General features: G+C 59.2%; 59 protein-coding genes and 4 pseudogenes (1 of these 63 running past the window's edge). 35 read left to right on the top strand and 28 right to left on the bottom strand.

Translation table 11 applies throughout. The features are described from left to right. Window positions 1-551 carry the beginning of an ATP-dependent nuclease gene (locus J2W46_RS15355; protein WP_310354808.1) on the bottom strand. It extends 1,291 nt beyond the left edge of the window, so only the first 551 of its 1,842 coding nucleotides appear in the window; it begins with the start codon at window positions 549-551; the stop codon falls past the left edge of the window. 695 nt (window positions 552-1,246) lie between these two features. Continuing rightward, a pseudogene (locus J2W46_RS15350) lies at window positions 1,247-1,645 on the bottom strand (nucleoside triphosphate pyrophosphohydrolase family protein); the annotation flags it as partial. A 58-nt stretch (window positions 1,646-1,703) separates the two neighbouring features. Between J2W46_RS15350 and J2W46_RS15345 the strand changes: the two are divergent. Beyond that, window positions 1,704-2,456: pseudogene (locus J2W46_RS15345) on the top strand (porin); the annotation flags it as partial. A 209-nt stretch (window positions 2,457-2,665) separates the two neighbouring features. After that, on the top strand, window positions 2,666-3,427 hold the full coding sequence (locus J2W46_RS15340) for a bestrophin-like domain (RefSeq protein WP_310354806.1): 762 nt from the start codon (window positions 2,666-2,668) through the stop codon (window positions 3,425-3,427). An 827-nt stretch (window positions 3,428-4,254) separates the two neighbouring features. On the opposite strand, the gene J2W46_RS15335 is transcribed toward J2W46_RS15340, so the two are convergent. From J2W46_RS15335 to J2W46_RS15325, 3 genes are all read right to left on the bottom strand, one after another. Next, window positions 4,255-4,530 carry an LD-carboxypeptidase gene (locus J2W46_RS15335; RefSeq protein ID WP_310354804.1) on the bottom strand — a complete coding sequence of 92 codons (276 nt, stop codon included), beginning with the start codon at window positions 4,528-4,530 and terminating at the stop codon, window positions 4,255-4,257. Between the two features lie 198 nt (window positions 4,531-4,728). Continuing rightward, a complete protein-coding gene (locus J2W46_RS15330; RefSeq protein WP_310354802.1) occupies window positions 4,729-5,175 on the bottom strand; it encodes a tellurite resistance TerB family protein in 447 nt (148 codons plus the stop codon). A 45-nt stretch (window positions 5,176-5,220) separates the two neighbouring features. Beyond that, window positions 5,221-5,421, bottom strand: a complete 201-nt coding sequence (locus tag J2W46_RS15325; RefSeq protein ID WP_310354800.1) for a DUF3563 family protein — start codon at window positions 5,419-5,421, stop codon at window positions 5,221-5,223. A gap of 231 nt (window positions 5,422-5,652) precedes the next feature. Between J2W46_RS15325 and J2W46_RS15320 the strand changes: the two genes are divergently transcribed. From J2W46_RS15320 to J2W46_RS15295, 6 genes are all read left to right on the top strand, one after another. Beyond that, entirely contained in the window at window positions 5,653-5,976 is a 324-nt protein-coding gene (locus J2W46_RS15320; RefSeq protein ID WP_310354798.1) for a hypothetical protein, read from the top strand. Between the two features lie 67 nt (window positions 5,977-6,043). After that, window positions 6,044-6,253: a hypothetical protein gene (locus J2W46_RS15315; protein WP_310354796.1), complete on the top strand. Its 210-nt coding sequence runs from the start codon at window positions 6,044-6,046 to the stop codon at window positions 6,251-6,253. Between the two features lie 207 nt (window positions 6,254-6,460). Next, complete coding sequence (locus tag J2W46_RS15310; RefSeq protein ID WP_310354794.1) at window positions 6,461-7,783, top strand: sensor histidine kinase; 1,323 nt, start codon at window positions 6,461-6,463, stop codon at window positions 7,781-7,783. A 292-nt stretch (window positions 7,784-8,075) separates the two neighbouring features. Beyond that, window positions 8,076-8,750 (top strand): response regulator transcription factor, encoded by a 675-nt coding sequence (locus J2W46_RS15305; RefSeq protein ID WP_310354792.1) that lies wholly within the window; start codon window positions 8,076-8,078, stop codon window positions 8,748-8,750. Between the two features lie 104 nt (window positions 8,751-8,854). Then, window positions 8,855-9,085, top strand: coding sequence for a hypothetical protein (locus J2W46_RS15300; protein ID WP_310354790.1), 231 nt, complete (start codon window positions 8,855-8,857; stop codon window positions 9,083-9,085). 119 nt (window positions 9,086-9,204) lie between these two features. Beyond that, the gene (locus tag J2W46_RS15295; RefSeq protein ID WP_310354788.1) at window positions 9,205-9,879 is read left to right on the top strand and encodes an alpha/beta hydrolase; all 675 of its coding nucleotides are present in this window, start codon (window positions 9,205-9,207) and stop codon (window positions 9,877-9,879) included. Between the two features lie 1,342 nt (window positions 9,880-11,221). Here the strand turns inward: J2W46_RS15295 and J2W46_RS15290 are convergent. The 3 genes from J2W46_RS15290 to J2W46_RS15280 all read right to left on the bottom strand — a co-directional run bounded on the left by J2W46_RS15290 (window position 11,222) and on the right by J2W46_RS15280 (window position 12,793). After that, a complete protein-coding gene (locus J2W46_RS15290; protein WP_310354786.1) occupies window positions 11,222-11,662 on the bottom strand; it encodes a hypothetical protein in 441 nt (146 codons plus the stop codon). Continuing rightward, on the bottom strand, window positions 11,607-12,035 hold the full coding sequence (locus tag J2W46_RS15285) for a hypothetical protein (protein WP_310354784.1): 429 nt from the start codon (window positions 12,033-12,035) through the stop codon (window positions 11,607-11,609). Before J2W46_RS15285 ends, J2W46_RS15290 begins: the two co-directional genes overlap by 56 nt. 74 nt (window positions 12,036-12,109) lie before the next feature. Beyond that, entirely contained in the window at window positions 12,110-12,793 is a 684-nt protein-coding gene (locus J2W46_RS15280) for a response regulator transcription factor (protein ID WP_310355229.1), read from the bottom strand. Between the two features lie 1,348 nt (window positions 12,794-14,141). Here J2W46_RS15280 and J2W46_RS15275 point away from each other — a divergent pair. Further along, window positions 14,142-14,867: a GntR family transcriptional regulator gene (locus J2W46_RS15275; RefSeq protein WP_310354782.1), complete on the top strand. Its 726-nt coding sequence runs from the start codon at window positions 14,142-14,144 to the stop codon at window positions 14,865-14,867. Here J2W46_RS15275 and J2W46_RS15270 read toward each other — a convergent pair. From J2W46_RS15270 to J2W46_RS15240, 7 genes are all read right to left on the bottom strand, one after another. Then, window positions 14,776-15,057, bottom strand: a complete 282-nt coding sequence (locus J2W46_RS15270; RefSeq protein ID WP_310354780.1) for a hypothetical protein — start codon at window positions 15,055-15,057, stop codon at window positions 14,776-14,778. The genes J2W46_RS15275 and J2W46_RS15270 overlap by 92 nt on opposite strands. 814 nt (window positions 15,058-15,871) lie before the next feature. Next, on the bottom strand, window positions 15,872-17,152 hold the full coding sequence (locus J2W46_RS15265; protein ID WP_310354778.1) for an MFS transporter: 1,281 nt from the start codon (window positions 17,150-17,152) through the stop codon (window positions 15,872-15,874). Window positions 17,153-17,232: 80 nt separating this feature from the next. Beyond that, a complete protein-coding gene (locus J2W46_RS15260; protein ID WP_310354776.1) occupies window positions 17,233-18,342 on the bottom strand; it encodes a Rossmann-fold NAD(P)-binding domain-containing protein in 1,110 nt (369 codons plus the stop codon). Window positions 18,343-18,359: 17 nt separating this feature from the next. Continuing rightward, the gene (locus tag J2W46_RS15255; protein WP_310354774.1) at window positions 18,360-19,652 is read right to left on the bottom strand and encodes an ATP-grasp domain-containing protein; all 1,293 of its coding nucleotides are present in this window, start codon (window positions 19,650-19,652) and stop codon (window positions 18,360-18,362) included. Window positions 19,653-19,686: 34 nt separating this feature from the next. Further along, entirely contained in the window at window positions 19,687-20,388 is a 702-nt protein-coding gene (locus tag J2W46_RS15250; RefSeq protein ID WP_310354773.1) for a class I SAM-dependent methyltransferase, read from the bottom strand. Next, the gene (locus tag J2W46_RS15245) at window positions 20,381-21,169 is read right to left on the bottom strand and encodes an aKG-HExxH-type peptide beta-hydroxylase (protein ID WP_310354771.1); all 789 of its coding nucleotides are present in this window, start codon (window positions 21,167-21,169) and stop codon (window positions 20,381-20,383) included. The genes J2W46_RS15250 and J2W46_RS15245 overlap by 8 nt, the downstream gene beginning before the upstream one ends. A gap of 371 nt (window positions 21,170-21,540) precedes the next feature. After that, a complete protein-coding gene (locus J2W46_RS15240) occupies window positions 21,541-21,678 on the bottom strand; it encodes a hypothetical protein (RefSeq protein ID WP_310354768.1) in 138 nt (45 codons plus the stop codon). 914 nt (window positions 21,679-22,592) lie between these two features. Between J2W46_RS15240 and J2W46_RS15235 the strand changes: the two genes are divergently transcribed. Continuing rightward, complete coding sequence (locus J2W46_RS15235) at window positions 22,593-22,796, top strand: hypothetical protein (protein ID WP_310354759.1); 204 nt, start codon at window positions 22,593-22,595, stop codon at window positions 22,794-22,796. 124 nt (window positions 22,797-22,920) lie between these two features. Further along, on the top strand, window positions 22,921-23,250 hold the full coding sequence (locus J2W46_RS15230; protein WP_310354757.1) for an HdeA/HdeB family chaperone: 330 nt from the start codon (window positions 22,921-22,923) through the stop codon (window positions 23,248-23,250). Window positions 23,251-24,230: 980 nt separating this feature from the next. On the opposite strand, the gene J2W46_RS15225 is transcribed toward J2W46_RS15230, so the two are convergent. Next, on the bottom strand, window positions 24,231-24,698 hold the full coding sequence (locus J2W46_RS15225) for a cupin domain-containing protein (protein ID WP_310354767.1): 468 nt from the start codon (window positions 24,696-24,698) through the stop codon (window positions 24,231-24,233). 705 nt (window positions 24,699-25,403) lie between these two features. On the opposite strand from J2W46_RS15225, the gene J2W46_RS15220 reads away from it, so the two are divergent. Beyond that, complete coding sequence (locus J2W46_RS15220) at window positions 25,404-25,607, top strand: hypothetical protein (protein WP_310354765.1); 204 nt, start codon at window positions 25,404-25,406, stop codon at window positions 25,605-25,607. 994 nt (window positions 25,608-26,601) lie between these two features. Here the strand turns inward: J2W46_RS15220 and J2W46_RS15215 are convergent. Then, window positions 26,602-26,805, bottom strand: coding sequence for a hypothetical protein (locus J2W46_RS15215; RefSeq protein ID WP_310354764.1), 204 nt, complete (start codon window positions 26,803-26,805; stop codon window positions 26,602-26,604). 550 nt (window positions 26,806-27,355) lie between these two features. On the opposite strand from J2W46_RS15215, the gene J2W46_RS15210 reads away from it, so the two are divergent. Together J2W46_RS15210 and J2W46_RS15205 are read left to right on the top strand one after the other, a co-directional pair. Then, window positions 27,356-28,132, top strand: coding sequence for a sulfite exporter TauE/SafE family protein (locus tag J2W46_RS15210; protein WP_310354763.1), 777 nt, complete (start codon window positions 27,356-27,358; stop codon window positions 28,130-28,132). A 518-nt stretch (window positions 28,133-28,650) separates the two neighbouring features. After that, window positions 28,651-29,505 (top strand): CPBP family intramembrane glutamic endopeptidase, encoded by an 855-nt coding sequence (locus J2W46_RS15205; protein ID WP_310354761.1) that lies wholly within the window; start codon window positions 28,651-28,653, stop codon window positions 29,503-29,505. Window positions 29,506-29,925: 420 nt separating this feature from the next. Here J2W46_RS15205 and J2W46_RS15200 read toward each other — a convergent pair whose 3' ends face one another. Beyond that, the gene (locus J2W46_RS15200) at window positions 29,926-30,303 is read right to left on the bottom strand and encodes a class I SAM-dependent methyltransferase (RefSeq protein WP_310355228.1); all 378 of its coding nucleotides are present in this window, start codon (window positions 30,301-30,303) and stop codon (window positions 29,926-29,928) included. Here J2W46_RS15200 and J2W46_RS15195 point away from each other — a divergent pair. The 3 genes from J2W46_RS15195 to J2W46_RS15185 all read left to right on the top strand — a co-directional run bounded on the left by J2W46_RS15195 (window position 30,241) and on the right by J2W46_RS15185 (window position 31,469). Next, window positions 30,241-30,585, top strand: a complete 345-nt coding sequence (locus J2W46_RS15195; RefSeq protein ID WP_310355258.1) for a hypothetical protein — start codon at window positions 30,241-30,243, stop codon at window positions 30,583-30,585. The genes J2W46_RS15200 and J2W46_RS15195 overlap by 63 nt on opposite strands. A 226-nt stretch (window positions 30,586-30,811) precedes the next feature. Beyond that, on the top strand, window positions 30,812-31,015 hold the full coding sequence (locus J2W46_RS15190) for a hypothetical protein (RefSeq protein WP_310354759.1): 204 nt from the start codon (window positions 30,812-30,814) through the stop codon (window positions 31,013-31,015). A 124-nt stretch (window positions 31,016-31,139) separates the two neighbouring features. Next, entirely contained in the window at window positions 31,140-31,469 is a 330-nt protein-coding gene (locus J2W46_RS15185; protein WP_310354757.1) for an HdeA/HdeB family chaperone, read from the top strand. 748 nt (window positions 31,470-32,217) lie between these two features. Here J2W46_RS15185 and J2W46_RS15180 read toward each other — a convergent pair. Further along, window positions 32,218-32,358: a helix-turn-helix domain-containing protein gene (locus tag J2W46_RS15180; protein WP_310354755.1), complete on the bottom strand. Its 141-nt coding sequence runs from the start codon at window positions 32,356-32,358 to the stop codon at window positions 32,218-32,220. 276 nt (window positions 32,359-32,634) lie between these two features. Here J2W46_RS15180 and J2W46_RS15175 point away from each other — a divergent pair, with 276 nt between their 5' ends. The 8 genes from J2W46_RS15175 (at window position 32,635) to J2W46_RS15145 (ending at window position 37,418) form a co-directional block, all read left to right on the top strand. Continuing rightward, window positions 32,635-32,832 carry a hypothetical protein gene (locus J2W46_RS15175; protein ID WP_310354754.1) on the top strand — a complete coding sequence of 66 codons (198 nt, stop codon included), beginning with the start codon at window positions 32,635-32,637 and terminating at the stop codon, window positions 32,830-32,832. Between the two features lie 42 nt (window positions 32,833-32,874). Continuing rightward, window positions 32,875-33,891: an alpha/beta fold hydrolase gene (locus J2W46_RS15170; RefSeq protein ID WP_310354752.1), complete on the top strand. Its 1,017-nt coding sequence runs from the start codon at window positions 32,875-32,877 to the stop codon at window positions 33,889-33,891. A 71-nt stretch (window positions 33,892-33,962) separates the two neighbouring features. Beyond that, window positions 33,963-34,103: a hypothetical protein gene (locus J2W46_RS15165; protein ID WP_310354750.1), complete on the top strand. Its 141-nt coding sequence runs from the start codon at window positions 33,963-33,965 to the stop codon at window positions 34,101-34,103. A gap of 404 nt (window positions 34,104-34,507) precedes the next feature. Further along, the gene (locus J2W46_RS15160; RefSeq protein WP_310354749.1) at window positions 34,508-34,774 is read left to right on the top strand and encodes a hypothetical protein; all 267 of its coding nucleotides are present in this window, start codon (window positions 34,508-34,510) and stop codon (window positions 34,772-34,774) included. A 693-nt stretch (window positions 34,775-35,467) separates the two neighbouring features. Beyond that, on the top strand, window positions 35,468-35,887 hold the full coding sequence (locus J2W46_RS34360; protein ID WP_374726838.1) for a class II D-tagatose-bisphosphate aldolase non-catalytic subunit: 420 nt from the start codon (window positions 35,468-35,470) through the stop codon (window positions 35,885-35,887). A 155-nt stretch (window positions 35,888-36,042) separates the two neighbouring features. Beyond that, window positions 36,043-36,495 (top strand): cupin domain-containing protein, encoded by a 453-nt coding sequence (locus J2W46_RS15155; RefSeq protein WP_310354748.1) that lies wholly within the window; start codon window positions 36,043-36,045, stop codon window positions 36,493-36,495. A gap of 482 nt (window positions 36,496-36,977) precedes the next feature. Beyond that, window positions 36,978-37,178 (top strand): hypothetical protein, encoded by a 201-nt coding sequence (locus J2W46_RS15150; RefSeq protein WP_310354747.1) that lies wholly within the window; start codon window positions 36,978-36,980, stop codon window positions 37,176-37,178. Window positions 37,179-37,184: 6 nt separating this feature from the next. Beyond that, window positions 37,185-37,418, top strand: coding sequence for a hypothetical protein (locus J2W46_RS15145; protein ID WP_310354745.1), 234 nt, complete (start codon window positions 37,185-37,187; stop codon window positions 37,416-37,418). A 37-nt stretch (window positions 37,419-37,455) separates the two neighbouring features. Here the strand turns inward: J2W46_RS15145 and J2W46_RS15140 are convergent, their stop codons facing one another. Beyond that, entirely contained in the window at window positions 37,456-37,578 is a 123-nt protein-coding gene (locus J2W46_RS15140; protein WP_310354744.1) for a hypothetical protein, read from the bottom strand. Between the two features lie 288 nt (window positions 37,579-37,866). Between J2W46_RS15140 and J2W46_RS15135 the strand changes: the two genes are divergently transcribed. The 3 genes from J2W46_RS15135 (at window position 37,867) to J2W46_RS15125 (ending at window position 40,387) form a co-directional block, all read left to right on the top strand. Beyond that, the gene (locus tag J2W46_RS15135) at window positions 37,867-38,184 is read left to right on the top strand and encodes an HdeA/HdeB family chaperone (RefSeq protein ID WP_310354741.1); all 318 of its coding nucleotides are present in this window, start codon (window positions 37,867-37,869) and stop codon (window positions 38,182-38,184) included. Between the two features lie 63 nt (window positions 38,185-38,247). Continuing rightward, window positions 38,248-38,943 (top strand): MarC family protein, encoded by a 696-nt coding sequence (locus J2W46_RS15130; RefSeq protein ID WP_310354739.1) that lies wholly within the window; start codon window positions 38,248-38,250, stop codon window positions 38,941-38,943. 1,069 nt (window positions 38,944-40,012) lie between these two features. Further along, window positions 40,013-40,387, top strand: a complete 375-nt coding sequence (locus tag J2W46_RS15125; protein ID WP_310354738.1) for a 2-dehydro-3-deoxygalactonokinase — start codon at window positions 40,013-40,015, stop codon at window positions 40,385-40,387. A 1,744-nt stretch (window positions 40,388-42,131) separates the two neighbouring features. Here the strand turns inward: J2W46_RS15125 and J2W46_RS15120 are convergent. Together J2W46_RS15120 and J2W46_RS15115 are read right to left on the bottom strand one after the other, a co-directional pair. Further along, window positions 42,132-42,386 carry a hypothetical protein gene (locus J2W46_RS15120; RefSeq protein ID WP_310354737.1) on the bottom strand — a complete coding sequence of 85 codons (255 nt, stop codon included), beginning with the start codon at window positions 42,384-42,386 and terminating at the stop codon, window positions 42,132-42,134. A gap of 114 nt (window positions 42,387-42,500) precedes the next feature. Continuing rightward, complete coding sequence (locus J2W46_RS15115) at window positions 42,501-42,710, bottom strand: DUF6900 domain-containing protein (RefSeq protein WP_310354735.1); 210 nt, start codon at window positions 42,708-42,710, stop codon at window positions 42,501-42,503. 2,111 nt (window positions 42,711-44,821) lie between these two features. Between J2W46_RS15115 and J2W46_RS15110 the strand changes: the two genes are divergently transcribed. Both J2W46_RS15110 and J2W46_RS15105 read left to right on the top strand, forming a co-directional pair. Next, window positions 44,822-45,328, top strand: a complete 507-nt coding sequence (locus J2W46_RS15110) for a universal stress protein (protein ID WP_310354734.1) — start codon at window positions 44,822-44,824, stop codon at window positions 45,326-45,328. A gap of 660 nt (window positions 45,329-45,988) precedes the next feature. Next, entirely contained in the window at window positions 45,989-46,174 is a 186-nt protein-coding gene (locus tag J2W46_RS15105) for a DUF3563 family protein (RefSeq protein WP_310354733.1), read from the top strand. Between the two features lie 613 nt (window positions 46,175-46,787). Here the strand turns inward: J2W46_RS15105 and J2W46_RS15100 are convergent. After that, the gene (locus J2W46_RS15100; protein WP_310354731.1) at window positions 46,788-46,934 is read right to left on the bottom strand and encodes a hypothetical protein; all 147 of its coding nucleotides are present in this window, start codon (window positions 46,932-46,934) and stop codon (window positions 46,788-46,790) included. Between the two features lie 273 nt (window positions 46,935-47,207). On the opposite strand from J2W46_RS15100, the gene J2W46_RS15095 reads away from it, so the two are divergent. Continuing rightward, window positions 47,208-48,554: a sensor histidine kinase gene (locus J2W46_RS15095; RefSeq protein WP_310354729.1), complete on the top strand. Its 1,347-nt coding sequence runs from the start codon at window positions 47,208-47,210 to the stop codon at window positions 48,552-48,554. A gap of 22 nt (window positions 48,555-48,576) precedes the next feature. After that, window positions 48,577-49,257, top strand: a complete 681-nt coding sequence (locus J2W46_RS15090; RefSeq protein WP_310354727.1) for a response regulator transcription factor — start codon at window positions 48,577-48,579, stop codon at window positions 49,255-49,257. A 205-nt stretch (window positions 49,258-49,462) separates the two neighbouring features. On the opposite strand, the gene J2W46_RS15085 is transcribed toward J2W46_RS15090, so the two are convergent. Next, window positions 49,463-49,816: a YMGG-like glycine zipper-containing protein gene (locus J2W46_RS15085; RefSeq protein WP_310354726.1), complete on the bottom strand. Its 354-nt coding sequence runs from the start codon at window positions 49,814-49,816 to the stop codon at window positions 49,463-49,465. Between the two features lie 631 nt (window positions 49,817-50,447). Then, entirely contained in the window at window positions 50,448-50,726 is a 279-nt protein-coding gene (locus tag J2W46_RS15080; protein ID WP_310354724.1) for a GCG_CRPN prefix-to-repeats domain-containing protein, read from the bottom strand. A gap of 239 nt (window positions 50,727-50,965) precedes the next feature. Between J2W46_RS15080 and J2W46_RS15075 the strand changes: the two genes are divergently transcribed. Further along, window positions 50,966-51,364: a hypothetical protein gene (locus J2W46_RS15075; RefSeq protein ID WP_310354722.1), complete on the top strand. Its 399-nt coding sequence runs from the start codon at window positions 50,966-50,968 to the stop codon at window positions 51,362-51,364. Between the two features lie 222 nt (window positions 51,365-51,586). Beyond that, the gene (locus tag J2W46_RS15070) at window positions 51,587-52,063 is read left to right on the top strand and encodes a hypothetical protein (protein ID WP_310354720.1); all 477 of its coding nucleotides are present in this window, start codon (window positions 51,587-51,589) and stop codon (window positions 52,061-52,063) included. Window positions 52,064-52,953: 890 nt separating this feature from the next. On the opposite strand, the pseudogene J2W46_RS15065 reads toward J2W46_RS15070, so the two are convergent. Next, window positions 52,954-53,237, bottom strand: a pseudogene (locus J2W46_RS15065) (H-NS histone family protein). Between the two features lie 152 nt (window positions 53,238-53,389). Here J2W46_RS15065 and J2W46_RS15060 point away from each other — a divergent pair. Then, the gene (locus J2W46_RS15060; protein ID WP_310354716.1) at window positions 53,390-53,827 is read left to right on the top strand and encodes an SET domain-containing protein; all 438 of its coding nucleotides are present in this window, start codon (window positions 53,390-53,392) and stop codon (window positions 53,825-53,827) included. A 171-nt stretch (window positions 53,828-53,998) separates the two neighbouring features. Here J2W46_RS15060 and J2W46_RS15055 read toward each other — a convergent pair whose 3' ends face one another. Next, entirely contained in the window at window positions 53,999-54,193 is a 195-nt protein-coding gene (locus J2W46_RS15055) for a YqaE/Pmp3 family membrane protein (protein ID WP_310354714.1), read from the bottom strand. A 445-nt stretch (window positions 54,194-54,638) separates the two neighbouring features. After that, a pseudogene (locus J2W46_RS15050) lies at window positions 54,639-55,417 on the bottom strand (IS3 family transposase); the annotation flags it as partial. Window positions 55,418-55,529: the final 112 nt, after the last annotated feature.

The raw sequence follows: 55,529 nt of genomic DNA, 5'->3' as shown, positions 1-55,529 counted from the left end.
GTCTTTGCTGCACGGTCCAACAGCGGTCGAAGTGGTGATCTCGACCAGCGCGCGAGGTCCGACTCGGCGTCGCGTAAGGCCGGGAACAAATCCATCGGCATCCATCGCCTCAGTTCATAACCGATCGCGTTTTCGATCCGACCTCCACCGAAGAGAATGAACTCATAGTCCGCCTCGCTCCGCGGCGCTCCTTCGAGCCCCTGCACCGGCTGATAGCGATACGTGACGCGCGCCACCATCGGATCTGGCCGCACCAAATGATCCGCCAATACTGCAAGCAGATTCTCGTTGTTTTCGAAGTCCCGAAATTCGACGGACACCTCGATGACGTCCTCCGCCTTCAGCGGGCGCGCCAGTCCATCCCAGAAGTCATCAATACGCAGTCTGCGCGATGAATCGGGAAGTGCGGGATCAAGGATCAGTCGCAGCGCGAACAGGAGATTGGTCTTGCCGACCTTGTTCTCGCCGAGAACAACGGCATGCTCACCCAACCGGACATCGAAGTGCTTGAAGTTTCTGAAGTTCTTGATAACGATCCGACTCAATCGCATGGGCAGCCTGTTTATTCCTTAGATCTTCTTTTCCACATCGGAGATCGGGCGCACGCTGATGAGGCCCTTTGTCTGCGCAGCTTTCATGAAGCTCAGGTTGTCACGAAATCGAAAAGCTCAGTCTGCACTTATCAGCGCTCCGCAGACAACATCAGATGATCAATAAATCCACCTCGGTCTACAGCTGCCGGCAGATGACATTCCTGTCTTACTTCGCTAGACTCTCGCGATGATACAACTGAACGGCACACAAAATGATCCGCGTCACGATTGAACTTCTGCCCGGTGGCGACGTGTCGCGACGTCGCCACCTAGGCACGATCGAAATTGCAAACGACGGAACTGGCGACGAAAAAAAGGGAAACTACTCGATCAGGTTGTCCAAGTTCGGCAACCCGGGGCAAACTTGGATCCACGGGGTCGTGAAGGGCTTCGACCGGATCAGACGGGGCCCTTATGATCTTCTTCTTCAATGCCTCGACGCCACTGTCGGTCGTCGAAGGTAGCGAGAAGCATTCGGTACTACCAAGGCACATTCCAAGTTGAGTTGCTCCGAATGAGCCTTGTGGTTTCCCCAGGTCCAGCGTTCCCACTGACGGTGGGTCTACCACAGGATTCCATAAAGCGAAGATTCGCGGGGCCATCCCCATAATGGCAGCAATCGCTAGACACCGCTTGCGATGCCACCATACCTGTCAGATCAGTTTGATCGTTCCTGCGATGAGGTCGCAACAGATGGTACCGCTCCGTCGATTGCGCAAAGCACGCCAGACCTCGAAACCACTCAGTATTGCGACCTCCCATTGTTTCCCCGAGCACCGGCCAACCTCGAGCCTTGTCGTCAATCCCTTAATCGTGCGCAGCAACTCATAATCCAGCGCCTGAACATTTGCAAAGAAAGAAGTTTTTCTGGCCTCCTCGAACACCAGCGCCGAAATCGCCTCATCAATGACGTGGGCGCGCCCCCCGTCCTCGTTCTCGTCAAGCAACGGATCCGTCTTTCGCTTCTTTCCAAACAGTTTGCGCATGACCGGAGACCACCCCAGGACCGCAACGTACGACAGATGGAAAACGTCATGCAGTCGATATCCGTCATCCTCGTACGTATCACGTCGTTATATATAGGCATACTGAATAACTGGAGACAACAAAATTAAAAGAACCATTCTTACTCTTGCCACACTTAGCGTGTTTTCGATGGCTGCGCAGGCTCAAAGCAGCGTGACACTCTACGGAATTGTCGACGATGGCGTGAATTGGAATTCAAATTCGGGCGGCCATAATCTCTACAACCTATCTAGTGGCGTGATTCAAGGGAGCCGTTGGGGCCTTCGCGGTAGCGAGGATTTGGGCGGTGGCATGAAAGCACTGTTTGTTTTGGAAAACGGTTTTGACGTGAACAGTGGTTCCCTCGCCAACAAGAACCGTGGCAGTACTTTAGGACTTCTGTTCGGGCGGCAGGCATATGTCGGGGTTTCGAGCAAGTACGGCACAGTGACTGCCGGACGCCAGTACGACTCAGTCGTGGACAATCTGGGTCCGTTCGTCGTAGCCGACCAGTGGGGAGGGTATATCGCGGCACATCCCGGAGACCTTGACAATTTCAATAACACACAGCGGGTCAACAACGCTATAAAGTACACGAGCGCCAATCTCGCCGGGTTGCCATTTGGTGGCTTGTATAGCCTTGGCGGAGTCGCGGGAGATGCTACGCGCAATCAAATCTGGTCTGTGGGTGCCAATTTTTCGCATGGGCCGCTAAGCGTTGGCGCAGCTTACCTTAACGTACGCAATCCAAACGTTAGCTTCTACGGTGGTAGTGGTGCTAGTACCTCCCCGACGCCGAGTGCAAACTTTGTATCGTCGCCGGTGTACAGCGGTTATGCATCTGCTCACAGCTATCAATCCAGAATCGTTGATTAGTCACCCGCACTCAATGCGTTGATTCAGTTCAGGCGATGGGTGCGTTTCACACGGGCTCCGCGGGAAGCCGACCCGAAACCGGCGTTTTTTCGGTTATCATGTGTATTGTCGCCACGCGCGTCGCTCTACGTCACGAAGCCAGCACGACGGAGCACATGCGCCCGCCAGGACAACGCCTTGGGAGAAGCGCATTGTCGCATTTGATGGTTGCGTTGCTGGTGTTCCTGCTTGTTTCGCTGAGCGCGCTGTTCGGTCTTTATGTTAGTACACGCTTGCCGGAACATCATCTGAGCGACGACTCAATGAGCGCGATCAAACTCTCGATCGGATTGGTCGCGACCATTGCGGCGCTCGTCCTCGGTCTGCTCATTTCCTCAGCGAAGAATTCCTTCGATGCGGTCAACAACAACCTGATCCAGAACGCGGCGAACATGATTCGCCTCGACAGCGTGCTCGCGCAATACGGGCCTGAGACCGGGCCGTTGCGGCGGACGCTGAAGCGCAACTATGCCGATTGGATCGCGTTGATCGCATCGAACGACGCCACGCGCGATGCGCGGCTCGACAGCCCCGCGATCATCGGGCGCATGGAAGAATTTGGCCGCGGCATCGAGAGTCTCCGCGCGGCCAACGACGCTCAACGCGATCTCAAACTGCGCGCCGGACAAATTGCCGATGACGTATTCACCGCGCGATCCCTCGCGCTGTTGCGACGCGAAGGCACACTGCCGCCCGCGCTGATGTTCGTGCTCGTTTGCTGGCTCGCAGTGATCTTCGGCACCTTCGGCGTGCTGTCGCCGCGCAACGGCACCGTTATCTTCGCATTCCTGATTTGTGCGCTCTGCGCATCCGGCGCGATCTTCTTGATCCTGGAAATGGATACGCCGCTCGATGGCGTCGTGCGCGTGTCGACACGCGCCATGCGCGAAGCCCTCGAACGTCTGGGCGGGTGACGCGCGCCTTCCGTACAGCAAGCCTCTAACGGGCGCAAGGGTTGCTGTCTTCGACGCGGGCCCGCTCTCGAACGCGGGCGGCACGATCCACCGCAACGGGAAGATGGTCCCGAAAGCGGGCAGTCTCGACAACGTACCGCTTGATGCTGACAGCCGAGGCTTACCGTGCGCCGTCGTTGGCAAGGCCAGACGTGTCTCCGTTACGTCCATGCGCCGATTTCAACGCTGGCTGGGTTCGAGCAGGGCCAGACGCTGCGCCGCTGCGGCCGACGACCAGAGTTAAAGGTCAGCATGATCGGCTCACCTTCCAGCACATGCAAATCGGCTCGACCGACGACATCACAGGCAGTGCACCACCACCTGTTCTTCGCTGACAGGTCGTGCAATGACACACATAAAAGTTGATTGCTCCAATCCGCAGTTCAAACTTGATCCGACGCAGAGGCAGCTACCGATGTGGGGTGCGGGCATACAAGGCTCCGAAATACCGCGGATTGAAAAACGGCAAGCTTCGTTAGCCCCGAACGTGCGTGAGCCACGCGAGAACTGTCGATGATTTGCCGACGATTGTCGAACGGCCGTTCCCGGCCGAGCCCCGTCCGCTGTTCCAACGAGCATTGATCGCACGGGGTATGCGAAAGCCAAAGCTATCGCAGCAACACGCCTGCGAGGATCTCGATAGGCCGCCCCACTACACACGACAGATTGCGTTCACCATGTCTCACGGGAGGCTCACGTAGATTGGACGCCGAGCGCGGCTGCCGGCCGTGCTCGCAAGTACTGTGAGGTTGCCGCCGACAAGTGGACCTTTGATCGAATCAGCCGGCTCACGGAGACGTTCGCGTGGCAGCGGCGCTGCGTGCCTCCTGTGAGTGCATCGAGAACACCAGGTCGTCCACTTTCGCCGCCAGGCCGTTCAGCATCGGCCCGTGAATCACGCAGATGCCGGGAACCTGCAGGAATGCGTAAGAGAGAGCCGTCGCATCGGAAAAGCCGATCACGGATTTCTCGCATGGCACTTTAGCGGGCAGCGCTGGCAGCACATGCGCACAGCCATAGCCGGCGCGTGCGATCCAGACGATATCGGTCGCCGGGTCCGACAACGCCGTAGGCAGTCGCCCGTGCGATGCGGATGGAATCCCGCGGAATACCGGAGCCGTGTTCTACGAACTTGCGGAACAAGCATGCAATTTCGGTTAATCCTGACTTTTCCTGATTTTCCTTACCTCCACAGAACCATGGGAAAGGTATGAACAGTTTCCCGCCTGGGCCGATGAAGCGTCGGCGGAAAAAACGAGGCGTCATGCCGTCGACGGCTGCATTACGCGCAATGTAGGCCGCGCGTGGGCAAGACCATGTTCGTGCGGCGAGCGCCAGATGTTCCTCAGCACGCGGATAAACCCCGCTTCCCCTTCGGACAGATGTCCATCGGCACGCGCGCCTTCTTCGCACAGCGCGAGAATCTCGCGACGCAGTCGCCAGTCCCTCACGTCGTGCCCGAGGTGATAGATCACTGCGGGATCAAAGCGACACGCGTCGCCCCAGTTTAGATAAGCCGACGTTGTGAGGTCTTCGCGCATCTGCTGAATGACGGTGAGCAGCTGCCCGCGATTCATCGTCAGACGCTGTTCCATGCCCATGCGGTGAAGCGCTTCGAGTTCGTCGATGCCGACATGACCATCGGACAAGAGACAGGCCGCGACGATGCGCGCGGCGGCTTCGGGGCTGTCGGTTCGATAGTGACGCATAGTGACTCTCCTGTTTCCTTCGATGTGTTTGCCTGCGAGGGCGCTTCAGGACGTCCGGTCGCGCGGCGTGACGCTCGCGTGTACATGGACCCGATACTCGTGGTCGTCGTCGTAACGCTTCATGCGGCGTTCGAGATCGGCGAGGTCGGTCGACGAGGCGAGAAACGCATCGCGGACGTCATCGTGATCGGGATTGTGCAAAGGCGCGAACAACGCGCCAAAACGATGAGCAAATTTGGTGAACATGATGTCCTCCTTAAAGATGTCGGGTCGGGTGATGATGAATGTGCGTTCGATGGATTGAAACAGTAGAGGCGCTGAATTAGCGATAAATTAGTAAGCAGAACGCTACGATATGAACGTGTGTAGCTGATTGGAAATCCCGCTTTCTTTGCTCAGACTCTCTGCCCCGAATGCGAATTAAGCGATTCAGATCACGACAGGGCATCGGATAAAGCATCGGACAACGAGAGCAACATGAAACGGGTTTGCCAAGTTGTAATCGCTGCGCTTCTGGGTTTGGCCATGGTGGGCGTCGCGCAGGCCCATGTGTTCGTCGGCGCGGGTGTCGGCTTGCCCCTCGCGCCCATCACGCCTGTGGTTACTGTTGCGCCTGTGGTTGCTGTTGCGCCCGTGCCCTCCCACGCACCGCCCGTGAATTGCGCACCGCCGCCTGCGCCTGCGGTTGTCAGCGGCTATTGGGGCGGTGGCGCATCGGACGCGCCGCCCGGCCGCATCACCACTACGTGTACGGTTACTGGCATTAGAGCCCGCACTGAACTGGCGCTCATTTATTTCTAATTGTCGATCTATACGATGGTTTCTTCGGCAAACGAGCCCTGATCGATAACATCTGGACGGAAGGATCATGAAATCGCTGATTTCAGCTGTTGCGGTGGCCGCCGCGCTGATCACATTGCATGTCGCATCGTTCGCGGACCGCGCCGCACGGTGCCGTCGATTTAACGGCAACCGGGCAACAACGCATCTACGCAAAGACCATGAGCGGACACGGCGGTGTCGCCACAGCGCGTCCCAAAGCGGTGCCTTCAACAATACGCAATACGACGTGGGTTGAAGCCGATCTACGTTGGTCATTGATGAGGCTCAAGACGCCATCACACGCAAGTTAACGCTGCTGGCGCGCACAGTTTTCTTCGCCCGCATCGTCGTCACAACGAAAACGAGCCAACGACGCGTGCATGCGCTGTGGAACCAGCTCGCATCTGCGGCAAATTAGAGCGCGATTCCATCACCTTCCGGACGGCACGCTTCAATCACCGCCATGCCCAAAATCCGATCGCTGGGAAATCAACTAGTGTTTGCCTTGTGCGTGTTGGCAAGCGTCGTCGGCGTGGTGCAGGGCTTCAGTTCCTACCAGCTGTCGAAAGCGGGCATGAGCGCGCTGCTCGACATGCGTCTCGAACAGGTTGCCACGCGCTTCTATCGCGCCGGACTCGCCGATGCCCTGCCTGCGATTCCCGCGCGAGGCTCGCAGCCCGAGCGCGACATCGTGCTGACGGTGTGGCGAGACGACATCGACTCGCCTTATCGCTCGACGGAACCGGCGCTCGCATTGCCGCGCGATGCCGAACCCGGTTTTCTGACAACGGATGTCGGCGGCGAAAGCTGGCGCATTTTCACGTTGCGCGAGCCCGGCACCGTCATCCAGGTCGCGCAGCGTTCCAGCGTGCGCCAAGAGCTTGCGCAGGAACGCTCGCTCAATACACTTTGGCCCATGATCGTGCTGGTGCCGCTTGTCTGGATTGCCGTCGCGCTGGTCGTGCGCCGTGCACTGCGGCGTCTCACGCGGCTCGGCGCACAGGTGCAAGCCATAGACATAACGCATCTCGACAAGCTCTCTACGTCAGGCGTGGCGACTGAAATACGGCCCTTTATCGTGTCGATCAATACGATGATCGAGCGGGTCGCGCAGTCGATCGAGGGTGAACGCAAGTTCATCTCCGACGCCGCGCACGAACTGCGCACGCCGCTGACGGCACTGCAATTGCAGGCGGATAACCTTCAGCCGCATATCGCGCCCAGCAATCAGGAGCGCTTCAAGGAATTGCAGAGCGGCATTCGTCGCAGCGGACGGTTGATCGCGCAACTGCTACGCCTCGCTCGCGCCGAAGCCGCGATGCGGCCCGACATGCTGGCACGCGTCGACGTGTCGAAAATCGTCGTCGATGCCGTGGCGGAAGTGCTGCCGATGTCGATGCAGCGCGGCATCGACATCGGCGCGGAGGAGATGACGAGCGCCTACGTGCGCGCCAACGACGCCGATATTGGCATCGCGCTGCGCAATCTCGTGAGCAACGCAATCCGCTATTCGCCCGACGGCGGCAAGGTCGACCTCAGCGTGCACACGCGCGACAACATGGTGTGGATCGAAGTCGCCGATACGGGGCCGGGCATCGACGAGGCATTGCTGCGGCGAGTATTCGACCGGTTTTTCAGGCTCAATCTTCAAATTGAAGGCAGCGGGCTCGGGCTTTCGATCGTGCAGGCAATCGTCAATCGCTACAGCGGCACGGTGACGCTGCGAAATCGCAACGACGGACAAACAGGCGTCGTGGCTTCGCTGGGCTTTCCTGCCGCGCCCTGATCGAAGCACTCGTCAATTGCTAATTCCCGCCTAATACTGCGTGCCTAATATGGAACCTGAGGAGCACGACTCGTCTGATTTGGTCCCTCTGGTTCTGGCATGGCGATCGGTGCGTACGCCAGAGTCCTTGGGGCGGCTGCGTCAGGCGGCCGACATTTTTTAATTGCATTGCCGTTTATCGGGCGCCCGTTCGCGAGTCACTCGGCTAACATCCGAATGGGAATAGCCGGTGCATTGCGAACGGACTTCTCACCGCACCCGACGACAACGCTTGGTTGCTGGAAACGACATCATGCGAGTGCTACTGGTTGAAGACGATCTGCAGATCGGTCAAAGTCTGATGCGTGCATTACGGGACGCGGATTACAGCGTCGACTGGGTGCGTGACGGCAATGCGGGCAGCGCCGCCATCGCCGCCGCCGGATACACTGTCGTACTGCTCGATCTCGGCTTGCCCGGCGTGGGCGGCATCGAGTTGCTGAAGATGGCGCGCGGGGCGGGTAACAAAGTGCCTGTGTTGATCCTCACGGCGCGCGACAATCTCGAAGCACGCGTGCAAGGCCTCGACGTCGGCGCCGACGACTACGTGCTCAAACCCTTCGACGTCCCCGAACTGATGGCGCGCATACGCGCCGTGCTGCGCCGCAAAGCGGGCTACGCGTCGTCGCGTCTCGGTGACGACGCGCTCAATCTCGATCTTGACAAACGCACGCTGTGCTGCAACGGCGTGTCGTCGGTGCTGTCGGCGCGCGAATTCGCCCTGATGCTCGCGTTCCTCGAGCGGCCCGGCACGATCCTGTCGCGCAATCAACTCGAAGACAAACTCTACGGCTGGGGCAAGGAAGTCGAGAGTAATGCCGTCGATGTGCTGATCTACTCGGTGCGCAAGAAGTTCGGGCAGGCGGTGATCCGCAACGTGCGCGGGCTCGGCTGGACGGCCATGCTCGGCGAGGCACAAAAAGGGTAACGACGCAGTAACGGAGCGCCGTCGTCCTCATTCTTCGCTCACTGCGTCGCAAATATCTCTCCTTCATAAAGCAATTTCGCTGACGATGTGGCGCGGAAAAAGCGATGAGAGGCATTCCAAAAATCCAGGCAGTCATCGAACCCAACGACGCGGCAAGCTATATCGCATTCTGCCGGCTCGACACGCGCAAGCACGTGCGGATGTCGGTGCATGTCGATTGCTCGATCGCTGCAGATGCGACGGACACGACGAGCGCAAGCCGCGCTGTTTCGCCGAACAATGCCGCTCGCGCTGCATATCACTATGGCGCGGTGCCGGGCCTCTTGCATCAGTAAGGTGCGGCCATGGTGATTCATCCGGCTGCCGACCGACTGGGGACGCGCGACGGCGCAACCTGGCGGGCCCGTCTCATCTTGCGGCTGATGCCGCTGCTGATTGCGCGGCGTTTTTCATCATGCCGTTCCGCCGAGCCCGACGTGGCGTGCGTGCGTGGTCGTCCGCACCGGCTTTTCGTTGCCGGGAGCATGACAAGCCGGGCTGTGCAATCCGCGTTCGCGCCGCGTACCCAATGCCGATCTTCCCGGACTCTGCACGGGTCCGTCTTCGCCGTCCGCTGACGAGCGCGATCGTGTATCTGCACAGCGGCTATCACTTCGGTTCGCCAGCGACGCATCGAGCGGTGACGACGGCGCTCGCGTATCATCGCGGCCCGTCCGCGTTTGCACTCGATTACCGGCTCGCGCGAGAGCGTCCGTTTCCGGCCGCGCTCGAAGATGCGCTGCTCGCGTACCGCACATTGATCGGGCGCGGCATCTCGGCGGACTCAATCGGCGTCGCAGGCGATTCGGCCAGGGCGAACTCGCGCTCGCGATGCAACTGGCGCGGCGCGAAGCCGGTGAAGCGCTGCTGCCGGCGTCGTGCTGTTTTTTCCATGGGCCGACTTGAAGACGACGTGGCTCTCGGGACGCGGCACCGGCCCGACCACGGGTCTCGCGACGCAGCGCGCCGCGCGCACATATCTCGGCGACTCGTCGCCAGCGAATTCCCGCGTCGGGCCAGATACATAGCGCGCCGGCCGACCCGGCATGAACTAATGCGGGATGCAGATCAGGGCGCTTGCCTGACGTGATCCGAGACGGGCGGCTGGCACGTCGCTGATGCACTTATCCCTGCAAATCGGGATGTGCGTCACCGACGCCTGTTGGAACTGAGCGGCGGGCGGCCGTGAGGCCGGCTCTATCAAAGCGGCGATAGTCAGTTTGTTGCCCGCCGGGAAAGCGCCGGCTGCAAATTCTCGCCGCAGTCCCGCGGTCGCAATCGCGGGACTGCGGCGCTGCGCGCGGATATGCCCGCATGTTGGCGGTGACGCGCTGCCCTACCCTACCTTGGGGACGGTGGTCGAACTCAGCCCGATGTCCGCGACCGTTGCAGGGGAGTATCGGCTAATTGTCGACTAAGTGGCGGCCCGTTGCGGCTTCTGGAGCGAAGCAGAGAAACCGCCCAGAACGGCCGGCTGAATACCGTCACGCGCTAACAGTGGCGGACCAGGCGCGACGCAACCACGCGTCTGTCTAGATGACGGCGCTAGCAATCGGACGAAATCCGTCTATCCACGGGCAGCACCGACTGGTAGTGCTAATCAGTTGAAAAGTAGTGACAAGATTAGTCGTGTGAGCGAATACGATCGCCGTCCACAAAGTGTTCAGAAATGAAGGGGGATAGCCACAACATCCGCTCCTTCCTCTTTTGGACACTGAAATTCATTGCCTTGGCGCCCTTCGCCCCCGTCTCGCCGGGTAAGTTACGTTCCTCACAAGAATCAAGGATAGTTGGCTGGTAGAACAAGCGTAAGCGACCGGCAATCCCGTCCCGGCGGGTGGGTCTGGTCGACGACAGCAGTCGGCTGCGAGCGATGTGCCAGTAAAGCCTTGCCGCACCGACTCTTGGTTCCCTGGAACGCACAGGTCACCAATATCTGTCTGCCATCAATCGCTGCGGCTGCGCTCAGCGCGCGCAAAGTGCAAAGAGTCTGCGCGTGGCGCTTTCGCAAATAGCCTGCATCTTAGCAGGATCGACGAAGTCTCCCACGCACATCACCTTCGCAATCAGCGTTCCATCGATGACCGATACGGAAACGTTGGGGAATCGCTTCAGCCATCCAGCAGCGTATTCGAATCCTGTCACCTTAAGTTGGTGGGTTGGCTAAATGGAACTCATCCGTCTGCATGTCGGAGACGCTCATTGCAACGGGCGCCTGCTGCTTGCTGCCGGAAGCCTTCGCATAGTTCTGGTAGTCTTGGAAGATGGGTCCGTTCGCGACGCCCGAGTGAATATCGTCGAAGATGATTTTCGCAATCTCGAAGAGCGGCTGGTCGAGATCGTCGATCGGTGGTGTCCTGTGATCGCCAAAAAGACAAGATCGGCGGAGACGTGCGGTTCGAGTATGCGGCGCATGTCGATGGCCGAGCGCATCAGAATGCGCTTCTCTCGGGTTTCTGCGGTCTCTGCAATTGCCAACGCGAGCGCGGCGGCAACAACGCGTGCATCGACGAGCCATTTGCGTGCGCGGCTAGGCGAATTCGCTGCACGTGCTCCGCCCCGCTCTCCATCCGCGCAAGACGATGCCGCAACGTTCCGCTGTCGCGCGGTGCGACCAGAGCAACCTGCGTGTAGTCGCCTGACCACGTAGCGGGAAGCGCGGGAAGACTTTGCTCGGCGGCGGCATCGACGGATGCATCGACGGGATCGGGAAACGGTTGCGCGTCCAGCGCACCGCCGCGCACGATGCAGTCGCAGATGTGCGCAAGGCACGCATGAAGTTCGATCAGCGACGACGCATCCGTCACCGCGTGGGAGCTAAGGATGAAGACATCGAGCGCACCGTCGCTCGCGAACACATGGACGCTGTACATCCGTTTGCGCGTGTCCAGCTCGGCTGGCGAGCAACATGGCGTACATCGCATCAGCCGTCCATTGATCGGCGGGAAGCCAGCTTTGAAGCCCATTAGCGTGATCGGCGCGCTCGATGAAGTGACCGTCCACGACAACAGAACGCAGAATGCCGTAACGCGCCTCGAGTGTTGCAATGGCGCGCTCAGATTGCGCCTGGCTAACACGCCCCGCGATGCTGCTGCGGCTCACAACCAGCATGCGGGTCGCGACGTACACTATCTCCGTCGGCGAGGCCTTACGAAACGTTCGTCTCGTGACGCCGGTTGAGTCGTTCGGCGACGCTTCACAGATAAGGTCCTGCATGGTCTGCTCCAGAATGATCGGTGCGGGCATGTGTTCGTCGAGCTGGGGATCATTCTGGGGACGCAGATTTAGCAAAAAGTTAGGGCTTTAACCTGTCGCCTAGTTCAGGCGGCCGCCGCTTCCGTTTGCCGCGAGTTCATCACCATCCAGCCCATGCCGCGCACATTGCGAATGAGCGATTGGCCGAAGCGCTTGCGCATCGAATGGATCAGCACATCGACGGCGTTGCTTTCCACTTCGCGTCCCCAGCCGTAGATACGGTCTTCAAGCTGACTGCGTGAGACGATCGCGCCGGGCCGCTCGAGCAAGCTGTGCATCAACGCAAACTCACGCGCCGACAGCGAAGACGCCTTGCCATTGCAATGCAGCGTGCGTTTCTCCAGATCGAGGCCGAGCGATTCGTCGCCGATACGCGACGTCGCGTAGCCTGCCCTGCGCCGCAATACGGCACGCAGACGGGCGCACAGTTCGCGCACGTCGATAGGCTTCAGCACGCAATCGTCGGCGCCCGCGTCGAGGCTGTTGACGCGGGAATCGATATCGTCGCGTGCCGTCAGGCTCATCACTGGCACGCGATTGCCCGACGAACGAAGCGACCTGAGCAGTTCGATTCCGCCGAGGTTCGGCTGTCCGACGTCGAGCAGCACCGCGGCGTAGCTGGTGGATTCGATGGCAACACTTGCCGACTTGCCGTCACGAATCCAGTCGACCGTGTAGTGCGCGTCCTTCAATGCGCGAAACAGGCTTTGACCAATCTGCAAATCATCTTCAACCAGTAGAACTCGCATCATTTCCTCTATACGTAGGCGCAAGCGTCCGCTCGAAACAGGTTCCGAACGCTTGAAGTGACTTCCCCGTTTATTTGGACGACGTAACAGACGATCTATCAGTCCGAGACGCACGATCCGGGCGCCCTTGATTCTTATCTTGATAGTGGGACGCAGATGCGGATCGTGCAGCGTTATCGGGAAGCTACGCTAGGCCTGACAGAGTTCTTTGTAGTTGTGGTACAGCATTACTCCGAAGTGAGTGAATTTTAGAGAGCCCACTTTAGACCACAATAAGGGTTAACCCTAGTCCAGAAAGCGAAATTCACTGATGTAGCGGTCGCTACATTACGGTGGGCCTTGTGGCATCTACATCTAACCAAAATATCCTTATATTTCAGCGCAAAAGCATGTACGTTCGTGAACCTGATGGTGACGTCGTGTTGAAGCTTGGGGCGAATCAATAATCCTGAACCGTGTCGACCAAAAGAAATCCGACAAGGAAAAGAACAAAAACGACATTGGGTGGAAGCGCTTCCTGGTGCATCGTACAGCAGTGCATATAAGTAGCGCGTCACACGTTACCGTCTCTATGCTTGGTTACGTATCGCGCTATTCATCGCCGTTGGGCACCCGGCTACTGCACGTTGTGCCGTTCTCTTTACGGCTCGCCTAACGAGATTCCGGGGACCGTTCATCCGGGCGCTGCGCGCCCAACGCCAGCCAAAGCAGGGCGGCGCCCCGTGCGCAAAGGCCGCTCGGCGCCCGAACAGGTGGCGAGCCTCCTGGGCCTGACGCGCCGGATGGCGGCGAACGGCGCCCCTTCGATGCCGCCGATCTCGCGTGGCAGGAATCTCCTGGGACAAAGCGCCCGACAAAATCGCCGCGCGGTTGAGCGACACCCGTGCACGTGGCGGCGCCGACTCCGTCGCGTTCGCCATTACCACGCCGAGCGGCACGCCGGTGGTGGACAGCTTCGAGTGGCTCGGACGCTTCGCTTTGTGCGCTGCTTCGGCAGCTGGAACCTCGTGTACGCCATCGAGGTTTGTCGCTGGCACGGGGACTACGCGCACGTGCTGATGTTCGAACGCGGCATGGGCGTGCCTGTCTCAATCACGCCGACGCCGTCGTGCTGTGGGCACGCAATCCGGCGCGCACGTGGCTCCCGCGGACGTCGACCGCTCGTCATCGTTAGGGCCCGCGCTGCCGATGTCGACGCTCTCAGATCACACGCCTGTCTTCCCGGCGCACGGAACAAGCATTAAACACAATGAGCGGCATGCGTCCAGCGCCGCGTCACGCACTACTGTAGTTTTTTTTAGTACACTCACCCCACCTCAAACCTTTGAAACGATAGCGAGGCCGTGAGATGGGGTTGCTTCAGGGCGTGGGCGCAGGCAATTTACGCGAACAGGTTGTCGAGAGGGTGCGCGCGGAGATCGTATCGGGGCGCGTTCCGCCTGGCAGCGTGTATTCGGTGCCGGCCCTCGCGACGGACCTCGGCACCTCGACAACGCCCGTGCGCGAAGCACTGCTCGAACTGACGCGCAGCGGCCTGCTCGTCGCGATGCGGAACCGCGGCTTTCGCGTCGAACGCCTGTCGCTCGACGCGCTCGACAACCTCTTCACGATGCGCGAACTGCTGGAACGCTATGCACTCGAAATGCTGGCTCGCCAAGGCCTGAAAGATCGCGAGCCTATGATCGGTCTCGCGGATGAAATCGCGCATGCAGTCGAAGCCGGCGACGTCGCCACCTACATTACGAGCGACCGCTCGTTTCACGAGGCGATGGTGAGCCAAGTCGGCAATCCGTGGCTGACGAAGATGGTCATGCAACTGCGCGACGACATGCGGCTCTACGGAATCCATTCGCCTGAAGGTCTTGAGCGGCAGAAGGAATCCGTGAAAGATCATTATCAGATGGTGTACTTCGCCGAAAACGGCGAAGTCGAGAAAATTGGTGCGCTGATCAGCCGCCACATTCTTTCGTGGAAACCGCTGTTCAAGACGGCACTCGATCGTTTCGAAAGAGTGCCTGATGTGTCACCGCGTGCGACCGCCCTTTCATCAGCAGCGATGCACCTACGCCGATGATGACGCGCACTGCGCCCAGCATCTGTTCGTGTCCGATCGCGTCGCCCCGCATTGCCGCGATCGCCATCGCCAGCACGGGAATGAGGTTGAGGTAGGTGGTGGGCTCGCGAACGCCGGTCTTCTGCGTGGCGCGCGTCGAACACAGATAGCCGATCAGCGTCGATCCCACCTCCAGCGATGCGAGCGCCATGACCAAGCTCGATGGCAGGCCGTGCGGCACGTCAATCGCGAACGTCGCCGAGGATAGACATGAAAATTGAAACGGAAGTCTTGCATGTTTTCCCAGGGCCCGCTACCTCTTCGAAAGTGGACGGGTCGCCGACCATCGTGAACGAAAGGCGACACCATGGTCGCGAAGCCAGGCACGACGGCGGTGGCCACTTCCATAGCGAGCACGCTCGGCTTTCCGTAAAGCGCCTTTAACGCGGCAAAGGCAGTATTGGTCATTGTGGTGCGGCACCAAGCATCGAACCGGTACCCAATATAAGCCCGCGCCGCAACCGGGCCATCACGAAGACGGCGCTGACGCAGTCGCCGAGAATGGCGCCTCGCCCGGCAGCAGAATCATGCTGTTTACCAAGGTTCCACCGCTCACCCCACTTCGAACATCAGAGAAACAGATAGGGCAGTAGCGTTGACGCTGTTCACCCCGGGATCGAGCGGTCAGCGCCCTCCTCCGGTGTAACTTTCCGTATGTATGTGCATCAGATCCGTGTCGAGGTAAGGCTTCGCGTAGGCTCAGGTCCAAGCAGGCTAATAATCAGCGTCTTCGCGGTGCCGGAAAATGAGTATGAAATGGCACCGCGCTCCATTCTTTCCTGTGCGCGCTGACCAGCGAAAGCACCGGATATTCAACGAGTTTTCTTAGTCGGCACGTATGTTCATGTCAATTGCGGTGCAATTAAGATCAACTGGAAAGACAGGTTGCGCAACCGGCTGATTCTCTACTGCAGTCGCCAATCGAAGAACTGGTTCTGCCGGTGCGTGTCTGCGAAGTATCTCGATCAGGTTTCGACATGGGCCGTTTCCGGCATGCGTACAACGACAAGCAGCGAGACGACGGCAGCGGTCATCAACAGATAAGCGGGCGATAGTGGGTTGGCATCGAGGTGCATGAACCACAGCGCCGCCAGCGGTGTCAGCCCGCCCAGCACGCCAAAGCCGACGTTGTACGCGAGCGAAAGCGTTGTACATCGCAAGTCTCGCGGTAGCATCTCGGCCATGTAAGTTGGTGCGACGCCTACGAAGCAGCCGATGAGCGCCGCGAACACGCATTGACCCGCTGCGGCGAATATAGGATTGAGGTGGTGCATTAGCCAGAAAAGCGGCAGCCCGAGCACCAACAGCGCCGTCGCAGCAGCCGACAGAACCGGCCGGCGTCCGACCTTGTCCGAGAGCGCGGCCGCCATCGGGAACGTGCCCATCTGGATCGCCACAGCCAGCGTGTTGATATCGAGCGAGATCGACGCAGGCATATGCGCCGTCTGTCGGAGATAGGTTGTCGAGAACACAAAGCACAAGTAAAAGCCAATCGATCCGACGGCATTCATGCCGATCAGTCGCAGCATCATGCGCCATTGCGTGCTCAGTGATTCACGCCACGGCGAAAATGATTTCTTCGCCGGCGCCGCGTTGTCGGCAATCGTGCGCCGGAGATACAACGCGATCGCGCTGATGCCGAGGCCAATCAGGAAAGGAATGCGCCAACCCCACGCGTGGATCGATTCGCTGCTCAATACGGTCGTGAGCAAAGCACCGACGGCGGAGCCGGCCAATGTTCCGCCCGCCGCGCTCATCATCGCCGCACTGCCAACCAGGCCGCGCCGACGTCCGCCCGCCTGCTCAACGAGAAACGTGACGGATGTGCCCATCTCCCCAGCAACCGCGAGACCCTGCAATAAACGCAGCAAGACGAGAAGCACCGGCGCGAACACGCCGATCTGCGCATAGGTCGGCAGCGCGCCCATCATGAATGTCGGTACGGCCATGCAGACGACGGAAGTCCACAGCGCCGCACGGCGGCCAAACTTGTCGCCGATATGCCCGAATATCAGCGCGCCGAACGGGCGCACGACAAAGCCCACCGCGAATGCAGCGAACGACCCCAACAATGACGTAAAATGGTTTTGCGAAGGAAAGAACAGCGTGCCGATGGTGGCCGCAAAAAAGCCGTACACGGTGAAGTCGTACCACTCCATCGCGTTACCAATGGCACCTGCAATAGCACCCCGGTATAAGCTGCGTTTCGCTTCGGGTCCGATAGTTGCATTCACAAGCTCCGACATACAAGATCTCCGTTTCGTCAGATCCGGTGCGCTCACGCACCGGCGTCGCTATGGGACGAACAGACTATAACGGTCGAGATTTAGTCGAGAGTTATGGCTACCTTTGCGGGGTCCATCTTGATGCTGCCGCAAGCCGCATGAAACGCGGCGACTACGCGTTGGAAAGGGGAAGCGTCGTACACTCCACCCGCGAGCAGGAAAGAGCACAGGTACGGAAAAATCTGTTCACTGAGAATCTCGCTACACTCAACAGGCAACATCGCGGTGATGTTGTCGATCGCCATGATGTCGATACCCGTTTTCGTGCGGCAGACGGGCGCTGCAAAGCTGGTCGGATCCGAATACAGCGGAATCGGATTGCGTGGATGCGTCGCTTCGCAGCTGATATCGCCAATCAACCTGGTTTTCGTCTGCGGACCGATCATCTCTTCGCTGAGGAATAAGGGCGTGTCATGAGCTAGTTTGATGCAGTTGAATATCAGTTCATATTCGTGCAACTTCTCTCGCACTTGCAGGTTCTCGTTCGTGATCTTCGGCGAGCAGACGTACTCAAGCCCGATTGCATCGAGCAGCCGGGTCACGCCGCGACCCGACTTGCCGCGGTGCCCGATCACCAGAATGCGGGGCGGCCTGAAATCCCGTTGAACCAGATGGCGCGCATAGGCGATCAGTTCGCTCACCCCCGCGAATTCCGAAGGTACGCGATAAGGCACGGCTTCGCCCTGCTGCCTCTGCTTCCAGATCGCGATGCATGCCAATGCGGCGGCGATCCCTGCGAAGTAACCTGCGCCACCCGTGACAAGTTGCGCGCCGAAACGGTCCTTGATCTGTTCGAGGTCATAGAGCACTCCGCCGCCCCGTCTGAATCGTTCGAGCAGTGTCGCCGCACCTCGCTGAAGCTCGTATGCATGCGCGAAGTACATGTGTCGATGCCTGAGCGCAAAGGACTCTTCGGGCAGTTCTTTCAGGCCAAGAATCAGCGCGTCACGGTGTGCAAAACGCCAACTGCCATTCGCGACGAGTACGCACCCCTGCTCGTGCCACGCGGAGTCGGGGAAGATCCGCTCCGCCGACGACTCGACAATCACGCGGCAACCGTTCTTCACGAGGATGCCGGCATGTACGGGAATCAACGGCGTCCGGCGCTCATTGGGCCGGGATTCGGCGCGTAGCCAGAGAGTCTGTGCCATGACGAATCTCCTTTTGTTCAAACTGCCGCGTGTTGCCCGGCGAGATCGATACGTCCCGTTGCTTCGGTGAAAAACGATCTCTCGATGTCACGAAACATCGCGTAGTCACGTTCGAGCACCGCCTGGCTGTCCGCTAGCAGCATCGCGTAGCCGGGATGACCGAGTGCGTAGCGTGTCTGCCTGAGCAACCCGCGCGGCGCGATCGCCAGCTTGATGCTCATGAGACTGGGCACAACCAGAAAGCGCTCGAGATCGAGCGAGCCGTTCAATTGCCCGGACACGTCCGACGACATGTAAATGAATCGCGCGAATCGCTGAGGCGCCAGTTCACACAATGCAGCCTTGCGAGAAAACAGATGCGGCGCCACGATGCTGTCCGCGAGCATGGAAATCTGGCTGAAACCGTTGCACTCTTCGACGACCGCGAAGTCGATGCCGCCCGCGAGGCGCGCACCCGTTTCAATCAGGCGCGGTCCGTTGGACGTCAGCATGACTTCCGTATGCGCGGGACCATTGCCGATCTGCAATGCGTCTAGTACATCAAATGCGTAGGCAGTCAGGTCCGCAAATTCCGGCGCGTCGCGGCTCAACAGATCGGAGTACTCATCGACCAGATAAGTTTCTTCGTGATGGTTGACGTCGTGCCAGATATCAGTGACGAAGTGCGCGCCGTCGACGGATACTGTGTTGATGACGTAATGCCTGCCCTCCAGACACTCCTGAATGACATACTCGTCCTTGATCTCGCCGACGACATTGATGCGATTGATGTTGCGCTCGAATACATCGGTGATCTGGGCCTCGTTCTCACAGACGCCGACGCCGTCCGAATAGCCGCCCAAGGACGGCTTCATGACGACACGCCTGAAACCGCAACCGCGATACCATGCCTTCAGCGCATCGAGACTGCGGGAATAGAACTGCGCGGCACATGGCACATCCTTGCGTCGCAAGGCATCGACCATGTGATACTTGTGGCGATGCAGCAGCGAACTGCCTGCGGGGTTGCGCGGCACATCAAAGTGCTGGGCTAGCGCATTGGCAGCGATCACGCCACCGTCGCCTGCCGCGACGATCGCCTTGATGCTGTACTGCTTCAACTCGCGAACCACTGCTGCGATCGCAGCGTCGTCATTTGTGCGCAGCCGATACTCGTGCGTGCACCAGCCAGGGCAGTCTGAATCGGCGCTCGCAGGTTCGCCGCACGCGACATGAATGCACTGATAGCCCCGCCCTTGTAGCGCCGGACCGATGTAGTAGCCTTTGCGATCCGCGCCGACGATCACGATTGCCTGTCTCTGAAGTTTCATCTGCCAAGCTCCATGTCGAAAATACGAACGACAACTACGACTGTGACTTTCTGATAACGACTACGACCTGTCCGGGTCGCGTTGCCGATTCCGTCGGTAGCGTTGCCAACAAATGGTCAAGACGCCAGCGCACGTAATGATGCGAGGGCAGTTTTGAAAGCCACGGCTCGTATGAACCGAGCCATTCGTTCACGTCCCATCTCGCGATGTCGAGTTCGTAATGGATTTCCGCAGACGCCGCCTTGAAGTCGACGAGTTCCAGGATTTCACCGGACGACAAACCCGTGCGATGAAAATAGCCGAAGCTCTGAATCATCGCATTGGACCATTCGCACAGCAGATACGTCGTGCGCTGCGACGCGATGGCCTGATCCCACCACGGCTCGCAGACCACGATTCCATGCCGCGCAACTCGCGCCGCTTCCCCGACGGCATGCTTTGGATTGGGAATGTGATGCAGCGAATTCGCCATCAGCACCCAGTCGAACGAAGCATCGTCAAATGGAAGATGACGCATATCACACACTCGAGCATCGACACCGGCGTTTTTCAACTGCAAAACCGAAGGTTCGTGTGTATCGACGCCTGTCGCATTCACGCGATGGTTGTGCGCGAGTGTCAGAAGTTTGCGGCCATCGCCGCAGCCCATTTCGAGCAGTGTCGATGGAAATGGCTTTAGTTGCAGCAGGCGCTCGACCAGACGCTGCTGGAGCGCGCCAAGAGCAGACTCACACATGACAGACCGTCTCCTTCATCGCATCGAAAAAGTGCTGCCCGTGCGCAGTGAAATTTGCCGATGACCGCAGCACGGCATCGCCTTCCATGAACTTGCCGAAATACACGCCCTCTCTGAGCGCAAACGACAAAGGCAGCTCGGACAGACTCATACGGCCGATCTGATCCGCTGTCAGACCGAGCGAACTCGCATCGTGCGTTGCGCGGATACATTGCGGCGCATTCGCGTATGCATGCAAAAGCCGGAAGAACACGAAGTGCGCATGTAACACGCCTTTAACGGGCCTTAACGTCAAACGGGCCGGCGATGGCGTGAGCGTAGCGCCATTGGTGACGAGCGGATCAAACGTCATTAGCAGATTCAGCCAGGTATGCGCAGCTTCGTGAATCACGCGATCAAAATAGAAAAATCGCTCGCTCGATTCGGTTACATTCAGCGGCGGACGAACCACCACCATGCCGAAGGCAGAGAGACTCGACGCCGCTTCTGCCGAGAACGTTTGCGGCATCAACTGAAGAACGGAAACGATACTGGCAAGTTCGTCTGCGAGATTCGGATTGCCTGTCGCGATCAGCGCGTTCAGTTCTGCAAGCTGACGGCGGGCGGATACTGCCAACGACGGATCGATTCCGTCTCCTGCGCCGCCATCTTCTACGTTCGTAACGAATTCCAGGAACGATGCCTTGGACCGCGAGGCCGCGCGCTGCGCACGCATAAACGAGCGGGCGACGCCATCGACTTTGTCGCGGATTTCAAAGATATCGCAATAGGGTGCACGCATTTGGTTACGCAATGCGTGGCAACATTCGGCGACCGCACGTGCATCAGAACGTGCCATCCCCTGAAGCAGACCAAAGTATGCGAAATAGAGATTCGGCGAATATCGACGCGATACATCGAGTTCATCAATTTCAACACACAGATCATCGAGATCGCTTTCTGGTATCGCACGGCCGATCTCCCGAAGTAGCTTGTGCAAGGAGTCACGAACTCTCACCTGCAAGCCGGTTCTTAGCGATTCGCCGCGTCCGGCTACGGGAAGAACGAGTTCCCGCCATCCAGAGGGCTCGTATAGCAGTTCAGAAGTGAATTTCATGGCGGCAAGTGGTGCGGGGAAACGCAGAGATCATGTTTCCCCGCACTCCCATCACATCACATCAGATACTGCACGGTCGGAATGAGATCGGCGCCGTCGGCGACGATGCCCTCGGGCAACGTAAATTCCTTCTGCTGCGGTGCGATGAGATCGTTGATGGTGTGCTCGGAAGCCAGCTTGGTAGTGGTGCTCATGCGTATTCTCCAAAGTAAGGAACGGTGGATCGGCTTGATCTTCCGATTGAAAATCAGCCTCCGTTACTCAAGATACGCAGCGTGTGTTAGCGCAGAATTAGGTTGCTCAATCCGCCTGATCGCCCCGACAACGTACGCATAACTGGCGAGGGACCTACTCGTCGATTGATCCGGCCGACAACCTTTAGTTCGGCCATGTCAAATATTGGCAGAACGATTATTACGTCGACTACAACGCCGCAAGCAACGGTCGAGCGCAAGTCGTTGCAAACTGCACACCTCTATCCTCAAAGCTGAACCAAAAACTCCAAAACGGTCCACGCAATTGCAGTACGGCCCGCAACCAAGCCAGCTGGCCGCGCCAGATCCCGAACGCAGGCAATTACGACGTGTAGCGCTACAACATCGTGGTACCAACAGCGATTCCAGTATGGCGCTCGATGTCGCGGGACAGGCCACCGTGGTCAATGGCACCATTGGCACAGGTGGATCGGTCAAGCTGACTGCCGCGCCGATCGCCGTACCCGTGAGCGAACCGACGGCCGTGACAATGACCTCGTGCAGAGGTAGTTGCGCTCGCGCCGAGAACGTCAAATTAGTACAGGCTAACGAACGCACCATACGAGGCTGGAGGAACAGCCTCCAGAGGGAGGATTTTCCGGCCTGTCGAACGTCATAACCACGCGTAGCTAACATCACCGGCATCAACGAACATCTGAAGTGAGTTCCGTTTCAGGAGGACGACGAACTCGCGGAAGCTGGCACCGACTATCAGTGAACGGGAGGATAAAAGCTGCTATGAATTTTTTGATAACCGTGAGGCTGACGAAGGGTCGTCGGTGAGGTGGGGATAGATCATTTTTTGCTAAGTCTAGCGGCCTATCCTACGCATAAAGCAACGTACAGGAGGAAACATGAGTGCTCTCGCCGACGGGCGGCTTTATACACTGAGCGAGATTGCCGCTGACTGCTTCAATGTCGATTTTCCCAAGGCCGATGCGCCAGAACACTGCGTTTTGGTCAGGCCGGCCGACATCGTACGCGCACTCGAAAGCGCGTACGACATGGGCCTGATCGCCGGCTATCAATTGACACGTTCGAGAACGCTTCGTTCCTGACGTAATTTCCAACTCACTGTGCGTCCTTACGATGCACACATCATTGCAGGGCCTACCGTAATGATGCTCACGACTCTGCCACCTGCAACGTAGGGAGAGTTATAACACTATCTTGGAGAAGTTCATGAAACGCATCGCAGTTGCCGCCGCCGTTCTGGCCGGTCTTTGTCTGTCCCCGTTTGCGCTCGCACAGGCTGACAAACCCATCAAGCCCGCAACGATGAGCTGCGGCGATTTCCTCGCTGTCGAAGATACGTACAAGCCTGCGCTCGTCTACTGGGTGTCGGGTGCCGACAAGCTCGGCGTGCAGGAAACGGTGACGACGGTCGTCGATACGGCAACGCCTGTGGCAGCCATCGTCGGCGAATGCGAGCGCACGCCAAAAGCGTCGTTCGCGAGCAAGGTGCGCGACCTGTACAAGGCTGGCCGTATCGCGCTCTTTAGCCATACCTGATCGCTTCGCTGCCGCGCTAACTGCCGCGACAATCCTCCGAAAGCTTGCTGATCCGCTCCTAGTCTTCCGTCGATGGCGCGTCGCATGAAGCATCCTTGCTCCGCGCGAAAATGCTCCGGCAACGTGCTACCATCGGCGGACGCGAGCGTCATCGACTTTGGACTGGGTTGCGCTTGCAGCGACGAGGACACGCCGGCTAAAACCAACGCGACGATGAAGTTCCGTCGGCGGCAATTCATTCGTTCTCCTTACTGACTGCGGCGGTGGTTCATGCCAGACCCGGCGCGACTTGCGTGGCGTTCTACCCTACCGCGTTGTAGACGTCGTAGCGCACGATGCCCGCGTGCCCGCTGAGCGCCACGTCCGCAAGGGCGAAGTTCTATGACAGAGGCAGCACCGATGGCACAGCTTCAAGATAATCTACGGATAATCTACCCACTGTTTCAAATGATGGCCTGAAGAAACCAGCAACACTTGCCCTCGTCCATTCGCCTCAAGGGTGCGCTGGTGAACTGAGCGTTCTGTCATGCGTTGATGTCGTCGGACGAAAACAGAATACCGGCGCGTTCCACGCCGAGCGTATCGTCATACACCGCTGCTTCCGTCCTGCCGTTGCTGCGCCCGTCTCCGGCGGAGACGACGAGCTTGCAAGTGACACCAGCGCCATGGCATGCGTTAAAAGGTACGGCTGCCTCGACGATGCGCCCATATGAGCCCTCGCGGCTTGACGCGCTCCGCATCTCTCATGCTTTCACTGTGGACGCCCAGCAGAACGATGGCGTTGCGCACCCTCCATTCGATCGGTTGATTCTCGATATAAGAGCACTGCAAGTGCCCCAGCATCTTACGCCGATGAAAACAACGATCACCGCGCCAAGCAGCGTGCATCCTGTGCGATGCGTTTTGAGCACCATGCATGGAGCGGCGACGATGGACGTCATATCGCTATCCGATATGCTTCGTTTGACGAGGTATTTGCTTCACGCAAGCGGCGCTGACGGGGCGAACTCGACATCCCATCGTTCACCGAAGTCCCTGAGCGCGTCTGGATGTGGCCGCCCGTCAGCCACCAGACCTCTCAATTCACCGAAGAACGCTTCTGCATCGAGCCCTGGCGTGACGAGAATCAACATGCGGGAAGTCTCATTGCCGATGTTGACGAAACGGTGCGTGCATCCGGCTTTCGCTACGACCGTTTGGCCCGGATGTGCAAGGATGCGCACGCCGTCCACCTCGAAGAGATACCGGCCGGTCATGACGTGATAAATCTCGGTCTGGCTGAGGTGCCGATGCAGCGGTGCGCCGCAACCCGGCCTGTCCGTCGTTTCGATCAGCGTCGCGCGGCCGTCCGTTGCCGTACGATCGATGCATACGCGGGCCGTGAAACCGATCGACGGCATGGTGATCGTGTCATCGGCGAAGTCTGCTTTGATAAGGTCCTGTTTCATGACGCTTCTCTCGTTGGTTTGTCGTAACGCACGTAAGGGTGCGGACGCCGGACGGCTCCTCATGAGCGCACCATGCAGCCAAGACCCATCCTAGAGGTGCAGAATTAGCGCAGAATGACCGCGCAAAGCCTGCCCCACTTTTTCGATTCCTGCCTCGCGCCTGACCTGCACCAACGTCGATTCGCACCGCCTTCTGGACGCCCTGCCGCTTCCCACGGGTGATACGCCCGCACGCGCAACGCTTACTCCTCGCCCATGTGCCTCTGCTGCATTGGTTCGCCGAACTGGTCCGGACGTGTGCTCCCGAGAGCACCCGATTCGACCTCGGTTGGCCGCGGAGTGCCGCACGGGGTACTCAGCTTGATCGCGCCGTGCACAGGTGAGCATTGGCACGCACGGGCGGCGGCATCGCAGAAAGGAGCCCCACGCAACAAGCTGTCCGCCAGGCGTGACCAAAAACCCGACAATATGATCAACCGCCGTACTGAACGTAGAGAGTCCGTCGCCTTTCGCGACCCGTTGGCCGGAAGGCGCCTCGATCATGTCCAAGGATACTTCTTCCATGTCCACGAACATGGATGCGACTTTGCCGACGGCCGGATCGTCGCATTGAGTCACGGTGACCGCACGAGCGGCTACCGCGGTGATTTGGCCTTGTGAGTCATTGAGGCTGCTTGGGTCTTCGCCCTCCGCTTCGGCATCCGAATGACATCTGCCGTTGACCAGATTGGCCTTGGCGATCGCGCCCCTCACGGGCGCGGCGCACTGATGACCAAAAAAGCGCGCTTGATACACCGTACTGCTGCCGAAGCGTTGCGCCGGTTCGGCCTCCTCCTCAGGAAACATTTCCAGCAACAATATGGCGGCTGCTTGATTCAAATCCAGTCCCGCAGCTTCACGTCTTCGTGACTACCGTAGGACGATGCCTCGCAGCGGAGACGATGACCTTACTGTCATGCGGTTGCGCCACTGGCGCGCACCGTGCCTGACCTCGCGCGTCAAGAAACGATTCCACGACGCCTAGGCCCGATGCGGTTTGGCAGAATTGCAAAGAAACTGCGGCAGGCCGATCTTCTCGTCCGCTTCGGGACTGAACCAGCCCGCGGGCGAGGATGTGTTGAATGCGTACGCGAGTGTGGCCCGCTCAAAAAGGAACGGACGCAATGCGCGGGGCCGCAGGCGCGCCTGATGAGTGCATGGAGACCTGCTAATCATTTGACGGAACAGTATGACGCAGTGTGCACGTCGAAGGACCACTGCGCGGCTCAACGAAGCCGTGCGCCAGACGTTTCAAAATGGCGAGCCGCGGCAGTTCATGGGCGTGCGGTTTGGGCAAAAGTGCGCAAAGTCCGAAACCTACAAAGTCGTCACGCGATACGAGCGTTTGCCACGTGCACAGCGTCGAGAACTGCGTTCAGCCCCGCAAAACAGGATTGCAGGTGTGGTCGGGCTCCCCCAAAGAACTTCTCAATTGCGCGTTACAAGATATTCTGCTTGTCAAAGCTTGGCAGCCCGTCGGGACGTCCACTCACGTGCTCGAAAAAACTCCTTTTCGGTGCTATCGAAAGTCGCGAACACGAGCAGGCGCAAATAGCAGAATTAGCGAACCATCGATCAACCTGCTTGTTGCAAGAACGCCGCGCAGTCAACTGGACGTTCAATCGCTCAATGCCTTCCCTTGCGGGCCTCCCACGGATTTGCGCCACTGGCGATATTTGAGGTCACCTCCAGCAATAATCGTAAACAGCAACAGCTCACGCTAGCGCTTGCCTGCGTCATCTGGCTGATGGCGACAAGCTCGCGCGTCCGTTGTCTGAAATCACGCTTGCAGGCTTCCCTGGCTGCGGCGGTACGCAGCGACTGCCCGCGCTGATCGGCGCTTCTCCCCGCCAAGGCAATAATTTCACGGATCAATCGCTATCGGCATCGGAAGCTCAGCCATCGGCCTCAGAATCAGGTCGTCGATGCCGGGGAACCGCAAAGTCATGTCATCCGGTTCGCAGAATACCGGCGTGCAGGCAAAGCGCAGGGTGTCGGAGATCTTTGGGGTACGCCCGCTCAAGATCACGCTGAAGCGGCGTCTTTTGCGCGCAAAACGCAGCTTCAAGGGGACTCGAGTGCGCGTCGTCCCAGCGGCGCGTGTTGTGATACTGGAATAGCCGCACATCGTCCGACAGACTGGTTTCCCGCCCCGGCGACTCGCCACGGTAACGGCGTCACATCCGGAAGGTGCACAAACTCAAAGCCCGTCCATACCCCGGCTGTCGAAAGTAAGTGCTAGTTGAAGCAAGCGCGGGTTCGGGTCGGCCGTCGATCAATCACAAACCGTCGAGCCCATATCTCGGGCGACTGAGAAGACGCAAATCGTACCTTTCACGCTGTAAAATCCGCTATTTGTTCGACTTCGTACGAGGCTGAAGCTGCTCGATAGGTAACCTTCTAGTAAATTCTACGTTTGCTCTCAAATTGACGCCCTGGCGTGCGCGTAACTTTCGACTAAGTCTGCCTGCTTATCTTTGCCGCAACCCAAGCGTGCCGGGTTCAACATCCTCCCTGCGATGTGTCGGCTATCTGTTATTGAGCCTTTTGACACATGAACCAGCGATCCGATGGAGTGCCACTGCCGCATTCAACCTTCCACAACGTCAGAAATCAGCATGCATATTACACCCGCTGGCGCGCTCATCGTCGTTCTCACCGGGCTTGTCTCAGGTTTTCTCAATGCCGTTGCGTCATCAGGATCGGCTGTGTCTTTGCCTATCCTAATGTGGACCGGCCTTCATGCGATCAATGCCGATGCGACGAATCGCATTCCCGTCTTGGTCGGCGCAATGTCTTCGGTCGTTGGCCTCGCTCGTCGAGGTGCAATACCGTGGAGAAGGGCTCTCCTCGTATCAACTCCGGCCACTCTAGGTTCCGTCATCGGCGCCCTGTTTGCAGAATCTCTACCCAGCCATGATATTCGTATCGGAATCGTTGGCGCGGTTGTAGTCACGCTGGCGCTCTTGCTGACGAAGCTTAATGTCCTTCTCAAGTCCGCTGCACCGGAAACCGTCAGACTCGGCACGCGGCCTTTCGTGATGCTTTTCCTGGTAGGAATTTGGGCCGGCCTCATCGGCCTGTCGGCGACATATACGCTTTTGGTACTTGTCCTTGCAATGCGCATACCTGTTGTCGAGGCGAACGCGATCAAGATTTTTGTGCTCGTTCCGGTAACCGCCGTGGCCATGATGGTATTCGCCGAGAAAGGAAGCATCGACTGGAGCGTTGGCGGTGTGATGGCGCTAGGCAGTGTGGCAGGCGGACTGCTGGGTGCACGGCTTGCAGTGTCGGAGCAGGCGCGGCGATGGATTGTCGGGTTACTCGTGCTGGTCACGCTGGCAGAACTCATACATTTGCTGGTGCAGTATTTTTTTCATCTCAGAATTCAATGATGTCTGCCATCTGCGGATGATCTGCATCGCCCAGCGCAAGATGCCGGTGTTCGCCAAGCGATAGTCGATGCTAGGGACGCCGTTGACGTGCGAGCCAAACGGGAATGCGCGCAGCACATGAAAAACATTCGGCAGGAAAGCTTGACGGGGTACATCTTGTCGCGGGTTAAGCGATATGGCCTATCGCGCGGAACTTGTGTTCCATCAAATCAATTCTCCTGTAGCGAGGCGACTCGGCTCAGCAGCTACGCATTTCGTCGTTCAACCTGATGCGCGGCGCTCGCAAGCACCAAGGCAACGGCAGCCGGGTTCGTTCCGCATAGATCTGTCAACGCTGAAGGTGATGCCAGCACAATGATGGGTGAACGGTCTGGCCACTCATCATCTAGCGACGGGCCTCGAAGACCGACCAAAAGTTCATTAGTCCGCCTGTCGACGACGTGTTTCGATCCGATACACAGTTCACACGCAGCTTGCGTCAAGCATGCCCCCATCCATCCGCAAAGGAAAATGTGTCCATGATCTCCCTGCCCTTCATCGCGCTCTTTCTTGCTGTTCCAGCCGCATGGACATCGGCCGCACGATGGCTCGTGCCGAGCCTTCTGGCAGTCATATATTTCGCTGCGTTTGCCAACGGCCAGCTTACTCCGCTGGCTGCAATACCGCTCGCCTTGTTGTTGGTCGCGGCGTTTGCAGTCGGACCACATCGTCAGGCCCCGACGCGTTATGTGGGTCACGCTTTGTTCATTGTTTTGGCCGCGGCGTTGAGCATGCACTGGCTACCGGGTTTTCATAACCCGCGTGTAATCGGACCCGAGCGTTTTACGGCTGATGCCCTACCGTTCACCATGTATTTGAATCTCGACAAGCCGCTTGTCTGCTTCTGGCTGCTGCTCGCGTTGCCCTGGATGCGTCCACGCAACCCTGTGCTCACTTCGATCCAGGCGGGGACTGTGGGCATGGCGGCAACGACTATCGTTTGCCTGTTTCTCGCGCTCTTGCTTGGAACGGTCCGATGGGAGCCTAAGTGGCCTACGTCCACATGGCTCTTCATGCTAAATAACCTGCTGCTTGTGACGGTGACCGAAGAAACGCTTTTCCGGGGCTATATTCAGGGAGGTTTGTCACGTCTACTTAGACACCTCGCCCATGCGGACATCATTGCGCTGGGCATTGCATCGATTGTTTTCGGGTTAGCCCATTATTCTGGAGGCTGGCAATGGATTGTGCTGGCAAGTATCGCGGGCCTTGGCTATGGGCTGGCGTACCGCTTTGGCGGATTGTCCGCCGCGATTCTCACGCACTTCGGACTGAACGCGGCACACTTCCTTCTTTTCACTTACCCGATGCTTCAAGCGCCCGGGGCGTCGTGAAGAACTGAGTGGAAAAACCGACCGATCAGTTGCTCCCAGGGACAACGCTGCTGGTCCCCAAATCGCGTGGTCGGCAGAAGAACGAAACGGGTAACTCGACGTGAGCCGCTTACTTGGAGGAAGAAAACTAGACCGTCGACTGCTCTTCCGTTGTTTCGTTCGCAAACCTCATGTTGAGATTACGAATGACAGCTACGCCTGTGAACTTCTGATAAGGACGAGGACGTGACCGGGTCGCGTTGCCGATTGCGTCGATCGCGTTGCCCAAATGGTTAAGACGCCAGCGCACGTAATGATGGGAGGGCAGTTTTGAAAGCCACGGCTCGTATGAACCGAGCCATTCGTTCAATAGCCGAAGCTCTGAATCATCGCGTTCGACCATTCGCACAGCAGATACGTCGTGCGCTGCGACGCGATAGCCTAATCCCACCACGGCTCGCAGACCACCATTCCATGCCGCGCAACTCGCGCCGCTTCCCTGACGGCATGCTTTGGATTGGGAGTGTGATGGAGCGAATTCGCCATCAGCACCCAGTCGAACGAAGCATCATCAAATGGAAGATGACGCATATCACACACTCGAGCATCGACACCTGCGTTTTTCAACTGCAAAAGCGAAGGCTCGTGCGTATCGACGCCTAAAGCAACGGAGTATGCTTCGCCGCACTTTTCGAGCCCGGCCGGCGCGGTAAATCCGGCGCGGAAGTGGCTGGAACGTGGTGTACCTCTACCTCCATGACCATGGTCGTCGCTTTGACGACAGATACGGCGATCGGCGCGGCAGTCAGGTTGGCACATCCGCGTGTGACACTGGTGCCGTTGGCCGACAGTCTGGAAATCATCCCTCTGGAGGCTGCTTTGGGCATCCTTCAAAAGGCTCGTCAGTTAACCTGCACAAACTTGTACGTTTTCAGCGTAAGCATAACCTCTCCGCTCGAGGTCATCGATCACCGCAAGCCGCACGTCGCTAACGTTTTCACCGACATCAATGGGCATCTGCAGTTAGTTCCGTTCGAGGAAGACGACGATCCGTCGGAGCCGGCACCGCGATGCCGAAGACAGTTTACTTTACGTCGATAGTGCTTTGCGGCCCTTCGCATTTGTGCGGCTGAACAGCCGTTCTTCACTATCCTCGCGAAGCCAATCACAATCATTCAGCGATTACGATAGCGAGCAGCAGCATCATGGCCCCTATGGCCTTGATGCTGAATGTGATCATGGAGAAAGGCCATCGGCAGATTAGTTGAATCGCTTTTGCTAAGTCTAGCGGCCTATCCTACGCATAAAGCAACGTACAGGAGGAAACATGAGTGCTCTCGCCGACGGGCGGCTTTATACACTGAGCGAGATTGCCGCTGACTGCTTCAATGTCGATTTTCCCAAGGCCGATGCGCCAGAACACTGCGTTTTGGTCAGGCCGGCCGACATCGTACGCGCACTCGAAAGCGCGTACGACATGGGCCTGATCGCCGGCTATCAATTGACACGTTCGAGAACGCTTCGTTCCTGACGTAATTTCCAACTCACTGTGCGTCCTTACGATGCACACATCATTGCAGGGCCTACCGTAATGATGCTCACGACTCTGCCACCTGCAACGTAGGGAGAGTTATAACACTATCTTGGAGAAGTTCATGAAACGCATCGCAGTTGCCGCCGCCGTTCTGGCCGGTCTTTGTCTGTCCCCGTTTGCGCTCGCACAGGCTGACAAACCCATCAAGCCCGCAACGATGAGCTGCGGCGATTTCCTCGCTGTCGAAGATACGTACAAGCCTGCGCTCGTCTACTGGGTGTCGGGTGCCGACAAGCTCGGCGTGCAGGAAACGGTGACGACGGTCGTCGATACGGCAACGCCTGTGGCAGCCATCGTCGGCGAATGCGAGCGCACGCCAAAAGCGTCGTTCGCGAGCAAGGTGCGCGACCTGTACAAGGCTGGCCGTATCGCGCTCTTTAGCCATACCTGATCGCTTCGCTGCCGCGCTAACTGCCGCGACATCGGTCGCGGCTTTTTCATTTCTGCAGGCGTCCAGCATCCTCCGAAAGAAGCCACTGGCCGGCGAACGGTATGCCGCTAGGTCGGCATGTGCACATCGGACGATCTCACAGGACCTGTGCCAGTCCGTTGGCATCGGTTTGAGCCTGAATCACCATTGCATCCTTTGATGCGGACGGTGCCACATGTGGAGTGTCGGGTATATGACCTGGCCGCGGCGATTGAGGTCACACCGGTGAGTCCCGGCCGGTATGAGCCCATCGCCAGCTTTCGAGGTAGCTGTCACTGACAACGCAGGTGTGCCCGTGGAGTTGATTGAGGCGAGTCCGTCTGATGCCGAGATTTGGGGCTGTGCCTAAACCGGACAGCGTGCCGGCCTATACGAACAAGTACCAATGTGAGGTCAATGAATGACCAACTCGGCGCCCGTGCTATCGCGCCACGCGACGCGGCCACCGATTTCGCGCTCAAGTCAGGCGCTTAGCCTCAGATGTGACGGATTTCTCACGAATCTCGGCAAGCCTCTACTCCGAATTCCCGTCCTCCAGTATCGTGCTCCGAGGCGGGGCTATGCTATCGGGTCAGCCGCTAGAGGTGCGCGCGCGAGCCATCGGCACACGCTGACCCGGCAGCACCGCGCGCAGCGAGGCACGCGTGGTGTAGCAGACGGACTCCAGGTACGCCATCTCTTCGCCGTGCGCGCACGGCCTGGGTAACACTCAGCACGGGATGCTGAGCCGATAGGCGCGACGCGTGGCGTCGTGTTCGAGGAAACCCGCGTCGACGTGCGTCGTCGCGAGACGACTGACCGCCGCTTTCGGCAAACCCGTGCTCTCGACGAGGTCGCTGTTGGTCAGCACTGTCGCGCCCGGCCCGAACGCACGCACGCACGCACGCACGCAGGATATCGATGCCGCGTTCGAGCGAGCCGTTCAGCGACGGATGGGGTTCGGATGGGTCGGTTCGAGTAAAAGACGGATTGGCGTTTATCGCGTCAGTGCCGATCATCTTAACCGAGGCACCAAGCACTTAATTCTCACCTCATTCGACGCCAGCATCATTGCACCGTGGCCAGACGCTCTCGCATCGCGCCACGCATCAAATGTGAAAACGAATCGCAGCCTCAGGACTACATCATGGATTTCCAACCGACTTTCGCCGTTTTCTGCGCACTCGGATCGAGCGTCTTTGCCGCATGCGTCGTGCTGGCATTTTTCCTCGATATGATCGACGCCCGTATTCTCAAACGTCAGACCCGCCCCGCGACCAAGCGCGTAAACAAGGAACCTTCGCCGACATCGATGGGTGAAGAAGGGCCGCGGCTGTATCTTTAAACCGACGTTCGACAGATACCGCCACGCGAAAGGAGCCGACACATGAACCACCTGCTCAAGATCATCGCGATTTCCTCATTGCTGGCCGGCACGTTCAACCGCCCCGTCGAGGCGAAAACCGTCATCTTTCCCGCGGAAAACACGTGCCCCGTTCTCGCGGACCGTCCGGACAGGAACCCGACGATCCACGAGCAGATCGCGCATACCGCGCGCGGCGACATCGCGTATTACCGCTTCGGCAAGGGCAGCCCGATCGTGCTGCAAACCGGCTATCGCGCGACGCTCTCCGAATGGAACGCCGCGTTTCTCGCGAGCCTCGCTAGGCAGCACGAAGTGATCGTGTTCGACAATCGCGGCATCGGGCGCTCGGAGCCAGATGCGTCGGCGTCCACCGCGAAAGGCATGGCCGACGACCTCGACGCGCTGATCGGCACATTGAAATTGCGCGATGTGACCGTGGTCGGCTGGTCGATGGGCGGCGCGGTCGCTGCGCAACTCGCGCTCGATTACCCCGCAAACGTGCAGCGCATCGTCTTGATGAGCGCGCCCGCGCCCGGACGCCTCGGCGTACCCGTCGCGCCCGACGTGATGGCGACTCTCTCGGGTGCGCCCGGCACGACCTTCGATGACGTTATGAAACTGCTGTTCCCCGCATCGGCGGTGAAGGCGGCGTCGAAGTGCTTCCGCCAGAACATGTTTGTGCCTGCCGACTACGGCAATCCGCCCGTCCCCGCCGCTGTGACGGCGGGCCAGTCTGCGCTGCTAGCCGCATGGGAAAAAGACAATGCGGCTGCCGATGCGCTGCCGAAGCTACGCATCGATACGCTGGTCTTGTCGGGCGCCAACGATCAGGTGCTGCACGAACAGAACGGCGAGGCGATTGCGAAAGCGATCCCGCGCGCGGAGTTTCTCGACGTCAAGGGGGCTGGCCACGCAATGATGTTCCAGTATCCCAACGCGCTCGCCGCAGCCGTGAACCGCTTCATCGCGCAATCGCCGAATAGCCGGTCAATGCCCGAAGCCGTTCGCCGCGATCCGCTAACCGACGTACTGCACTAAGACCGCATGCTTCCGCGTCGTAGGATGAGCGCTCAACCGCGGTGGCGCGAGAAACGTCTTCGTCATTCGCAATGCGATTCGCCGCCTCTTCGAGCGCGGCGTTGTATGGACGCGGAGACACCGTCGACTACACGATTCCAGAACTTGCAGATCCGCCGGCTGCGTGCGACGAAGCGCAGAAGCACGCGATACTGAAAGATCTGGAGGAATAGTTGCCGTATAACTGACCCAGCGACAGCGACACACCAAAACGAAAAACGCCCACCGTTTATGGTGGCGTTTATATTGAGGCCGCTCAGCGATCGCGCGGGAGCGCCCAGAAACTCTTGTTCAACAGCGTCCGGTTCAGGCGCAATTCAGTACGAGCATCTTCAGCCTGCCGTCGCTCGGCGGCCTGAAACTCTTCAATATCGGCGCTTCGCGCGACGCTGTCGCGGCTTTTGAGACGTTCGGCAAGAAGCGGGCGCCCCGATCAAAATGATCGCGTCGAGATTCAGGTCCGCCAAGACCCCGCCTCCCGTGAATACTGATAGGTCCACCGTATTGTGAAGCACGAAGTGTCGATCAAGGAGCAGCCGTCGGCCACCGGCATCGATCTGCTTAACGGCCGCAATCAATGCTTTCCGATTTCGATCTGGATGATTTACGTGTCTCGGTCTTGTCCACTTTGCGCCACCCAGTTCCTGTGATCAACGGCGACCTTGGCATCATTGATCAGGATGCCAAGTCCTTTCGCCTTTCCTTGAAAATAGCCAACAAGTTCGTCGCGCCCCCGGCCGCCACCATACTCGCCCGCCAACCCCAAAGTCCTTCTTCGTCGCGCTCTTCCACACTATCGACATATGCGACGCCCACCACTTGTCGGACAGGTGAAGGCGAGTAAGAGTCATCGCGCCGATATCGGTGTGGACGGACGAGCTTCAACGAAACTCGACCCCCTTGCTGCGTCCAAGAATCTGATCGCAAAAGCGCAGCTTGACCGACAGCAAGACGGCTCTGGCGCACAGCTCACGGAGGATTGCAGAAAAGGTGTCATTGTCAATCAAACGAGTAGTTGTACGTTTCCGCGTACGCGCGCTTGCAGCACGGTTGAGCGAGGCACGGGTTGTCAAAACCCACGGCGCTGGCGCGGGCACGAGTCTTCAATTCTGGGCGCGCGCTCCAATCGGCTGTGTTAGCTTCTCAGTTTCGGACGGCCAGGGCGTGCAGATGGCCACGGCTTCTGCTGCAGCTATAGGAGTAGAACAAGACGGCCGATGATGATCCGCCGCAACGTGTGTCGATGCACAGGGTGTTGTTGCGACAGCGAAAGATCGCGACATCATGGCGATCCCTCAGCCGAAGCGTCGAGCGACGCCGCCGAGCCGTCCGGGTGCAAAGGCGCGTCGTTTTTCTTCGATCGGCCTAGGTCGCGACGCGGCTCGGAAACTACAGCGCCCGCGCCTCTCGCCTGACGCCGGATATCGCCGCCACTTGCAGCGATGCTGTGAAGCCCCTGTGATACCCACTATTCACAACGACGCTGAAGTCGCGCTTGCCCCTCGGATCATTGGCAGTTGCGGGCCTCGGTCGACCGGTGCACGTTCCAGTGACCAGTCGCCAGCTACCGGATTCTCTTGTCAAGCACTGGCACGCTCGTCATACCGGGCGCCATGTCGTTCTTGAAACGGCCACTGTACATTGCTCCGCTCAATACGGCGCCGTTGGTTATCTGCGTGCCATCGCCATTCACAATCGACCCGGCAACTCGGAAAAGTACTATGACGGCGGCGAGCACGAGCACGAGCACGAGCACGAGCACGAGCAACGGATTTTGTGCGCGTACAGCTATAGCGATCGCCTGCGCTACTACTCCGCCGTTCCGCGGATCGGTGCAGCGGTGCAGAAACTGGTGGGTAGTCTCGCGGCTTGCGCATTCCCGAGAATCTGTTTAGCCGCTACCTGCTCGCGCAATACGAGGCGTTGCGCAGCGGGCTCATTGGCGGGTCGCCGATGAGTCCGATTCATTGCAAGCTGAGACAGGTGATCGGATTTATGCGGTGGCGTGCCGTGCTTAAATGGACATGCTTGTTTCGATAATTCCCACCTAATGCTGCATTCGTAACCTGCGTGTGTATCGAATCCTTCCAACTACGCACCAGGAGTTCTGTCGTGCCACACACACTGTTTCGTGGACTTTTCGCTGGCCTGCTCGCAGGCTGTTGCCTCAATCAGGCGTACGCAGCGAATGCTGCCGCCGACCTTCCTAACTCGGAACGCACGGTCTCGACCGTGCTGCTCAGGAGCGACCATTCATGGGATGGCACGCGATATAAGAGTTATCCCGCCGGCCAGCCGCAATTGACCATGTTGAAGATCGCGATTCCCGCGCACACGGCGCTGCCTTGGCACACGCATCCGATGCCGAACGCGGCCTACGTGATCTCGGGAACGCTGAACGTTGAGAGCCGCGACGGACGTCACAAGAAAACGCTGCATGCAGGCGATACGCTGCCGGAAATGGTTGGCATCTCGCATCGCGGCGTCACGGGAGATGCGCCCGTTGAACTGATCGTGTTCTACGCGGGCGTCAAGAACATGCCGACGGCCATGAAGTCGCAGTGAACTGCGACAGCGTCAGCCTGAAGCGCGTCGCGGCCGGACCAAGCGCGTCGGCGCGCGTGACAAGATGCAAAGGCGCGAGAGACGCCTAATCGCCCGACACGCGGCAATCCCGCCCGCGCTCCCGGTGATAACGCTCCATCGAAGCCGGCACCAGCTACACACCCCCACCCACCGCAAGTAGACTGATCGCAGTGAGCATGCGCGGCACTTGATCGACGACGCGCGGCCCGAGTCGCTTCACCTGACACGCTGGAACAAAATCCGCTTACATACCCCTCGCGCCCGAACGGCACACAAAGATGAGCGGCTCGTCGGCAAGGCGTTCCAGCGAAATCGCGCGCGTGCTGACGAGCCTGTGGCCGACGGGCAGGACAAGCCCACCGTATGACGCCAAGCCACACGATCGTGCCCCCGAGAGAATCGTGCGCTGATCTGCGGGTAGTTGGGCGACCGCATTCGCGGCAAAGCGCTGCTGATGTGTCATGGGAATTGCGTCAACGCTGGTCGGCTGCCTGCCGACATACGCGTCGATCGGCATCTGGGCACCCGCGCTGGTGACGAGGTTGCGCGTGCTACAAGGCTTCGCAATCGGCGGGGAGCAGAGCGCGGCGATCGTGCTGGGCGTCGAGAGCGCGGCTGCGCACCGACGCGAAATGTACGGCTCAAGCAGTTCGGGCAGTTGATGCGGCGTGCTGCTATCTACAGGCGCGTTGCTGCTGACTTTGCTACTGCCTGAAGCCGCGTTTATATCGTGGGGATGGCGCATTCCGTTTCTCTTCAGCGCGGTGCTCGTCGCGATCGGATTGATCGGCCGCGCGCGCCTGACGGAAACGGCCGAATTTGCAAGTTATAGGCGAGGCATGGTGTGGTCCATTTTCCGTTACGCAGCGGCTTCGCGGAAGTCACGGCGTCTCGCCGCGTGAATATCGCGCGCGGCAAACGCCTGTCTGACCGGCAAGATTACGCCCGCGTTTCTTCCGCAAGCCGCCAGTGCTCGGCGACGGCCGCGTGATCCGCACCGTTGCCTTCAACGGCAGGATAATCGCGCGGCCAGATTTCTGGACGGCGAGTGTTTGGACTCATGCGACTACTCGGCGTTTTATGCCGTCCTGAAACGCAAGGATATATCCATCATATCGGCCCCCAAGGACCGTCGGCACTGCCTCAATATAAACCGCAGCATAAGAGACGACGTTGGAGTGTGCGCGCTCCGGTGCTGCGGCGCAACGTGTCTTCATGCGCGATCGTGTATCGCAACTTCAAAATCGGTGTTTTGTGCCTCCAGGCGAACCGGTAATCCCAAGCTAAGTCGCCGAGATCAGGATTGCACCCGTGGTGTCAGAGGGTCTGCTGACGCTCGACCGATTCCCGATGGAGATTCCCATGATGACGTCCGCAAAATTCCTCGCCGTTCCCGCCGGCCTGCCCGTCGCGCACGCCGCCAGCGCTCAGGAAGCCAAAATCGCCTCCGCCAGGATGACCTGCGCCGAATTCACCCGAGTGGACGAGGCGTATCAGCCGGCGCCGGTGTACTGGGTCGCGGGCGTCGACAGGCTCGGCGTGAAGGAAACCGACTCGATGGTTGTCGATACGGCGCACCCCGTCGCCGCCGCGGTCGCCGACGCGTGCCGCAAAGACCCCGCCACGCGGTTCAGGACGAAAGTGCGCGCGATAATCAAGGCCAGCTAGGTTTCGCTGTTCGACCACCACGGCTGATCGTTTTACCAATACGCGTCTGAGCGAACCGATCCGATGACTCACCAGTTCACACAGGCCGTGCTGCTGATCGTCACCACGCTTTTTCCGATCATCAATCCACCGGCAGGCGCGCTGATCATTCTCAGCATGGAGCGCGGCGCGAGCGACCGCGATATGGCAGAGCTTGCGCGCCGCATCGCGATCAACGGGTTCGTGATCCTGCTTGTGTCGCTGCTGGTCGGCGCGTATGTGCTGTCGTTCTTCGGGATTTCGGAAGCGGTGCTGCGCGTCGCGGGGGGCCTCGTCATCGCGATGGCGGGGTGGGGGCTGCTGCAATCTCCAACCGACGAAGGCGCCGCCCCTTCGCAAAACGCTGGCCACGCCGAATCGCTGCGCGCGCGAGCGTTCTATCCGCTGACCTTGCCGATCACGGTCGGGCCCGGTTCGATTGCGGTTGCGATTGCGCTCGGCACAGGCGCGCCGCGCCTGGGACTTCAGCCCATCCATCTGGCGGGCGTGATCGCCGCGCTGTTGTTGTTGTGCGGAAACATTTACCTCTGCGTGCGCTTTGCGGCACGCGCCGCGCATCTGCTCGGCAAAACAGGAACGCAGATCGCGATGCGGCTGTTTGCGTTCGTGCTGTTCTGCATCGGCGTGCAACTGTCCTGGCTGGGGGTGTCGGAACTAATCGGCAGTCTGCATCTGCATGAAGCTGAAGCAGTGCTAGCATCGCACTCGAAACTGCCATAAGGCGGTCGGACCAGTGAGGCAAGTCGACGCGCAAAGCCTGAAAACGTTATCGGACGAAACCGACAAAAAGAAATCGAATGCAATGATTTCCGGGGTTGCGGCCAAAGAAGCGGCAGATTTCGGGATGCCGCCTATGCAAAAACAGCATCACCGTGAGAACGGCCGAATACAAACGTAGTCGGCACAGTCTGTGTCGAACACCAGCTTCTTCGGCTTTTTCAATGCCGACTCAACTTCGGTTGCCGATCGAGGTGAGAGTCTCCCCCTCGTCTAGTCCGGCCGGCCAGTGTGGTCAAACGCGCGCTCACACCCGCCGCTGTGCACTGGCTTGTCAGTAACGTCAATGCCCAAACAAAGGGACCTTCCGTCCTTTTTATTTGTTCGACGGTGTCTTCCACTCATGCAGCTCGGGGTACATCCGCCGGTCTGACCTTCGCGCCGCGGATTGCAGTTTGGCCTTGCCGGAATCGAGGTGAGCGACATACGCCCGCTCCTGCGCGCGCTGTTGGACTTCGGTTCCGACCGCGGCTTCGATTTCCGTGCATGACTCAAATCCAACTCCCTCTCGCGCAAGTAGCCTCGCAGTCTTCCGCGGCTTTAAATGCCCTCGCTGTTGATTTCCACGCAGTCTTAACCCACCGGGTCAGTTCTGCATGGACATCAACACCCTCGCCCCAATGAACTGACAGCCACAGGCAGCCGTTCTGTTCCCAACAAGCTGGATCGCATGCAAAAACGTCCCGAACGGTACGGCAATCGGCGAGGTAAGCCACGTCAGCGGTTTCGCCTTCGAGCAGTGCAGCGTCGAACCCAACTCTCGGCCAGTAGCGAACCCTATCATGTCAGGAATAGAGCTACGCCGGGCCACCGCCGTGGTATGTCCTGCAGATGCTTAACGTCGCGCGTCTGCTGAGTCGACGCCAGGTTGAACCTCTCCACATAATCGGAGGGGAGCGATCGCCCATACGATGTGTCTGCAAGTCTGTTCCCTGGCACCTAACTTCCGGGGTCTGGAGATGTAGTTCGACCAGGCACCGCACTTTCAGGCGCTCGTCCACCCAGCCCGTCTGTGTCAGAAAGCGGCGCGGCGCCCGCGTCGCGCGCATCCGGCGTCGAGACGCGGCTGAATTGCGACATGCTCGACTTGCTGACTATTTGCCGCTTGCAATTTCACCGCGCACGTCAAGGCGGCCAACTAAGCGCCGGGGCACTGGTCCCCGTCCACTCGACCAGCGGCACGCCGATTCGGATCAAGCCGCGTCTCATCGAAGATGGAGAGCTGCCCACTGTGATGCGCGGCGAGGAAAGGCAGATCGTCGGCGCGTCGCTGCAGGAAGCGGCGTTGGCACGCGGTGATGTGTCGGCACTCGTCGGCTTGCCGGGCACTCGTTGCAAATGGGCGATCGTCGCGAACAGCGGGATGAGCACTTCTACACCTTCATGACGGGCGAACTGTCTGCGGCGTCGAGGTCGCGCGGAGCTCGAGCGCGGCCGGTCTGCGTTCGACCATATTCTCGACGCGAGTATCGGGCTCACAGCCCGCCTGCCTGTCGGACAACAGTCAGACTACTTGTCGGGCGTACCGATCGGGCACGAACTCATCGGTCTTGAAGCGCTACTGACGATGCAGCAGATTCTGCCTTGCACGCAAAACCGTTCCCGATCGACGACGAATCGCAGTGTCCCCGTTACCGGCTGGCACCGCCTCTCTTCGGCTGCGGGAGATCGTAGAAACCCTGAAAGCTGCCAACTGGCCCCTAGACTACGAACGGTGACAAAGCGGCACGCTCGCGGAATCGGTGTCGAGTAGGCCCAATACGGCTACGCCTTCGGGGACGCAGCAATCTGTAAAAGGCGCAAGCGCCCGCTCGGTCGAACCTTCTGTCGGCACAGGATGCGCTTGCAACTCCAAAACGATCGGCAATGGTAAGTCAACAGGAACCATCATGTCGGAACGCTAAAAATTGGTGGGATCACAGGAAGGCTTCCTACGGCCGTAGAAAACAACGAACTTTCCGGCAGCGCCCAACGCACCGACGTTGCGACAAGCGGCGCGATTGTTGCCATGCTCCCAGCCCGTTCGCGCGTAAGGAACGTCCGAGACGCCGTCATGTCCCGTCTTGCGCGTCAGCCGGGACCTAACGGAACGCACGAGCCTCAGGTCCGACATCGCGCCAAAACGCATCGCGTGCTCCCTAGCGGCGATGATGCTACGCAGCTAGTCCGAGCCGATGGCTATCTCGCGCAACCTGTCGGCGCATATCGAGAAAGCGACGCCAGGACATTCCACCTCGAACCGACACGGCTCGCGCATCTCGTCGTTCGGCGTCGGATGAGCCAGCAGGGAAGTAAGCGTCGCGCAACGCGCCACCAAGGCGCGGAAGCCGCTGTCTGCGCAGCAGGTAGCGGAACTCGAGCTCCGCGACGAGCGCCGACCAGACGACGCTGAGCAATTCGTTTGCAAACGCATCGATAAGATCGCTTTGAAACAGTCTTCAAAGATAGGACGGCATAACTGATTCGCCCGAACAGATCACTTGCTTTGCCCGGACATTTCCGCGGCGCAACAGCATTATGCCGATCGAAAATTAGTGGTTGATGAGCAGACCGGAACTCGTTGTGAAGTTTCTCTCCGCCCGCTGACCTCGCGTGACGGCGCGGGGCTTTCAATGCTGCCAATCTGCGGGTCCAGCGCACCGGTTGTCGTTTGCGTTGACAGGCGATGCCGGTCGCGTCGCGCGATCGCCCATCGCATTCGGGCGGAGCACAGCAAAAAGAACTCCGGACAGTGCTGTACATCCTACGTCACTCAGTCGAAGCCAAGCCGGATCGGGAAAACATGGTCATCCTCGGACGCTATGGGGCCACCGAGGAATATCGGGTCGCCATAATCGATAACGCACGTGTGCCAATCAAGTTCATCGAAACAACACTCGATAATCGGGAAAGATGGAGCCCGGCCAATCAAGTAAAGGCGTCCCGCTTTATTCGTGACCAGCCGCGCGCACGCTCGCTATGTCTCCCGCCACAGTGTATTGCGCAGTGCTACCTGCGGAGGGGGCAGATACAGGCGCCCAGCAATCAGTTCGGACTGGTCCCATCGATTCTCTGCAAGCAAATGTTCTCGCCCGCCGCCACGCGGCGAATAGGGACAATCCTTACCGGTCTCTCCGATGCGGTACCGCTCGCTAGCAGAGCAATTCTCGCAGCGCCATTTTCGGATGCTTCGCAGCCTTTGCCGAAACGGTGCCAGGGGACGGGTCCAAAGTCAGAATGTGGACGGCAACGGCAGCGTACATGACAGACCCCGCCAGCAGTCCTGCGCACAGCATTCTGAAAATCAATGCGATGGTAGTTAACGGTTCGCGACAAGCGTTTGGCTCGCCTCTCAGCACCTGCATGAAACTTTTCCCACCACCTGGCGTGCGGCTCATCACGTCCATTCCTCGATCCGTTGTTCGGGTAAAAAGCACGACCGGCCTAGTGCCGCTTGGACTTCACATCTCTTGATTAGCGTGAAGTGCGACAGTTGAACCGGCAGTTTGGATCAATGTGCTTCAGTACCGTGTCCGCTGCTGACGAGACAGGTGATATCCCGCAATGAGCCCGACGTCATACGCCGATTCCAAAGCACGGACGATATCGCTCACCCGAACCGAAAGGCGCGTTTCGCGTTCAGAGCAGTCCGACGACAACTCGTTCACTTCGAAGCACTCTTCGGCGATTTCACTTAGAACATTCAGGCGTTCTTCATATGCTGTGTTCACGATCTACTCCTCGTCAAAAACGATGCGCTGCCGCGCTTGCAAGCGATTCGATCGCTCTCGCGCAAGGTTCCGCGCTGTCCAAGCAATGTTAGTGGATGATAATTAGCGCAGAATGAGTTATCCCCCGCCCCTTATCGGCTATTTGAATGACAAAACAGTTCATGACGGCTTACATACGTTCTCTTCAGACGGAACATCGCGAGCCAACCTTGGCTGTCATATAGCGCCCTGTCATACAGCTCGCTAGACGTCAGCCGGTTCGATACATTCAGTCCGGCAACACCGTGTCGTCACTGATTTCGCTCAATACCGGCAGGCCCGTCGCTGTAGGCGCCAACGACTTCGGAACGCCTTTGCCTCGATCGAGGCTTGCAGGCCTCCGCGGTGCCTGCCCATATCTGGGTGAACCGGCGCATCCGTCTCACGCCATGCGTAGCGCTTGAATAGTTGCCAATACCCGCCCTTGATAACATAGCCAGATTTTTCACCGTATGCGCAACTGTGTGATTGGTGTACATGGCGCAGGAAATACCATTGCAGACCGGGCAGATCGTGGTGAAGGATGTGATAGTCGTTGTTCAAGAAGAGCAAGCGCAACTTTCGCGCGCCATAACATGCGCGGCACGCCATTGGCCTCGATCCACTACGCAGACGATACATCGTTACTTTGCGAGTCAACTGCCTGCTGTCAAGAGCCCCGCGTCACGGTGGTGCGCCAGATGGGTGTCGCGGTAGACCTCGTACCGGTACCACACCGCCAGCGGCGCGCTACCGAGCAACTGGTTCACAAGCGCAGATCGGATCAGACGCCGTGCAACAACTCGTGCTGCAACGACATGTGTCAAACGCAAAGAATCACGAGGAGAACCGTCGCGGCCATCAACGGAAGCCGTCCGGCGTGCGCCAGTGTGACGACGACGATCCAGCCCCTGTGAACCAGCACGTTGAGCAGCCACCTTTGCCGCTCCGTGCGCGCAGTCAGTGCGACCGCAGAGCGACAACTTCAAGCGGCTGGACGTCGTGAAGGTATTAGCTGAATTCTCTTGCGCCCGAACTCTATTGTGAAGAGGACGCCATGTAAGTGTTGAGAATGAGCGCAGGTTTAGCGCTTATCGTGCCGCCAGACCAGGCTTCGCTACGCCGAGTCGCCCGAATATGGCCGAACGAAGCGCCCGATAAACACGTGCGGTGACCACGATGTGAACCACCCAGACCTCGTTGACGGACGACAAGGCTGGTAATCGGACAATTCGTCGAACGCTTCCTCGATACGTCGCGCGACAGCGAGCCGCAAGGCGATTCAGAGCGCTGGGACAGCGACAAGCGCCGAAGCGAAAAAGGCAAGAGGCGCCTCGATGCTTACAACAGTGAGAACAAAACAACCGAAATAAACCTCACGTTCGCGGTAGCAGGTGGCGTTTGCGTTGCGCCTCCATTGCGATGCACTGACAGGAAGGCTGGAGCTACTGGCTGTCACGCAACAGTACCGTATTAATTATCCGTCAAAGCAGCACAATGCGAAGGCCCCAGCAACGTGCCTGATCGCGTGATTGACGACCAGCGGATATTCGCGAAAGACACCACGTTGAAAACGGTCGAACGGTGGAACCATGGACATAGGGACCGCTCCGACTGCGAAACTACGTCAGGCGACCGACGCAAACCGAGTGCTATCACGGCGCGCAGGTCGCCAGCATGAAGCCCCCGGTGACATATCCCCTTTTGGGGTGGCGAAACTCGCGCGCTAGCGGCATACATCGTCGTATGTCAGAAAGAGGTGAGCGCTGCGCATCAACAAGAACTTCCGAATTGGTTGCGCCCGCCGCTCGATCGGGACCCGTCGTACAGATCAGTCCGACGAGTTCTCGCGCATGTCGCGGTCGACCTTCGAGTCGGCTCATTGGCGTGTCCTCATTGACATTGAATAAACAGCAACCTTAGCGCGCCCGAATTAGCCGCGAATGAGTTGCGGCTAGTGGGCGGCGTTAGCTATGGGATGCGTCAGTGAACACTGGCGCTGACGCCGTCAAACGTCGCCTCACTCGCAGCTAAGTTTGCAAACTGACAATTCGATTATTGTCAGCCGATTCTGATAAAGGAGGAGATCTACTATGGTCAGCAAAATGGTTGTTGCAGTCGGTACAGACGACGCAGAAGGCTTACTGGCCTGCGCACTGGAAACCTCGCGTCGAAACGATGCGAAAGTCTTCATGGTGCACGTCGTTGATCCGCTAAGCTGTCTCGCCGGAGCCATCGATTTCGATTGCAGCCTGGTAATGGACGCGATGCTGGCGCAGGGAAGGCAACTCGCCGCAACCACCGAGGAATGGTTCAACGCGCGAGGCTGTGCTGTTCAGTCGGAGTTGCTGGTGGTACCGACACACGGCGCGAGCTGCGGCGAAGCAATTGCGTCGTATGCGAATCGGCAGCAGGTGGACCTCGTCCTTCTCGGAAGCCGGAAGAGCGACTGGATGCAATGGCTGCGCGAAGACGTTGCCGCCGTTGTGATGCGCAATACGAGTGCCTCGGTACGTCGCATTCCCGGTGCGGCGTCAAAAGATTTGGGGGTCGGCAGTGCACCGCACCCGATTTCTGCATCGGGGGTGTCTAGCGCCTAACGCTCCAAAAATGTCCGTACGTCTTCAATCGCCGTAAGCTCGATCTAATGCTTCGCGGCCACGTGGCGGGAGCGCATTGTGCGGCACGGTTCAGACCGCCCGGCAGCCTTGAACTGATCAACACTACTGCCGACGAGGTCACGCCTTAACCGGCGGAGCACGGTCGCAATCGTCAGCCGCGGTCGGCTCCGCTCGGCAGATCCGCCAGGCATCGATGCGACATAAGAAGAAGTTGGACATGAAAACTTTCTGCAGACTCGGCCGTGACTGCGTCACTGATGCACACACGAACGCACGTCAGTCAACCTGCCAGCGGTTCCGTCAGTAGAGCTCGCTGTCCTGATCGCAAGGATGCCCTCGGCGTCGCTTTCGGCCCGTGGCTAGAGACCAGCCATGGATATTTGTGATTGCGATGGCCTTACATCGGCAATCGATTCCCGCATTTCATTCCCCGCATTGCCATACCTACCCCAGTTCGTCACATACGAAGAAGCGGCAGCGGTCGCGCTGATCATGCTGAGGCTTTGCTCCATCACTTTTCTTTCCTGCCATGCTGCCCGCCGCCCGCTCACGTTCGCCTAATTCCCATTCCTTTCAATATTCCTCTTTGTTGATAGACGTTCTGTGCACGGTCAAACCGTGCTTCTCCCGGAGAAAGACATGTTCAAGAAACTGATGGAAAAATTCGTAGCCCGGTTGACTGCGGCGGAAAGCGTGCGGCGCGATACATACCTGAGCTCAGCGACCGATTTGGCCGATCTGGAGCGCCGCAGTCGCTACTTTGAGGCAAATCACTCACCGTATTCGATGTACTACGGCGATCGCAGGCGTGATCGGGGTGATTAAGGCTACTGATTGGCACCTTTTGTCGAGCCCGATCGCCGCCCGTCCCATGAGTACACCACGCCGACCGCTTCCCGCGCCTGCGTCGATACTTTACTCGACGAGCGTTCAGTACAAGCCGGACGCACCGCGATTCGCCGTGTCGGCAAGGGCATCACTGGCCGGACTTTCAAAAGCGCACTTTTTCCGTTATGGCCGGGCGCTTTCGGCCATTGGGATCGGAGGCAATTCGGTAGCGGCGTTATACGCACCATATTGGCCTCATGCAGTCTTTGCGTTACGCATCCGATTTGCTCGGGGCAGCCGCCATGTTCCTGCCGGCACCGACAGATCCCTGCCATCCAGCGGCATTGCTCGTCAGGGTAGCCCCCACCTTCCTCATCACATTCACTGAAACCAGGCATCTGGTGCCGTCGGACATCGACGTGACGGTCATTGCGATCGATTGTGGACTCCGACTTACTGCGTCTGAAGACCATCGCGGTTGTCACAATGACTCGCCAATGGGAGGCTTTGCGCAGCCCATAGATCTGGCCGTGACTGCATCGCGCTGCGGCGGATCATCGATCGCACGTGGCACATCGCCGAGCAGTTATTGCAGCTCGCTCGCGGCGATTCATGGGCGGCCCTTGGCGGATGCGATCAACGTGACGCGGGCGGTGAGCGAGGTCGTCGCCGATTCGTTGCTGATTGCGCGGGCCAAGGCATCGACGGCGGCACCGGGGAAAATATCGGCGGCCAGCCTGCAAAGGCCTTCGTGCACTGGTGAGCTTCCGCTGATGACCAATAAGCGTCGGCGAGATTCGGTAGCGCGCCGGTCAACGAGGAGGCGGACGTCCGCGATTGCTGGGGCTGAACGACGTGTGGCCCCGAGCTCGCTTCACGATGTGCCGCTTAGCAGCATTGATGAAGGCGATACTCGATCCGGCTGGTTCGTTCGACACTCACTTACACAACGGGCCTGCGCTGAGCATCACGCGGAAAACCGAAAAAACGGTACTACAATGCGTGTTGTGCAAATCTGCTCGATCCCTTCATGGTCTCGCTCAAGCGGCCGACGCGCGAACTATCGCTCAAGGCCCGTATCATCACGATCTTGGTAGTGCTCCTCGTCGCCGTGAGCATGGTCGAAGCTGTCGCGACGGCCTTGCTGTCGCGACGCCATATCGACGACCTGATGGACTCGCATCTGCAGGGGGCGGCGGTTTGGCTGTCGGTTGGCAAGGTGGGCACGCTCGGGAACAAGGGCCCCCCCCAGCATTCTGTGGACGGCTTTGTCGGGCAGGTATGGGAGCGTGGGAACTCCGTGCCGACAGACAACACCGATCCAGAGGTAGTGTTCGACCGTAATGCGCCGGCCGGCTTCTCGGTCGAGCATATCGGTAGGCGCGGCTACCGGATCTACACGCTGCGGCGCGACGACGGCGCGGTTACGTGGCAAGTCGGGCAACCGCTCGCTTTTCGCCAACGCGTGGCGGCACAGTCGGCAATCGAAAGTTTGCTGCCGAGTCTGGTGCGCATTCCGCTCGTGTGGATTGCGATCGTACTGGTGGTCAACGCCGCGTTCGCGCCGTTGGTGCGTGCGAGTGCCGAGGCCGAAGCAGTCGGCGTCGGCCGGCTCAGGCCACTTGAAATCTCGCATGTGCCGAAGGAAGTTCGACCGTTTACCGACTCGATCAACCGGATGATCGCTCGGGTGCAGCAAGGCATCGAGGCGGAGAAGCGCTTCGTTGCCGATGCGGCGCACGAACTGCGCACACCGATCGCAGCGATTCAGCTGCGCGTCGATAATCTCGCGAATGCGCCTGACGAAGCGTCGCGTGTGGAACGGGTCCAGGATCTGCGCGATGCGCTTTCGCGCAGTGCAACGACGATCCGGCAACTGCTCGAACTCGCGCGCGCGGACGCGCGGCTCGAGGACGCGAACCTGGCGCCGGTCGACGTGCGTGAGCTAATCCAAAGGCTGGTTGCGGACCTTTTGCCGCTTGCCGACGCTCAAAAAATCGATCTCGGCGTCAAGCGCTTCGAGCCCGCGCAGGTTCGTGCCCGCGAAGGCGAGCTGCGCATGGCGCTGCGCAATCTGATCGAGAACGCGCTGCGCTATACACCGGCTGGCGGCTGCATCGACATTGAAGTGTTCGAGGAAGGTCAGCACGCGATCGTGCGAGTAACCGACACCGGCCCCGGCATTCCCGAAGCGTCGCTCGAACGCGTGTTCGACCGCTTCTATCGTCTCGGCACGAGCGGCGCGGACGGCAGCGGACTAGGGCTTTCGATTGTCAAGTCGGTGATCACCAAGTATCACGGGGCGGTGGTGCTCGCGAACCGGCGTGACAGCGGAAGCGGTTTGATCGCAACGACCACGCTGCCGCGCGCGGCGTAAATAGAGCAGCGGAGAAGAACGGATGCGAGTGCTGCTGGTGGAAGACGACGTCCAGATCGGCCAGAGCCTGTTGCGGGGATTGCATGATGCCGGCTACAGTGTCGATTGGGTGCGAGACGGCACGGCCGGCTCCAGTGCAATGGCGGCGACCCAATATACTGTGGTGCTGCTGGATTTGGGCTTGCCGGGCATGGGCGGCATCGAATTGCTGCGCCAGGCGCGCGCAACAGGCAATCGGGTGCCGGTTCTGATCCTCACCGCCCAGGACAATCTCGATGTGCGCGTCGAAGGACTCGATGTGGGTGCCGACGACTACTTGCTAAAACCGTTCCAGTTGCCCGAACTACTCGCGCGGATCCGCGCAGTGCTGCGCCGCAAGGCCGGGTATGCAGTATCGCGGTTGGGCAACGACAAGATGAACCTCGATCTCGACAAGCGCATGCTGACCTTCAATGACGTTTGCGCGGTACTGTCCGCCCGTGAATTCGCATTGATGCATGCGCTGCTCGAGCGCCCCGGTACGATCTTCTCGCGCAGCCAGCTCGAGGACCGGCTTTATAGCTGGGGCAAGGAAGTCGAGAGCAACGCGCTCGACGTGCTCATCCATGCGGTACGCAAGAAGTTCGGGGCGTCGGTGATTCGCAACGTACGCGGCCTCGGCTGGACCGTCACGCTGGAACACGACGCGTCGAACCGAAGTTGACGAAGCCCCCTACCGCTTCACAGCACCCCGCCACGCGCCACTCGAATCTCCCCGCAGGTCTGCCTATGTGCGAGATCCCGACCAGGTCCGGCTCGCCTTGGCCGCCGCAGATTTTACGAAGTGATGATCGGCTGGCGCCACGAAATTCAGATCAAAGGCGGCAGGTGCGACGCAATAGTTGCGTTGAGCCCACATGGCGCCTCCGTCACCGGTCAATAAGCCCAAGCTCGTATGGTCCCGGATTTCCGTAGACGACGACCGGTGCCGGTGCCACGACGGGGGGCGGTCCATAGGCCGCGCTGATGCCGTAGTCAGCCTGTCCCGTGATCTGATTGCCCTTCCAAGCCATACATTGCGAATACGCGGCGTCGTAGCGCGCCTGCAGACTTGCGGAGGTGGCTTGAGCACCTGTCGCGCCAACTGCCCCGCCAAGCAGAAAGCCAGCGCCCGCGCCGATAGCCGCACCCACGCCCGGGTTGCGAGCGGCGGCCCCCAGCAGCGCGCCGGCGGCCGCGCCGCCTGCGGTGCCGATCGCGCTACTACGCAGTTCGTCATGCATCGGCACGGGTTGCAGCCGCGTTGTCGAGCTGGAACGCGCACTGCCGGCACGCGTAGTCTTCCTTCTGGAATTCGCCCAGCAGGCAACATCGACCAGCTGCACGCTTGCGACTGGTGCGTGTTCCCGGCGGGAGCCGGTGGCAAGCACCGCGAGCTGAACATCAAAACTGCGAGCTTGCACACTTTATATATCGATCATGTAGGACCGCCTGTTGCTGCAGCCTTCATACTCGCGCGCTCCGACGGATCCGGCTCGCGCAACCGCATTACGCCATGGTCGGCGACGCGACACGCGCTTTGCCGATCTCGCTGGCTGTCGTTGTTCGCCGTCTGGTTGGGGACGAGCCCGCACTCTGCGAAGATCGGCACAGTTCGCCACGCCACAAGGGGGTACGATTCCCCCGAGATGCGCCCTTCAATGCGAAAAGCGATGCGCTCGACGCGCGACAGCATCGGCCCGACTGTCGGACACTGCACGCCGCCAGCGGTGTCGTCTGCGCGAGTTCATTGCGGCCGCTTACGGATCGACTTGATAGTCATTCGGACAAGCGGCCGCATGTTCGCTATTCCGGCATTGAGTCATGCGACTGCAGCTGGACTGTCGTATCGCCTGCGGAGCCGCGCGGCAAGTATCACTGCCATTCGCCGTTCGGCAGACGTCCGTGGTACGGCGTATTCCGACAGTGTCCCCATGGCCCGAGCCAGTATCCGGGCGCACATACGCTGGCTGATACCGGCGGTGCATAGATAACCGGCCTTGGTTCGACCACGATCGGCGCGGCATAGCGGCATTGGCCCCAGTAGTTGCGCCAGCCGCCAGGGCCGCAACCCTGTGCGGCTTGAGCTGTACCGACCGAAAGTGTCAGCGCGGCGGCCGCAACGGACAGCGCCGCAATCGTACGGGTCTTCATGATGTGCTCCTTTCCCGAGTCCGCTGAGGGACACGAGGCATGGTGGTGGTGGTTCTCAGATGACATTGTCGTGGCAGACACTTAGCTAATAATGAGCGCCCCCTTAGGGTCCAGCGAAGTGCATCACGTTTCGCGTGGCGTGTTGGTCACGCAGCCCCATGCAGTCGCACGCAACTTTGCGCTTGCCTCAAGGCGCCATAGATGCGCTGGGCTCACGGAACGATATTCGGGTAATTCACATGAACGAACAGGACAAGGCTCCGGAGCCAGGTCATTCTAGCCTTAACCTCGCCGAGCTATTCGGCGGAGGCTTCGATTTGCGTTGTGCCAACCTGATTCAAGGCGGCTCCTTCCCGGCGGTGGTGCGCCGAAGCATTTCCTCGTTACTCCTGCTTGCGGTGGGCGAGGACGGGCGCGACGTCTTTACCGCGGCGCCAATAATCACGCCGCCTGTGACCGTAAGCAGACACAATGAAAGACCGTCTTCATTGCGATGGCGCATGCAGTCAAAGAGCTGCGCGGATTTGAGATTGACGAAAGGAGAAACTGTTCTTCGTCGACTTCTGCGCGTTACAAATAGTCCGTCACTCGAAGTCGCCGACATGCTGCGCCCGTCCCGTTGCTTCGCTCGTGCGTGATGCGTGGAATGATGGATGTTCGGTGTCTTTCGGGATTCGAGCATGCAAATGAACCGACCTCTGATCGCTTGCAGCAGGCGCCGCTTGCCGCGCTGCACGCTCCCGTCGTTCACGCCAGCAGGGAGTGACGAGCGAGGGCAGACGGGGCGACGCACGGTCCTTAAAAAATGGGCAGATTGAAGCAGCGCTGAAGACCGCCGGAATCCAGGCGTTACAAAGCCGATGCTCGCGATCCCAAAAAAGCGCCTTCCTCCTTACGACGATTTTCCTATGATCCGCCGGTCGAAAACCCAGGTCGAGCTGCTCTGCTACCTGGTTGTAGCCCAACTCATCGCTCGCGCGCGCACGGGCGGCTGGTTGAGGACGGACCACTTCGCTGAGTCCATGCACATCTGGCTGAATGCCACCGGCGCACAAGTCGATTGGCTCGAGCGGATGTACTTTAAATCACTGTCGGAGATCGTGGCTTCGGACTTCGGCAACCTGCCCCACTTCGCGGATGAAGCTCGGCTCGCCGAACTGTTCACTCACGTTTGGCGCCTCGACTACTCATCGCCGGTTGTCCGCAGTATTTATGCGGCTCGCGAAGGGAATTGGAGCGGCATCCCACATCCTCTCAACGCTTCGGCACCTCCAATACAACGGACGCGTGCCGTCCGGGACGCCGCCAGTCCCTCAGCAAGTCCGTGCATCCGTTGACAATGAAGGCCGCGCGCGGCGTCCCGGTCCTGTGCTAGTGCTAGCCGCAGTTGTCGCCGGGGAGGCTCACCCGGATGTTCGAGCACCTCGCAATTGCGCATTCCGGCGCGCACGCGCCGGTGTGGTCAAGCGCGCTCCGCTGGCGGATTTGCTGGATTGTGATCCAGTCCTGCGAGAGCGGAGAAAAGTCTGCTCAAGCCAGGCTGCTTCCGGTACGCGCCGAAGGGCGCGCAAGCAGTTGATAGCGACCCGCCGCAGTCGACGAGATGCACAACCGCGGCAACTCGACGAGCCGGCACGGATGATCGGCGTAGCCAATGAATAGTGCACCGCGGACGATCACGCTGTAGCCAGCGTCCCCGTCTGGGTCGGTCAACGTCTTCGGGTGTTTATAGACAATGCCCAACCCTCATGCCGAATTTGCGAAGGAGCACGCGATCCGACCACAAGCCGTCCGGTAACGCCGATTGTCGCGGACGATACAACCGTCGAGCTCTGGGAGTGCAAAGTCTGCATTTGCGCTTTCGCATCACTACCCGCGAAGCCGAACGCCTCGTCCTCTCCGGACGGATGGCAGACGCGCGTCGCGCCAGTTCGGTGACACGTCAGGCATGACGACGCCAGTGAACACGACGTCAACGTCAGCACCGTCAAGCGTGTTCAGCGCCTGCGCCGCGCCTTCTGCGGGCTGCGGACGCATCCTGATCAGCATCAGCAGTTCGCAAGTCGCGTCAGTCGACGCGACCTCATCATCCACGACCAGTGTGCGCGGGTCGTTCACAGCCTTGAACTTGCTGCCGCCATCGCAACCAGCGCTGCGGCTCCCGGCGAAAAGGTCAGACGCAGGCATAGCGTGACGAGCGCCCTTCCGCCGCACTCATCTGTCAGACTCATTCGGTAATGCGGAAGCGCTCAAGGTCCTGATCCTTGATCCATCGCGGCGCGCGCCCGCGCCCGCTCCACGTTTCGCCGGTCTCCGGGTTGCGGTACTTCACGGCCACCGCGCGTCCCGCGTCCTTGCGCCGCTTGCCAAACACGTCTTCGGGCGTGAAGCCGAATTCCGCCACAGTCTCGCGCACCCTTTCGAGCGCGGACGCAGCCTCGTGCTGCCGTGCCTCCGCGATCAGTTTTTCAAGCTTCTCTTTTCCGCGAGCAGTTCTTTGTACCGTGCCATCATGTTGATTTCCGTTGGGGGTGATGGACGATTCTACCAGTCGCGAATCGCTGTCAAATGCCCAGCCGGGGCTGGCAGGTCCGAGGCGCAACCTTCGTTCCGGTCATCGCCAGCGGTAGCTCAACCTTCCACGTTCGCACTATCGACAATCGATGAAAAGAATATCTGTCCGCCGCTCGAGCGTTCATGGTCGCGGTGTCTTTGCACTGCGACCCTTATGCGCCGGTGAGCTCATACTCGAGTACGCCGGCACCGTTATGAGCTGGAAACGCGCGATAAGCCGCCATCGGCGGTTCGGCGTACAGGGCCATACGTTCCTCTTTGGACTTTCTGATGGACGGGTGATTGACGGTTCGCTCGGCGGCAACAGCGCGCGTTGGCTCAACCATGCCTGCGTCGCCAACTGTGAGGCCATCGAGGATGACGGCAGGGTCTACATCCATGCGGTGTCGGATATCGAGCCCGGTGAGGAGCTGTTCATCTCATACGGTCTTACAACGGAGGGCCGAGCCTCGGCATCAGTACGAGCCCAGTATGCGTGCCGCTGCGGCCATCGGCGATGTCGCGGCACGATGCTCGCTCGTACCTGAAGTACCCGTGTGCTTCGATAGAGGTCCGTGCGCTCCCTGTTCGCGCCGTTCGATTTCTGTGGCGAGAGCGCACGGGTAAAAGTCGACCAAGAGCGCACGCGCTCGGGAAAGCTTTCTCAAGTGCGGCGTCCGATACAGGCGCCTACCCGCACGCAGCTTTGATCGGCCCGCTTAGCGGCTGCTCGCCAGAGCGCGCTCGATCTTGTGATCGGTCCTGTACTGGCCTAGTGCATGGACGGACCAGATTGCGGCAGGAATCCAGCCGATCAGCGTAATCTGAAGCAGCAGGCAGACTATTCCCGCGAACGGACGCCCAATCGTGAAGAAATAAAGCCATGGGAGAATCAGGGCAAGCAATAAGCGCATTTTTGTCTTTTGCTGGTTGAGGTTTTTCGGGAGGTACCGACACCGGTCGGGAGACGAATACTTGCCATAACGATTGTTTTCCAGCCGGGCATACCGGGCTAACAAGGTCGGATGTTCCGTACGCCCGTGCCGGATCGATCTATTCACACTAAGGGCCGGGCCGCGATGTGAAGTTGACGACGCTCCCCCGCGCAAAAAACTGACCTCAGAAGACCTAGCATTCTGTGTTAACGGCCGCCTTCCGCGAGACTTTGAGTTCCTCAACGGCGCGACGTGCGTCCAAGAGTAGCGCTATGCCGCTTCCTTCGGGGCGCCGGGCCGCATAGCCCGTTGACGAGCGCCAGCGACGGTCCGGAGTGTGCTGAAAGACTGCGACGCCCGGGCGTGTTGATTTCCCCCAAGCATTAACCCAATGGGGATGCGGACATTTTCCTGGACTGATATACGTCGTTAGCCGGAGGCTTTCACGATATTCGATGGGGCTGAGATAGCCAAGCAAGCCCTTGATCCGCTTCTCGTTGTACCAGCGAATGTAGGTGTAGATTGTCAATTACGATGGTCGTCGAACGCCAGTCTCCTGGATAGAACATCTCGGTCTTCAGCCTGCAAAAGAATCCCTCACAGGCCGCGTTGTCAGGTGAACAGGCTTTACGCGACATGGATCGGACCAGATTAGCCTTTGCAACCCGCGATAGCCAGCCCGGCCAACGGTAGTGGCCACCTCGATCGGAATGCACGATCGGCGTCTCATCGTCGTCGGTCACGGTCTCGATAGCCGCATCCAGCATGGTATTTACGAGCTCTGCGTCGGGGCTTGTGCCAATCGACCAGCTCACTACCATGCCATCGAAGCAGTCGATCATGGGCGACAGATATACCTTTCCCGCGGGAATCTGGAACTCGGAGATATCCGTGACCCACTTTTCATTGGGGGGTCAGCGTGGAAATCGCGATTGATGATGTTCTCCGGGGCAGGGCTGATTTCTCCGATATAGGAACGGTATCGGCGCCGTTTGGCCTGGCTGCGTGAAGGCCGCCCTGTTTCATGAGGCGACGCACGACTTTCTCCGATAGAAACACCCGTTGCCGGCTGAGCGCTGCCTGCACCCGACGATAGCCGTAGGATCGGTGATTGTTCTCGAAGATCTCAGCAACGGTACAACGGACCTCTGCATATTTGTCGGCAAGCCGTATGGACGACCGATGGTAGAAATAGGAGCTGCGCCAGGTTCAACCGCGCAGGAGGTATCCGAAATCTTGTGTGTCGAGGTCGGTTAAAAAACCTCAGCTGATGGCGGAGGTGAACCGCTCGCCGAACAGGATGGCGAACTGATTG

It is taken from the genome of Paraburkholderia strydomiana (assembly GCF_031456815.1).
Taxonomy (GTDB): Bacteria; Pseudomonadota; Gammaproteobacteria; order Burkholderiales; family Burkholderiaceae; genus Paraburkholderia; species Paraburkholderia caledonica.
This window is presented reverse-complemented; position numbering and strand designations above follow the sequence as displayed.

What these genes read in the sequence shown, in the direction of transcription:
- J2W46_RS15330 (WP_310354802.1), bottom strand. Translation starts at nt 5,175, where the DNA reads ATGCGTCACTATCGAACCGACAGCCCCGAAGCCGCCGCGCGCATCGTC.
- J2W46_RS15325 (WP_310354800.1), bottom strand. Translation starts at nt 5,421, where the DNA reads ATGTTCACCAAATTTGCTCATCGTTTTGGCGCGTTGTTCGCGCCTTTG.
- J2W46_RS15320 (WP_310354798.1), top strand. Translation starts at nt 5,653, where the DNA reads ATGAAACGGGTTTGCCAAGTTGTAATCGCTGCGCTTCTGGGTTTGGCC.
- J2W46_RS15315 (WP_310354796.1), top strand. Translation starts at nt 6,044, where the DNA reads ATGAAATCGCTGATTTCAGCTGTTGCGGTGGCCGCCGCGCTGATCACA.
- J2W46_RS15310 (WP_310354794.1), top strand. Translation starts at nt 6,461, where the DNA reads ATGCCCAAAATCCGATCGCTGGGAAATCAACTAGTGTTTGCCTTGTGC.
- J2W46_RS15305 (WP_310354792.1), top strand. Translation starts at nt 8,076, where the DNA reads ATGCGAGTGCTACTGGTTGAAGACGATCTGCAGATCGGTCAAAGTCTG.
- J2W46_RS15300 (WP_310354790.1), top strand. Translation starts at nt 8,855, where the DNA reads ATGAGAGGCATTCCAAAAATCCAGGCAGTCATCGAACCCAACGACGCG.
- J2W46_RS15295 (WP_310354788.1), top strand. Translation starts at nt 9,205, where the DNA reads ATGCCGTTCCGCCGAGCCCGACGTGGCGTGCGTGCGTGGTCGTCCGCA.
- J2W46_RS15290 (WP_310354786.1), bottom strand. Translation starts at nt 11,662, where the DNA reads ATGTACAGCGTCCATGTGTTCGCGAGCGACGGTGCGCTCGATGTCTTC.
- J2W46_RS15285 (WP_310354784.1), bottom strand. Translation starts at nt 12,035, where the DNA reads ATGCCCGCACCGATCATTCTGGAGCAGACCATGCAGGACCTTATCTGT.
- J2W46_RS15280 (WP_310355229.1), bottom strand. Translation starts at nt 12,793, where the DNA reads ATGCGAGTTCTACTGGTTGAAGATGATTTGCAGATTGGTCAAAGCCTG.
- J2W46_RS15275 (WP_310354782.1), top strand. Translation starts at nt 14,142, where the DNA reads ATGGGGTTGCTTCAGGGCGTGGGCGCAGGCAATTTACGCGAACAGGTT.
- J2W46_RS15270 (WP_310354780.1), bottom strand. Translation starts at nt 15,057, where the DNA reads ATGGCGCTCGCATCGCTGGAGGTGGGATCGACGCTGATCGGCTATCTG.
- J2W46_RS15265 (WP_310354778.1), bottom strand. Translation starts at nt 17,152, where the DNA reads ATGTCGGAGCTTGTGAATGCAACTATCGGACCCGAAGCGAAACGCAGC.
- J2W46_RS15260 (WP_310354776.1), bottom strand. Translation starts at nt 18,342, where the DNA reads ATGGCACAGACTCTCTGGCTACGCGCCGAATCCCGGCCCAATGAGCGC.
- J2W46_RS15255 (WP_310354774.1), bottom strand. Translation starts at nt 19,652, where the DNA reads ATGAAACTTCAGAGACAGGCAATCGTGATCGTCGGCGCGGATCGCAAA.
- J2W46_RS15250 (WP_310354773.1), bottom strand. Translation starts at nt 20,388, where the DNA reads ATGTGTGAGTCTGCTCTTGGCGCGCTCCAGCAGCGTCTGGTCGAGCGC.
- J2W46_RS15245 (WP_310354771.1), bottom strand. Translation starts at nt 21,169, where the DNA reads ATGCGTGCACCCTATTGCGATATCTTTGAAATCCGCGACAAAGTCGAT.
- J2W46_RS15240 (WP_310354768.1), bottom strand. Translation starts at nt 21,678, where the DNA reads ATGAGCACCACTACCAAGCTGGCTTCCGAGCACACCATCAACGATCTC.
- J2W46_RS15235 (WP_310354759.1), top strand. Translation starts at nt 22,593, where the DNA reads ATGAGTGCTCTCGCCGACGGGCGGCTTTATACACTGAGCGAGATTGCC.
- J2W46_RS15230 (WP_310354757.1), top strand. Translation starts at nt 22,921, where the DNA reads ATGAAACGCATCGCAGTTGCCGCCGCCGTTCTGGCCGGTCTTTGTCTG.
- J2W46_RS15225 (WP_310354767.1), bottom strand. Translation starts at nt 24,698, where the DNA reads ATGAAACAGGACCTTATCAAAGCAGACTTCGCCGATGACACGATCACC.
- J2W46_RS15220 (WP_310354765.1), top strand. Translation starts at nt 25,404, where the DNA reads ATGACATCTGCCGTTGACCAGATTGGCCTTGGCGATCGCGCCCCTCAC.
- J2W46_RS15210 (WP_310354763.1), top strand. Translation starts at nt 27,356, where the DNA reads ATGCATATTACACCCGCTGGCGCGCTCATCGTCGTTCTCACCGGGCTT.
- J2W46_RS15205 (WP_310354761.1), top strand. Translation starts at nt 28,651, where the DNA reads ATGATCTCCCTGCCCTTCATCGCGCTCTTTCTTGCTGTTCCAGCCGCA.
- J2W46_RS15195 (WP_310355258.1), top strand. Translation starts at nt 30,241, where the DNA reads ATGACCATGGTCGTCGCTTTGACGACAGATACGGCGATCGGCGCGGCA.
- J2W46_RS15200 (WP_310355228.1), bottom strand. Translation starts at nt 30,303, where the DNA reads ATGTGCCAACCTGACTGCCGCGCCGATCGCCGTATCTGTCGTCAAAGC.
- J2W46_RS15190 (WP_310354759.1), top strand. Translation starts at nt 30,812, where the DNA reads ATGAGTGCTCTCGCCGACGGGCGGCTTTATACACTGAGCGAGATTGCC.
- J2W46_RS15185 (WP_310354757.1), top strand. Translation starts at nt 31,140, where the DNA reads ATGAAACGCATCGCAGTTGCCGCCGCCGTTCTGGCCGGTCTTTGTCTG.
- J2W46_RS15175 (WP_310354754.1), top strand. Translation starts at nt 32,635, where the DNA reads ATGGATTTCCAACCGACTTTCGCCGTTTTCTGCGCACTCGGATCGAGC.
- J2W46_RS15170 (WP_310354752.1), top strand. Translation starts at nt 32,875, where the DNA reads ATGAACCACCTGCTCAAGATCATCGCGATTTCCTCATTGCTGGCCGGC.
- J2W46_RS15165 (WP_310354750.1), top strand. Translation starts at nt 33,963, where the DNA reads ATGCGATTCGCCGCCTCTTCGAGCGCGGCGTTGTATGGACGCGGAGAC.
- J2W46_RS15160 (WP_310354749.1), top strand. Translation starts at nt 34,508, where the DNA reads ATGCTTTCCGATTTCGATCTGGATGATTTACGTGTCTCGGTCTTGTCC.
- J2W46_RS15150 (WP_310354747.1), top strand. Translation starts at nt 36,978, where the DNA reads ATGGGAATTGCGTCAACGCTGGTCGGCTGCCTGCCGACATACGCGTCG.
- J2W46_RS15140 (WP_310354744.1), bottom strand. Translation starts at nt 37,578, where the DNA reads ATGAGTCCAAACACTCGCCGTCCAGAAATCTGGCCGCGCGATTATCCT.
- J2W46_RS15135 (WP_310354741.1), top strand. Translation starts at nt 37,867, where the DNA reads ATGGAGATTCCCATGATGACGTCCGCAAAATTCCTCGCCGTTCCCGCC.
- J2W46_RS15130 (WP_310354739.1), top strand. Translation starts at nt 38,248, where the DNA reads ATGACTCACCAGTTCACACAGGCCGTGCTGCTGATCGTCACCACGCTT.
- J2W46_RS15120 (WP_310354737.1), bottom strand. Translation starts at nt 42,386, where the DNA reads ATGGACGTGATGAGCCGCACGCCAGGTGGTGGGAAAAGTTTCATGCAG.
- J2W46_RS15110 (WP_310354734.1), top strand. Translation starts at nt 44,822, where the DNA reads ATGGTCAGCAAAATGGTTGTTGCAGTCGGTACAGACGACGCAGAAGGC.
- J2W46_RS15105 (WP_310354733.1), top strand. Translation starts at nt 45,989, where the DNA reads ATGTTCAAGAAACTGATGGAAAAATTCGTAGCCCGGTTGACTGCGGCG.
- J2W46_RS15095 (WP_310354729.1), top strand. Translation starts at nt 47,208, where the DNA reads ATGGTCTCGCTCAAGCGGCCGACGCGCGAACTATCGCTCAAGGCCCGT.
- J2W46_RS15090 (WP_310354727.1), top strand. Translation starts at nt 48,577, where the DNA reads ATGCGAGTGCTGCTGGTGGAAGACGACGTCCAGATCGGCCAGAGCCTG.
- J2W46_RS15085 (WP_310354726.1), bottom strand. Translation starts at nt 49,816, where the DNA reads ATGCATGACGAACTGCGTAGTAGCGCGATCGGCACCGCAGGCGGCGCG.
- J2W46_RS15080 (WP_310354724.1), bottom strand. Translation starts at nt 50,726, where the DNA reads ATGAAGACCCGTACGATTGCGGCGCTGTCCGTTGCGGCCGCCGCGCTG.
- J2W46_RS15075 (WP_310354722.1), top strand. Translation starts at nt 50,966, where the DNA reads ATGAACGAACAGGACAAGGCTCCGGAGCCAGGTCATTCTAGCCTTAAC.
- J2W46_RS15070 (WP_310354720.1), top strand. Translation starts at nt 51,587, where the DNA reads ATGCTCGCGATCCCAAAAAAGCGCCTTCCTCCTTACGACGATTTTCCT.
- J2W46_RS15060 (WP_310354716.1), top strand. Translation starts at nt 53,390, where the DNA reads ATGAAAAGAATATCTGTCCGCCGCTCGAGCGTTCATGGTCGCGGTGTC.
- J2W46_RS15055 (WP_310354714.1), bottom strand. Translation starts at nt 54,193, where the DNA reads ATGCGCTTATTGCTTGCCCTGATTCTCCCATGGCTTTATTTCTTCACG.